We start from the raw sequence: 55916 nt of genomic DNA on the forward strand, positions 1-55916 counted from the left end.
CATCGACGCGATCTATTCGACGCCGACACCGTACATCGCGGCGTGGCACCAGGCCCCCGTGCACACGCACCGGGACGACATCCGCCTGATGCTGCAAGTCACGAGCCCGCGCCGGGCAGAGGACAAGCTGAAGTATCTCGCCGGATCGGAGGCTGCGATGGGTGCGTGGATCGGCGACGTCACTCCCGAGCAGGCGGCTGCGGGCATCCGTGCCGCCGTCGAACGGTCGATGGCCGCGGATGCCGCGAGCGAGGCCCGCGCATGAGCGCCCTCGATTCCGCAGCGACCGCAGGTTTCGCCAAGCGCTTCGCCGGCGAGCCGGACGGCCTCTGGTCGGCGCCCGGACGGGTGAACCTGATCGGGGAGCACACCGACTACAACGACGGCTTCGTACTGCCGTTCGCGATCGACCGGCGCACCGTGATCGCGCTGGCTGCGAGCAACGACCGGCTGATGCGGGTGGCGAGCTCGTTCTCCGACGAGATCGTCGAGGTCTCCCTCGACGGGCTGACCCCCGACATCCTCGCGGGCTGGTCGGCGTACCCGCTCGGAGTCGCCTGGGCGCTCGGCGAATTCGGGGCGCCGCTGTCGACGGTGGCCGGTTTCGACGTGTACATCGTCTCGGACGTGCCGATCGGGGCCGGCCTGTCGTCGTCGGCGGCGATCGAGAGCGCGATCGCGGTCGCCCTCAACGACGTCTGGGGGCTCGGCTTCGACCGGCGCACCCTCGCCCGGGTGGGCCAGCTCGCCGAGAACCGCGCCGTCGGGGCGCCGACGGGCATCATGGACCAGTCCGCCTCCCTGCTCGGAGAGAAGGACTCCGCGGTCTTCCTCGACTGCCGCACGCTCGAGTCCGAGGTCGTTCCGCTCGGCTTCGACGCGGCGGGACTCGAGCTGCTGATCATCGACACGAAGGTGAGCCACGAGCACTCGACGGGCGGGTACGCCTCGCGCCGGGCATCCTGCGAACTCGGCGCCCGGCTGCTCGGCGTCGACTCGCTCCGCGACCTCGGGGTCGTCGACCTCGCGCGGGCCGCTGAGCTGCTCGACGACGAGACGTTCCGCCGGGTGCGGCACGTGATCACCGAGAACCAGCGGGTGCTCGACACCGTGCGCACGCTGCGCGAGTCCGGCCCGTCCGCGATCGGCGCGCTTCTCGACGCCTCGCACACCTCGATGCGCGACGACTTCGAGATCTCGGTTCCCGAACTCGACCTCGCGGTCGTCGCGGCGCGCGGCGCGGGTGCCGTCGGCGCGCGGATGACGGGAGGCGGCTTCGGCGGTGCCGCGATCGCGCTCACGCCGCACGAGCTGATCCCCGCGGTCACCGCTGCGGTCCGGTCCGCGTTCGCGGATGCCGGGTTCGGCGCCCCGGACACCTTCGTGGTGCGCGCGGCCGACGGCGCCGGCCGCGAGGGCTGACCCCTCCCCGGCTTCCCCTTCCTGCACATCGGTCCGGCCGCTGCGGCGCTTTCAGTAGAACACTGGGCGGCGCGGCAGCCGGCCCGGAACCTGCAGGAGTTATGCCGATTCGGGCGGGATGACGGGCGTGGCCGTTCCTGCAGTGATGCGGAGCAGTTCGGCAAAGCTGGTCGGGAAGACGGTGTGGGCGTGGCCGGCAGCCGCCCACACTTCGGGATACCCGTCCAGGTCCACGTCGACAAGGGTGCGGAGCGGCCGCGGGTGCCCGACCGGCGCAACGCCGCCGATGACCTGCCCGGTCGCGCTCTTGACGAGTTCCTTCGACGCCCGGCCGATCGTGCCGCCGAGCCTCTCGCCAAGCCACTGCGTGTCGACGCGGTGAGCTCCAGAGGTCAGCACGAGCAACGGCTCGCCGTCGAGGGTGAAGACGAGGGAGTTGGCGATCGCGCCCGGCTCGATGCCGAGGGCGTCGGCGGCCTGCTGCGCGGTCGTCGCCGCCTCATCGAGCCAGCGGATGTCCGGCGCGAGCCCGAAGGCGGCGAGCGCCTCCCGCACGCGGTCGACGGCGGGGTGTGCGGTGTTCACCATCGCGCCAGCCTATCCCGTCCCGAATTCAGGAGTTGCGGCCCGTTTCGGGTCGCACAAGCGCTTTCCCGGGGCCAGGACTGCTCAACTCCTGAATTCGGCGCAGGCCACTTCTGGAGTTGAGACAGGGGAAGGGCGCGGGACGGATGCCGCACTAGGCTGGCGCGTATGACTGCAGACAGCGCCGCCCGCATCATCACTCTTCCCGACCGGCCGGGGCCGAGCATCGCGGACTCCGCGTTCGTCGCCCCTGGTGCGGTGCTCGTGGGGCATGTGATCCTCGCCGAACACGCAAGCGTCTGGTACAACTCGGTGCTGCGCGCGGAGGCGGAACCGATCCGGATCGGGGCAGGCTCGAACCTGCAGGACAACGTCTCATGCCACGTCGACCACGGTTTCCCGCTCATCGTGGGCCGGGACGTGTCCGTCGGGCACGGCGCGGTGCTTCACGGCTGCGTCGTCGAGGACGGCGCCCTGATCGGAATGAAGGCGACCGTGCTCAACGGCGCCGTGATCGGGACGGGTTCCCTCGTCGCGGCCGGGGCCGTCGTGCTGGAGGGCACGATCGTGCCGTCGTACTCGCTCGTCGCGGGGGTCCCGGCCAAGGTACGCCGACCCCTGACGGATGCCGAGGTCGCGGGCATCCGCCAGAATGCCGCGAACTACCTCGACCACGCCGCCCTGCACGCTTCCGCCCTCGCCTGACCCGCCCGGGACGGCCGGGCCGGTTCCGTGAGGTGTCGCATATCGACGTTAAACGTCGACGCGAAGGTCGATATGCGACACCTCAGCGATCACGCGAGCGTTTCCCGGGGGCGACGCGGCGGGTGCTGGGAAGCGCGGGGCTGGGCTAGAGCAGGGCGCGCTCGGCGGCCTTGACCACGTTGCCGAGCAGCATGGCGCGCGTCATCGGTCCGACGCCGCGGGGGTTCGGGGAGAGGTAGCCTGCGACCTCTGCGACGTCGGGGTGCACGTCGCCGGTGAGGACGCCCTTGCCGGTGACGGGGTCGACCAGGCGGGTGATGCCGACGTCGAGAACTGCGGCGCCCGGCTTGATCCAGTCAGCCTGGACCAGGTGCGGCACACCGACCGCGGCCACGACGATGTCCGCGCGGCGGACCTCCTCCGGCAGGTCGACCGTGCGCGAGTGGGTGAGGGTGACGGTCGCGTCGAGGCCCTTGCGGGTGAAGAGCAGGCCGAGCGGCCTCCCGACGGTGAGCCCGCGGCCGATCACGACGACCTTGCGGCCGACGATCGGCACATCGTAGCGGCGTAGCAGCTCGACGATCCCGGCCGGCGTGCACGGCAGCGGCGAGCTGAGCTTGCCTTCGATGCCGAGGACGAGCCTGCCGAGGTTGGTCGGGTGCAGGCCGTCCGCGTCCTTGGCCGGGTCGATCAGTTCGAGCATGGCGTTCTCGTTGTGGCCGACGGGAAGCGGCAACTGGATGATGTAGCCGGTGACCTCGCGGCTGGAGTTCAGGTCCTTGATCGCGGCGCGGACATCCGCGGTCGTCGCCGATGCGGGCAGGTCGATACGGATCGACTCGATGCCGACTTCGGCGCAGTCGCGGTGCTTGCCCGCGACGTACGAACGTGAACCCGGGTCATCGCCCACGAGCAGGGTGCCGAGCCCGGGAACGATCCCGTGCGCACGCAGCTCGGTGACACGGGCGATGAGTTCGGTCTTCACGGCGGACGCGGTCGCGACTCCGTCGAGGGTGATTGCCGTCATGCGTGATCCAATCGTTTGGTGCTTTCGAGCGCGGTTGACCCCCGCGTTCGCCGAACCAATTCGACGGAGTTTCTGGTCGAAAACCCCGAAAACGGGCTTCCCACGTGCGTGTTTCCCAAAAACTCCGTCGAATTCGTCAGGGGGTGGTGGTGCAGGATGCGGCGTGCGCTACTGGTGCAGGCCGGGGTACAGCGGGAAGGCCTCGGTGAGCGTCTTGACCCGGGCGCGGAGCGCCTGCACGTCGGCGCCGGGCTTGAGGGCCTCAGCGATGACGTCGGACACGACGGTGAACTCGGCGTCGCCGAAGCCGCGGGTCGCGAGGGCGGGCGTGCCGATCCGCAGGCCGCTCGTGACCATCGGCGGGCGCGGGTCGAACGGCACCGAGTTGCGGTTGACCGTGATGCCGACCTCGTGGAGGGCATCCTCGGCCTGCTGTCCGTTGATCTCGGAGTGGCGCAGGTCGGCGAGCACGAGATGCACGTCGGTGCCGCCGGTGAGCACGTCGACGCCGGCGGCGCGCGAGTCGTCTGCCGTCAGGCGGGCGGCGAGGATGCTGGCCCCGCGCAGGGTGCGCTCCTGGCGTTCCTTGAATTCCGGCTCGGCCGCGAGCTTGAACGCGGTCGCCTTGGCGGCGATGACGTGCATGAGCGGACCGCCCTGCTGCCCGGGGAACACGTTCGAGTTGAGCTTCTTCGCGAGCGCGGTGTCCCGGGACAGGATGAAGCCGGACCGGGGGCCGGCGAGGGTCTTGTGCACGGTCGAGGACACGACGTCGGCGTGCGGCACCGGTGACGGGTGCAGGCCGGCGGCGACGAGCCCGGCGAAGTGCGCCATGTCGACCCAGAGCAGGGCGCCGACCTCGTCCGCGATCGCGCGGAACGCGGCGAAGTCGAGGTGGCGCGGGTATGCCGACCAGCCGGCGATGATGACCTTCGGCTTGTGCTCGAGGGCCTTGTCGCGGACGACGTCCATGTCGACGAGGAAGGTGTCCGGGTCGACGCCGTACGCGACCGGGTTGTAGAGCTTGCCGGAGAAGTTGAGCTTCATCCCGTGGGTGAGGTGGCCGCCGTGGGCGAGCTCGAGGCCGAGGATGGTGTCGCCGGGCGTTGCGATCGCGGAGAGCACGGCGGCGTTCGCCGTGGCGCCGGAGTGCGGCTGCACGTTCGCGTACGCTGCGCCGAAGAGGGACTTGGCCCGCGCGATCGCGAGCTCCTCTGCGACGTCGACGAACTCGCATCCGCCGTAGTAGCGACGCCCCGGGTAGCCCTCGGCGTACTTGTTGGTGAGCACGGAGCCCTGCGACTGCAGGATGGCGCGCGGCACGAAGTTCTCGCTCGCGATCATCTCGAGGTAGTCGCGCTGGCGACCCAGTTCGAGTTCGAGGACGGCGGCGATCTCGGGGTCGACGACCTCGAGCGGCTCGTTGAAGGTGGAATGCAGCGTGGTACCAGGCACAGATTCGGACACGGGTCTCCTCAGACTTGAATTAATCGTCGTGGCCCAGGCGTGCGGCCACTAACCGTGTCAGTCGCTCCCCGATGGTGACCCATCTTTCGTGCTACGCCAGTTGCGACACGCAAATCCTATCAGGCGCCGCGGTCTCCGCGCCGGTTCGCGCGTCCGAGCTCGTCGACGACGAGCAGTTCCGGCCGGAACCGGTCGGTGTCGTGCGCGACCCTGGCGATGAGGTGCGCGGCCATCGGGGCGGTGAGCGCCTGGAAGGCCACGATCGCGACCGAGAGCGTGACGGTGCCGAGGGTGAAGTTGTTGACCGCGACATCCACCGTCACGGCGATGAGGCCGAAGACCTGCGGCTTGGTCGCCGCGTGCAGCCTGCTGAGCACATCCGGGAAGCGCAGCAGGCCGACGCCGGCCGCGAGGCACATCAGGGCGGCGGAGAGCACGAGCACCGCCGTGACCACATCGCCGATCACCGCGGTCACGAGTGCTCCTTCCCGCCGAGGAAGCGGCCGACGGCGAGCGAGCCGAGCACCGCGAACAGGGCGAGCACGAGCAGCACCGGCAGGGTGTCGACGTGCCGGTTGATCGCCATCTCCGCGCCGAGCGCGCAGATCACGGTCGCGACGAGCACATCGGAGGCGATCACGCGGTCGAGGACAGACGGGCCGCGAATGATGCGGTACACCGCGCACAGTCCCCCGGCGCCGAACAGCACGGCGGCTACGATCACGACGACTCCCATCAGGTTTCCTTTCCCGTGTCGTCCAGGTTCCGGCGGTCCCTGTCGTCGTCATTCCGAGCGGATGCCGCGCGCGCGTCCCCGGCCGCGGCGCCCGTTGCCGCCGCAACGGCGGCCACAGCATCGCCGAGGGCGAGTCGTTCGAGGTCTTCGCGCGAGCCGAACGCGCGCACGATGCGCCGCTCGGTCGCGAGCACGCTCACCCGGAACCGGTCGATCTGGGCGTGCGTGCGCACGTTCAGCACGTGCAGGTAGAGCGTGGAGCTCACCCGGTCGGTGTCGATGACGATCGATCCGGGCACGATCGAGGTCGCAACGGCCGTCCAGGTCAGGATGAGGTCGCTCCGGGTGCGGAGCGGCACCGCGATGATCGCGCTGTCCGGACCGGCGGGCCTCCTGAGGGGCCTGAGGGCCAGCCAGGCGACCTGCACGGACGCGCGCACGATGTCGCCGAACAGCCGCAGCAGGAACGCGAGGGCGCCTGCCGGGCTGATCCGGCCGCTCAGCTGCACGGCGGGCAGGTAGAACACGACGGAGACGAGCGCGGCGAGCAGGGCTCCGGTCAGGAGGTTGAGCCAGGAGAAGCTGCCCCAGAGCAGCATCCAGAGCAGTACGAGCCCGAGCCAGAGCGGGAGCTGGTTCAGGAGGGCGGCGCGGCGCTCCGCGCGGGTCGTCACGGTGTGCCGCCAGGGAAGACCGCGTCGACATAGTCGCTCGGGGCCTCGATGTCGGCGGCGGCCCGCGCCGCGAAGTCGAACACGGGACCCGCGAAGACCGTCAGCCCGATGGTCAGCACGAGCAGCCCGGCGGTCGCGCCGACCATGAGCCGGGAGACGGTCTTGGTCACGACCGTTCCGTCGTCGTGCGGGTCGTCGGTGAGGCGGTCGAGCATGGCCGAGTCGTAGTTCTCGACCTCGCGGCGCGGGCGCCAGAAGGCCATGTTCCACGCGCGGGCGAGGGCGTAGAGGGTCAGGAGCGAGGTGGCCGCTCCCGCCCCGATCACCGCCCACGCGAGCGGGGTGCCGAGCTGCGCCCCGGCCTGGAACAGGGCGAACTTGCCGAGGAAGCCGGAGAACGGCGGGATGCCGCCGAGGTTCATCGCGCCGATGAAGAACAGCACTGCGACGACGGGAGCGGCCTTGAGCATGCCGCCCAGCCGGGCGAGGGAAGTCGTGCCGCCGACGCGCTCGATGAGGCCGGCCGAAAGGAACAGGGTGGTCTGGACGCTGATGTGGTGCACGACGTAGAAGATCGTCGCGGCGAGGGCGAGCGGGGTGCCGATCGCGATGCCGAAGATCAGGTAGCCGATGTGGCTGACCAGGGTGAAGGACAGCAGCCTCTTGATGTCGGCCTGGGCGAGTGCGCCGAGAATGCCGATCAGCATCGTGAGCGCGGCGACGATGAGGAGCGGCACCTGGAACGGGTTGCTCGGGAAGAGCAGGGTCTGGGTGCGCAGGATCGCGTAGACGCCGACCTTGGTGAGCAGGCCCGCGAAGACCGCCGTGACCGGGGCGGGTGCGGTCGGGTAGGAATCCGGGAGCCAGAACGACAGCGGGAACACGGCGGCCTTCACAGAGAAGGCGAGGAGGAGCATCAGCCCGAGGATGCCCTGCACGTCTCCGGGCAGGGCGGGGATGCGTTCGGCGAGGAGGGCGAGGGTCACGGTCCCCGTCGCGCCGTAGATCAGGGCGATCGAGCTGAGGAAGAGGATCGACGAGACCAGGCTCACGACGATGTAGGTGACGCCGGCACGGATGCGCGCACCGGTACCACCGAGGGTGAGCAGCACATAGCTGGCCGAGAGCAGCATCTCGAAGCCGACGTAGAGGTTGAACAGGTCACCGGCGATGAAGGCGTTGAACAGCCCGGCGGCGAGCACGAGGTAGGTCGGGTGGAAGATCGAGACGGGGGTTTCCCTGTCGCCGTCGATGATGCCCTGGCCGACGGCGAAGAGCAGCACGCCGAGGAGCATCACGGCCGAGACGAGCAGCATGAGAGCCGAGAGTCGGTCCACGACGAGCACGATCCCCCACGGCGCCTGCCAGCCGCCGACGTGCACGACGGCGGGTCCCTGCTGGTCGACGAGCACGAGGAGCGTGGCGCTGATCAGGGCGACCGTGGTCAGCGAGGCGACGCCGACAGCGATCTGGGTCACGGTGCGCCGGCCGAGGGCGAGCGTGATCGCGCTGCCGAGCAGCGGGACGGCGACGACGAGGGGGACGAGGATGGTCGCAAGGTTCATCGGGCGGCATCCGTGTTCCCGGGGCGGGCGGGCGCTCCGTCGTCGTGATCGTAGTCGTCCGGGTCGTCGTGATCATCGGGGTCGTCGCGATCGCCCGCGTCGTCGTGATCGCTCGCGTCGAGGGAGGCGCGCACGGCCGCGTCATCGTCCGCGGAGGACCGGAAGTCCTGCTCCGCGGAGGACGCGGTCTCCGCAGCGTGCTCGTCGGTGAGGGTGTCGCCCTCGTCGCCGAGCTGGGCAAGCCACCAGGCGCGATAGACCAGGGCGAGGATGAGGGCGGTCACGCCGAAATTGATCACGATCGCGGTCAGCATCAGGATCTGCGGCACGGGATCGACCATGTCGGCATCGCTCGCGGTTCCGGTGATGATCGGCGAGCTGCCGGGCCGGCCGCTCATGATGAAGATCAGCAGGTTGGTCGCGTTCCCGACGAGCACGAACCCGATCAGCACCCGGGTCAGGCTGCGCTCGAGCATGATGTAGACGCCGGCCGCGTAGAGCACGGCCATGACGACGACGAGGGTCAGGGAGGCGCTCACGGGACCACCTCCGGCACCGGCTCCGCGCCCGGTTCTGACACCGGGGCACCCGCGGCATCGGAGCCGGAACCGGTCGCGGAGGCGTCGGACCCGGCGGGCGGAGCCTCACCGGCCTCGCTCTGCCGGTCGATCTCGCTGCCGAGGCTGCGGAGGATGTCGAGTGCCAGGCCGATCACGACGAGGTAGACGCCGATGTCGAAAACAGTGGAGGTGCCGAAGGAGAGGTGCCCGAGCACGGGAACGTCGACGCTCGCGTACGCCGACTGCAGGGGGATCCCGGTGACGAACAGTGAGGCGACCGCGGTGCCGACGGCGAGGATCACTCCGAGGCCGAGGATCTTGCCCGGGTCGATCGGGGCGGCTTCGCCGAGTTCGTAGCGTCCTCCGGCGAGGTAACGGGCGACGAGGGCGAGCCCGGCGAGGAGCCCGCCGGCGAATCCGCCCCCTGGCGCGTTGTGCCCGGCGAAGAGCAGGAACACCGACACGACGATCGCGGGGTGGAAGAGAAGCCGCACGATGACCTCGATCAGGATCGACCGGTCCTCCGGCTTGATCGTGCGCCCGGCGAGCAGCCAGGACTGCCGGGTGACGGCGTGGCCGGCCGAGGAGGCCTGCGGGTCGGCGACGACGCGGCGACGGTTGCGCGGTGACCGCTGGGTGCGGGAGCCCTTCAGACGCGGCAGGGTCTCGGTGCGCCCGGACACGAAGAGCAGGCTCGCGACGCCGGTCGCGACGACGATGAGCACGGACACCTCCCCCATCGTGTCCCAGGCCCGGATGTCGACGAGTGCGACGTTGACGATGTTGGTGCCGTGCGCCTCGAGCGTCAGGCGCGGCAGCTCGAGCGCGATGCTCGGCGCCTGCCGGGCGCCGAGGGCGATCATGGCGACGGTGCCCATGGTCGCCCCGACCAGCACCCCGATCAGGGCGCGGCGCCTGCGATGCAACGGCGCGTTCGGGCGGGTGACCCTCGCCGGCAGCCGGCGCAGCACGAGCACGAAGACCACGAGGGTCATCGTCTCCACGAGAGCCTGGGTCAGGGCGAGGTCGGGTGCGCCGTGGAAGGCGAACAGGGCCACGAGGCCATAGCCGGTGACTCCCGCGAGCAGCACCGACGTCATCCGCTGCCCTGACCGCGACGCCGCGATCGCCGCAACGCCCATGATCACGGCGATGATGACCTGGCCCGGGTAATCCCAGAGCACGACCGAGTCCGGCCAGGTCCGGTTGACCAGGGAGGCGAAGCCGAGCGCGAGCACGAAGACCACGAGGATCGTGCCGAGGTACTGCGGCAGGCCGCCGCGCTGCGCGAAGTGGGTGAGCCTCGCCGCTGTGCGATCGACGCTGCGCACGAGCAGCCCGTAGCCGCGACCGGCGTCGACGGTGCCGGGCACCCGCTCCTGCAGCACCGCGACCCCGCGACGCTTCCAGAACATCACGGCGCCGAGCGTGAGCACGACAGCGGTGATTCCCAGGGCGGGTTCGAATCCGTGCCAGAGGGCGAGGTGCGCGTGCCCTCCGCCGGGGACGGTGTCCGCGTACGGCGCGAGCAGCGAGTCGAGCCGGCCGGCCAGCGGGCCGAGCGCGATCGTCGCGACGGCGAGCAGTCCCGGGGCGATCAGGATGTCCCAGCGGCTCGGGTGCAGGGCCGTCTGCGCGAGCGCCGCCCTCGTTCCGAACGCGCCGTGGAAGAAGCGGATGCTGTACGCCACGGTCAGGAGGGAGCCCACCGCCGTGCCGACGAGCGCCACCCAGCCCCAGCCGTCGCCGTGCAGTGCCGCCTCGAGGAACGCCGTGAAGACGGCCTCCTTGGCGACGAATCCGAGCAGGGGTGGAAGGCCGGCCATCGACGCCACGGCGACGAGCGCGATCACGGCGAGCGCCGGGTCGCTGCGGCCGATTCCGGAGAGCTTCCGGAGGTCGCGGGTGCCCGCGCGGTGGTCGATGATCCCCACGACGAGGAAGAGCGCCGCCTTGTAGAGCGCGTGGGCGAGGAGGAGCGCGGCCCCGGCGAGCGCCGCGTCGCGGGTGCCGAAACCGACGACGACCATGATGAAGCCGAGCTGGCTCACGGTTCCGTAGGCGAGCACGAGCTTGAGGTCGTGCTGCCGCAGGGAACGCCAGGCGCCCACGAGCATGGTCCAGACGCCGATCGTCATGAGCACCGGCATCCACCCCTCGGTGTCTGCATACCCGGGGGCGAGCCGGGCGACGAGGTAGATGCCGGCCTTGACCATGGCGGCGGCGTGCAGGTAGGCGCTGACCGGGGTGGGGGCGGCCATCGCGGCGGGGAGCCAGAAGTGGAAGGGGACGAGAGCCGACTTGGACAGGGCCCCGACGAGGATGAGCAGGATGGCCCAGGTCGCGAGCGGGCCGGTGACGGGTTGGGCGACGAGCAGGGCGAGCGAGGTCGTCCCTGCCTCGACGCTGAGCATCACGACGCCGACGAGCATGACGAGTCCGCCGAAGGTCGTCACGATCAGGGCCTGGAGCGCGGCGCCCCTGCTCTCCCTGCGGAAGGTGTAATGGCCGATCAACAGGTAGGAGAGCACGCTCGTGATCTCCCAGAACATGAACATCACGACCACGTCGTCCGCGGTCACGAGCCCGTACATGGTGCCTGCGAAGGCGAGGAGGCAGGCTGCGAAACGGCCGAGCGCCGGTTCGTCAGCGTCGAAGTAGCGGGCACAGTACACGAGAACGAGGGCGCCGACGCCGGTCACGACGAGGGCGAGCAGCCAGGCGAGGGTGTCGACGCGGAAGGACAGCGCGACGCCGAGCTGCGGGATCCACGGGATGCTCGAGGTTTCGGAACCTCCGCGCGTGACCGTCGCGGTCTGCGTGAGCGTGAAGACGAACGCCGCCGCAGGCAGAAGCGCGATCAGGTAGAACACCTTGGTGGACAGCACGCGGGTGAGCGCCGGCGTCAGGACGGACAGCGCCAGGAAGGCGAGGAGGATCGTCGTCATGCGGCCTCCGGCTCTGTTTCTCGGGTCAGGGGTACGGAAAACCAGTCTACCGAGTGCCCGGTGGACGAACCCTGTTAGGGGGCGCCGGCGCCCCACCGGTAGGGTGGGCGAAAAGCAACTGGATCGGAAGTGCCCCCATGACGAGTGCCATCCGGGGGCCGAAACGCCCCGATCCGACCGGGTCAGGGGCTGAGGCAGAGCCAGCGCAGCCTCACGAGCACGGGCACCACGGCCTGCCCGTCGAGACGCCGCTCGAGCACATCCACGATGCGACGAGCGTGCACGAGGATGCGGGCCTGCACAAGGGGCTCAAGGGCCGGCAGGTGCAGATGATCGCGATCGGCGGCGCGATCGGCACCGGGCTCTTCCTCGGCGCCGGCGGCCGGCTCGCCTCAGCGGGTCCTTCCCTCGTCTTCGTCTACGCGATCTGCGGGTTCTTCGCGTTCCTGATCCTGCGCGCACTCGGCGAGCTCGTCCTGCACCGCCCGTCGTCCGGCTCCTTCGTCTCGTATGCGCGCGAATTCTTCGGCGAGAAGGCCGCGTTCGTCACCGGCTGGCTGTACTGGATCAACTGGGTGATGACGGCGATCGTCGATGTCACCGCCGTCGCGCTGTACATGAACTTCTTCGCCAAGTACTGGGCGCCGTTCGGGAGCGTGCCGCAGTGGCTCTACGCGCTGACGGCCCTCGCGGTCGTGCTGTGCCTCAACCTGCTGTCGGTGAGCGTCTTCGGCGAGCTCGAGTTCTGGTTCGCGCTTATCAAGGTCGTTGCGATCGTGTCCTTCCTGCTCGTCGGCACCTGGATGGTGATCTTCGGCACCCCGATCCCGGGCCAGGAGGCCGGCTTCAGCCTGATCGCGGACAACGGCGGCTGGTTCCCCAACGGGGTGCTCGCCTCGATCGTCGTCGTGCAGGGCGTCGTCTTCGCCTACGCCTCGATCGAACTCGTCGGCACGACCGCCGGAGAGACCGCCCATCCGGAGACGGTGATGCCCAAGGCGATCAACACCGTGATCGTGCGCATCGCGGTCTTCTACGTCGGCTCGATCCTGCTGCTCTCGCTGCTGCTGCCGTACACCGCGTACCAGGCAGGCGTCAGCCCCTTCGTGACGTTCTTCGGCAGCATCGGCGTCGGCGGGGTCGACGTGATCATGAACCTCGTCGTGCTGACCGCGGCGCTGTCCTCGCTCAATGCCGGCCTCTACTCGACGGGACGGATCCTCCGGTCGATGTCGCTCGCGGGATCGGCGCCGCGCTTCGCCGGAAAGGTGAGCCGGACCGGGGTGCCGTTCGGCGGCATCCTCTTGACGGGCTTCGTCACCCTGCTCGGTGTCGGCCTCAATGCGATCGTGCCGGATGAGGCGTTCGAGATCGTGCTCAACATGGCGGCGATCGGGATCATCAGCGCGTGGGGGATGATCGTGCTCTGCCAGCTGCGCCTGCAGGCCTGGGCGAAGCGCGGGATCCTGAAACGGCCGGCGTTCCGCCTGTTCGGGGCTCCATACACCGGTTATGCGAGCCTCGGGTTCCTGGCGACGGTTCTCGTGCTGATGGCCTTCGACTGGCCGGTCGGCACGCTCACGATCAGTTCCCTGATCGTGATCATCCCGGCGCTCGTGGTCGGCTGGTATGCGTGCCGCGGCCGGATCCTGCAGATCGCGCTCGCCCGCGACGGCAAGACCGGGGCCTTCCCGATCAAGGCGAACCGGCCGCTCGCCGACGAGAACGGGACCGGGCGGCCTCCGCGGTAGACCCCTGCGCGGCGTATCCCGGTGGGCCCCTGCTGCACCGCGCGAGAGTGTGCATGATCTGACGCGCGGACGGATACGATTTGTTATATGGGGGCACAAAAACTGGGCCGGACGGTCGGCCTCGTGATCGCGGGACTCGCCACGGGCGCGGCGGCCGTGCTCTGGTTCCTGGTCGCCTCTGGCGAGCACGCCCCCGGTGCGGCCCCCTCCCAGATCGTGCTCTTCGGCGTGCTCCCGGTGTCGTACGACCCGAGCGCGCCGGGCCCCCGGGCGATCCTCGGCGCCATCGCCCTCTCCGTGCTCTTCGCCGCCGGCATCGCCCTGCTCGAACGCCGCGCGACGAACCGCTCCCGACGGTCCTCCAACGCGCACCTGACCCCGCTCGCACCGAAGATCGTGATGGCCCCGCAGGGAGGAGTCTTCGCCGGACCTGTGACGGTGACCGTGCTGATCCCGGCTCACAACGAGGCCCTGTCGCTCCCCGTGACCCTGGCCTCTCTTCTCACCCAGTCGCATCCGCCGGAGCGCGTCATCGTCGTCGCGGACAACTGCACCGACGACACTGTCAGCATCGCCCGAGAACACGGCGTCGAGGTCGTCGAATCCGTGGGCAACACCCAGAAGAAGGCGGGTGCCCTGAACCAGGCACTCAAACGGGTCCTGCCCGGACAGCTCGACAATGACGTCGTCATGATCATGGACGCGGACACCGCGCTCGATGACGGCTTCCTCGCCGAGGCCGTCGCCCGGTTCACGAGCGATCGCGCCCTGATGGCGATCGGGGGCCTCTTCTACGGGGAGCCGGGGTTCGGCCTGCTCGGACTCCTGCAGCGCAACGAGTACGTGCGCTACTCGCGGGAACTCGCCAGGCGGCGCGGCCGTGTCTTCGTCCTGACCGGGACGGCGTCGTTGTTCCGGCCCCTCGCGCTGCGGTCCGTGGCCGAGAACCGCGGTGTCACCATTCCCGGGGTGCCCGGCGACGTCTACGACACCTACGCCCTCACCGAGGACAACGAGCTGACCCTCGCGTTGAAGTCCCTCGGCGGACTGATCACCTCCCCCACCCAGTGCACCGTGGTGACGGAGCTGATGCCGACGCTCCCCGCGCTCTGGCAGCAGCGCCTGCGGTGGCAACGCGGCGCCCTCGAGAACATCGGCACCTACGGCCTGACCCCGGCGACCCTCCGCTACTGGGCGCAGCAGCTCGGCATCGGGTACAGCGTCATCGCCCTGACCTCGTTCCTGTCGCTGATGGTGCTGACCCTGCTCGCGGTCAGCACCTGGATCTGGTTCCCCTTCTGGCTCTGCCTGGGCCTCGTCTTCGTCACCGAACGCGTGGTCACCGTGTGGAAGGGCGGCTGGCGGGCCCGCCTGCTCGCGGTCACCGTGCTCCCCGAACTCTGCTTCGACATGTTCCTGAACGTGGTCTACGTCAAGGGCATCGTCGACATCACCCTCGGCAGGCATGCCGCCTGGGAACACGCAAGCATGAAGGTCGGAACCGGGAGCGCCGCCTGATGCCGGTCCACGTCCTCAGCCAGGTGCCCGCAGGCATCCTGCTGCCCGACACGATCCTCGCCTCGGAGTTCTTCGCCGTCTTCTCGGCCTTCGTCGGGATCAATACCGTCATCTACGTGGTCCTGGCCGTCGCCAAGATCCTGCCGAAGATCTATTTCACCGACTGGGTCAGGGGCAGCAACCGGCGGGCCGCCGCCCGCAGCATCTACGCGGTGGCGGAAATACCTGTGCGGCCGCCGCCTCCCCCGACCACGGTCGCCGTGACGACCCTCGAGGCATCCGTGCGCCGGGTGCGCGAGTCGGCGCATCCGCTCGCAGGAGTGCATGCGGGAGCGCACAGCGGAGCGCTCGCGTCGACGCACGGCGGGACGCACGCGGAGGCGCACGCCGGGACGCACGCGGCTACGCACGCGGCTACGCACGTGGCTAGGCACGTGGCACCGCATGCCGCGCTACGCGGCCGACCGGCGCCGGATCACCAGCTGGCTCACCAGCACGAGCGCGAGCGCGGCGACGAGGATCCCGACGTAGACGAACGGCACTGACGTGATGCCCGAGCGTTCGAGGAGAATCCCTCCGAGGAGGGCGCCGCCGCCGATGCCGGTGTTGAACGCGGTCGTGTAGAAGGCGCTCGCGGTGTCGCGGATACGACGGGACGCCGTGTGCATCAGTCGGGTCTGCAGCAGGGCGGGCAGGGCTCCGAACGCGATGCCCCAGAGCAGGAACGCGACGATGGCGACCGGGAGCAAGCCGCTCCAGATGCTCAGCACGGACACGCTGACCGCGCTCACGACGAGGCCGAGCACGAGGCCGAGCTGGGGCCGGGCGGCGAACACCGTGCCGCTCAGGAGCAGTCCGACGGCACCGGCGATCCCGTAGGCGAACAGGAACGGGGCGATCGCGGACGGATCGACCCCGAGGCCGTCGATCAGGAACGGCGCGATGTACGTGTAGAAGGAGTAGTGACCGATCATGATCAGGGCTGCGATGACGCAGATCAGGGCGACGGGAGCGATCGTGGGGTCCCGGCGCGCGGGCGCCTGGGGGCGCGGGGCGGCTGCCGGGGCCGGGTCGGTCACGGCTGCCTGGTCGGTCACGGCTGCTGACGTGGTCTCGAGCCGCGCAGCGCTCGCGTCCGGGGCGTCGGGGGCGGATGCCGCGGCATCCGCTGCCTGCGCCGGTACGCCCCGGTCGCCGCGCGGCGGGGAGACGTAGTGCTCGACCTTCGGCAGGAACCGCCAGACGAGGGCCGCGCCGATGAGCATGAGCACGGCGAGCAGCACGAAGGACAGCCGCCAGCCGAGCGCATGCCCGGCCGCCGTCCCGAGCGGAACGCCGAAGACGAAGGCGAGGGTGCCGCCGGAGATCGTGATCGAGATCGCCCGGCCGATCTGTTCCTTGGGCACGAGGTGGGCGGAGTACGCCCCGACGACGCCCCAGAACAGGCCGTGGGCGAGGCCGCCGAGCACCCGGGTGGCGACGACGAGTTCGTAGCTCGGGGCGAGCGCGGTGAGCACATTGCTGAGCGCGAAGACCAGGAGCACGAAGACGATCAGTCCGTGCCGGGGCAGCCGTTTCGTGAGCAGGGCCAGCGGCGTGCTCGTGAGCACGACGGTGAACGCGAACCAGCTCACAAGCAGGCCGGTCTGCGACTGCGGCACTCCGAGCGATCCGCTCATCTCCGGGAGCAGGCCGGTCGGCAGCATCTCGCTGGTGACGGAGAGGAACACGGCACCGGAGAGGGCGAGCAGCCCGATCCACGGGAAGCGGGCAGGAGGCGTCGAGGCGACCGAGCCGGTGCGGGGGCGGTCGGAGTGCGCGGTGGCGGTGTTGGCGGGATCGAAGCGGGGCAGCTCGATCGGCGAAGTCAGGGACATGGGTGTGCTCACAGAGGGCTGGGCCTGCAGCCCGCGCGGGGCCGGGCCGGCGCCAGCCGGATCGTGTGCGCGCAGCGTGCGCGCCCGGGGCCTGTCGCTTGTGCCGGCCACATCCAGCCTAACCGACAGCCTGACGGCAGCCGATAGCCTAGACGGATGACTAGTTCCACTCCGCTGCCCGCACACCACCACTGGGTCATCGCCCTCGTCTGCGTCGACCAGCCGGGCATCGTCCACGCCGTGAGCGGCGCCATCGTGCAGGCTCACGGCAACATCACCGAGAGCCAGCAGTTCACGAGCGCCGACACCGGCCGGTTCTTCATGCGACTCCAGATCGAGACTCCCGCCTCACGCGAGGAGCTCACGGCGGCGCTCGCACCCGTCGCCGAGCGCTACGCGATGACGTCGGTGATCGACGTCGTCGGCCGCCCGCTCCGCACCCTCGTGCTCGCCTCGACGGCGGGCAACTGCGTGAACGACCTGCTCTTCCGGCACCGGGGCGGCCAGGTGCCGATCGAGATCCCGCTGGTGCTGAGCAACCACGGCACCCTGCGCGACCTCGTCGGCTTCTACGGGGTGCCGTTCGAATCGCTCCCCACCACGGATGCCGCGAGCAAGGCCGCCTTCGAAGCCCGGGTGATCGAGGCGATCGAGGACAACGACATCGAGCTCGTCGTTCTCGCGCGGTACATGCAGATCCTGTCCCCTGAACTGTGCGCGGTGCTCGAGGGCCGGGCCATCAACATCCACCACTCGTTCCTGCCCGGGTTCAAGGGTGCGAACCCGTACAAGCAGGCCCACGCGCGCGGGGTCAAGCTGATCGGGGCGACGGCTCACTTCGTGACGAGCGACCTCGACGAGGGACCGATCATCGAGCAGAACGTGGTCCGGGTGGACCACTCCCGCACGCCGGCCGAGCTCGTCGCGATCGGCCAGGACGAGGAGAGCCGCACCCTCACTCAGGCGGTGACCTGGTTCGCCGAGCACCGGGTGCTGCTCGACGGGGCCCGGACGATCATCTTCAAGTAGCCGCCGGCATCCGTTCCCCTTCCGGTCGGGAGTGACCGTTCCGCCGGCCGCTCTCGACCGGAAAGGTGATGTTCGGGGAACGGTAGAGTGGGCGGGTGACTGACTCCCGTGCCCTGCCGAAGATCGGGTTCAACGACGTTCTGCGGTTCCTTCTCGAACTGTTCGCGTTCGTCACCCTCGCGGTCTGGGGCTTCACGACCTGGCCGTTCCCGTGGCCCGCGCTGCTCGTCGGCATCGTCGCCCCCGCGTTCGCGATCATCCTCTGGGCGCTGTTCCGGTCGCCGAAGGCCGTCTTCCGGCTCGACCCGTTCGGCAAGGCGATCATCGAGATCGCCGTGTTCGGCGCTGCCGCGATCGCGTGGTGGGACATGGGCCTGCCGGTCATCGGCGGCGTCTTCGCGGTCGTCGCGACGGTCAGCGGCGTCCTCTCCGGTCGCGCAGAACTGCGCTAGCTCGCTCGCCCGGGTCAGGCGGGACGGACCGCCCGAGTCTCGCGCGGCATCCGCAGGGCGAGGGCGCTCGTCGCGAGGAAGAACAGCGCACCGACACCGAACGCGACCGGGTACGAGACGGAATCGGCGAGCAGGCCCGCCGCGAGCGGGCCGATGATCGCGCCGAAGTCCGAGAACATCGAGAAGACCGCGACCGGGCGTCCGCCACCGGCCCCCGCTGCGTCGCCGACCGCGGCGGCGGGAGCCGTACCGAGGAACGCCGACGCGACCCCGTAGACGCAGAGCAGCACCGTGAGGACCACGATGTTCGGCGCGAACGGCACCGCGAAGATGGTCACGGCGGCGAGCAGGCAGGCTCCGATGATCGCCGGGCGGCGTCCGACGGTGTCGACGAAGCGGGCCGCGGGCGCGAGTGCGAGGGTCTGGGCGACCGCCGCGACAGCGAAGGCAACACCGGTCCAGGAGCTCGGGCCGCGCAGTACCTCGACGACGAGAACGGGGATCAGCGCGTTGCGCACGCCGAACGAGGTCCAGCCCTGCGCGAAGTTGGCCAAGCACGCGGCCCGGAACCGGGGGTCGGCGAGCACAGCGCGGAACGGGACCCTGGGCGCCGACGCTCCGGACGCATCCGCCGTCGCGTTGCGATAGCCGGGGCTCAGCAGCAGCAGCCCGAGCACACCGGCGATCGCGAGCGTGCCGGCGTAGAAGAAGAAGGGCGCCGTGAGCGAGATCGTCGCGAGCAGGCCGCCGAGGGCGGGGCCGGCCATGCCGCCGAGCAGGAACCCGCCCTGATAGAAGCCGATGGCGCGGCCGCGGATGCCCGGAGCAGTCGAGCCGAGCAGGAGCGTCATCGCCGAGACGGTGAACATCGCGGAGCCGATGCCGCCTGCCCCGCGCAACAGGAGCAACTGCGGGTAGTTCTGGGCGATGCCCGCGAGCCCGCTCGAGAGTGCGACGATGCCGATGCCCGCCGCGAGGATGGTCCGCTCCCCCGCCCAGTCGATCAGGCGCCCGCAGAACGGGCTCGCGACGAACCGCATCAGCGCGAACGCGGAGACGACCGCGCCGATCTCGAGGTTGCCGACGCCGAAGCTGCGCACGTAGACCGGGAGCACCGGGACGACGACGCCGAAACCGACCATGACGAAGAAGGCGATCACGCCGAGGACGAGCACGTCCCGGGAGAGTCGCGGCTGCCCATCCACCCCTGTGGGCGGCGTGCGGGGGCGGAAGAGGCGCATCTACTCAGGCTAGGCCGTCGCGGCGGTGTCGCCGCGCGGGCGGATGCCGCGGCTCAGCGCGCGAGCGCCGTCGCCGGTTCGCGGTGCACCGGTACGCTCCCGGCAGCGAGCGCGGCATCCCGCCGCCCGCCGATCGCACGGAGCGCGTTGAGGATCGTCGCGAGGTCGACGAGCTCCTGCAGGAGCGCCCCGATCGTCGCCGGGATCAGCCCGAACGCGGCGAAGACCATCAGGACCAGGCTCAGCGCAATACCGATCCAGATGCTCTGCAACGCGATCCGGATCGTGTCCTGCCCGATCGCGACCGCCCTGGCCGTGCGCGAGAGGTCGTCGATCAGGATGACGACGTCTGCTGACTCGCTCGCCGCGGTCGCGCCGCGCGCGCCCATCGCGATGCCGACATCCGCCACAGCGAGCACAGGAGCGTCATTGACACCGTCGCCGACCATGATCACCGGACGCTCCGTGATCGCTCGCACGCCCTCGACCTTGTCGACAGGCAGGCAGTCGGCCTGGACGTTCGTGATTCCCACGAGCGCGGCGATGTGCTCGGCCGTCGGCCGGGCGTCCCCGGTGAGCATGACCGTGTTGCGGATTCCGAGCTCCCCGAGGGCGTCGATCGTCTGGCGGGCATTGCCGCGCAGCTGGTCGCTCGCGACGATGCTGCCGGCGAAGCTCCCGTCCACGGCGACGTAGATGGCGAGTTCCCCGCCGTCGAGCGGGGCGGCGACGGCCGCCGGCGCGGTCTCCGCCACGAAGGAGAGCTTGCCCACGGTCACCTCGCGGCCGTCGAGCCTGGCGACGACGCCGTGTGCCGGCACCTCGCTCGCCGTCGCGGTCGCGAGGAGCTCGAGGCCGCGGCTGCGCGCCTCCGCGATCACGGATGCCGCGAGCACGTGGGACGAGTACTGTTCGGCGGACGCGGCGAGCGCCAGCACCTCGTCGGCGTCGAAGCCGGCGGCGGGCAGCACCCGGGCGATGGCGGGGGTGCCGTGGGTCAGGGTTCCGGTCTTGTCGAAGACGATGGTCCTGGCGCGGGACAGCGCTTCGAGCACCCCGCCGCCCTTGACGATGATTCCGTTGCGCGCCGCGCGGCTCATGCCTCCCATGAACGCGATCGGAGCAGAGATCAGCAGCGGGCACGGGGTGGCGACGACGAGCACCTCGGCGAAGCGGACCGGCTCACCGGTCAGGATCCAGGCGAGCGCAGCCAGGGACAGGGCGACCGCGGTGAACGGCACCGCGTACCGGTCGGCGAGCCGGACGACGGGTGCCTTGCTCGCGGAGGCCTCCTCGACGAGGGCCACGATCTGCTGGTACTGGCTGTTCGCCGCGGTCGCGGTTGCGCGGATGGTGGCGGCGGCCTGGCCGTTGATCGACCCCGAGAGGATGCCCTCGCCCTTGTTGCGTTCGACGGGGAGGCTCTCCCCGGTCAGCGAGGACTCGTCGAAGGCCGCGCTGGCGGACTCGAGCACACCGTCGACGGGAACGATCTCGGCCGGGCGCACGAGCAGGAGGTCACCCGGCTGCACAGCAGTGGCTGGCAGATCCTCGACGTCGGCCAGGTCGCCTGCGGATCTCAGGCGGTGCGCGATCTGCGGCGCCCGGTTGAGCAGGGCGTTGAGTTCGCGCTTGGCACGGTTCACGGCGAAGTCTTCGAGGGCGGCGCCCCCGGTGAGCATCAGCACGATCAGGATGGTCGCGACGTACTCGCCGACGAGCACCGTTGCGACGATGGCGGTGATCGCGAGCAGGTCGACGCCGAAACTGCCGTGGCGCAGCTGCTTGACCATGCCCACGGCCGAGATCGCGGCGACGAACAGGCCGAAGCCGCCGAACAGCCAGGCCAGGCTGTCGGCGAAGCCGGCGAGGGCCAGCCCGATTCCGACCACCCCGAGCACGATGGTCGCGGCGACAAGCGGATACCGCCGTACGGCGGCGAACAGACGGGACATGCTTCAAGTCTCGTCCCGTCCCCCGCCCACCGCCAGCAAGGTGAGGCTCGCCTGTCCGGGGCGGATGCCCGGCCGGCGACGCGCGCCGGGCATCCGTCTCGAGGGCGTTCGTCTCAGAGCACGAGCGCGGTCAGGAAGGCCGCGTTGATGGCCTCGCCGACCTTGGCCGGGTGCACACAGTCGCCGAGCGGATGCACGTTGGCTCGCCCTTCGAGCGCGAGCGTGAGCGCCGTGTTCGGACGCACCCCGAAGGCCGCGATCACCGTGGACGCGGTGACGTGTACGGCGCCGTCCGGGCCGGTCGCGGTGAGGCCGTCGGCGTCGACGGAGGTGACGGTGTGCCCGGTGAGGATCCGGACGCCCTTCTCCCCGAGTTCGCGCAGCAGGGTGATCCGGTTGATCACGATCATGTCGCGGGCGAGCTCGTCGGCGAGTTCGACGATCGTGACGTTGCAGCCCTGTCCGGCGAGTTCGAGGGCGGCGTCGCAGCCCGAGAGGCCGCCACCCGCGATGACGACACTATGGCCGACGGGGACGCCGCGGTGGAAGTCGAGCACGTCGATCACGTTCGCACCGTCGAGGCCGGGGATGGACGGCAGGAGCGGAAGAGAACCGGTCGCGACGATGATCTCGTCGGCCTCGAACGTCGCGAGGGAGTCCGCGTCGATGGTCGTGTCGAGGTGCACGGTCACGGGGAGGTGGGTGAACTGGCGTTCCCACCAGCCGATCATCGCACGCAGTTCCTTCTTGAACTCCGGGGTCGCCGCGGGCAGCAGCACGCCGCCGAGCTGGGGCCCTGCCTCGTAGAGGTCGACGGAGTGGCCGCGGAGCGCGGCGACCCGTGCGGATTCGAGTCCGCCGGGGCCGCCGCCGATCACGACGACGTGCTTGAGGACGTCGGCCTTCTCGACGCGGCGTTCGCGCTCGAAGCCGACCTGGGGGTTCACGGCGCAGCCGAGCGGCAGGGCGAAGAAGGCGTTGCCGACGCACATCGAGTTGCAGCGGATGCACGGTCGGATGTCCGCGCGATCGCCCGCGGTGAGCTTGCCCGCCCACTCCGGATCCGCGATCAGTCCGCGCCCGATGCCGGCGAAGTCGGCGTCGCCCGCGGCGAGGGCGGCCTCCGCGTTCTCCGGGGTGAGGTTGCCGACGGCCATCACGGGGATGGACACGACGTCCTTGAGTGCGCGGGCCGCCGGGACCATGCACGCGTCGCCGAGGTAGTACGGCGGGAAGACGTAGTCCATGGCTTCGTATGACCCGTCGTCGGCGATGATGAGGTCGAGCCCTGCCGCGGCGAGTACGACGGCGATGGCCTGGCCCTCCGCCGTCGTGCGGCCCCCGGCGAAACGGTGGTTGACAGAGAGGCGGAAGCTGACGGGCAGGCCGGGCGCGTTGGCCTTGACGGCGGCGATGATCTCGGTCGCGAACCGGCAGCGGTTCTCGACACTGCCGCCGTAGACATCCGTGCGGCGGTTCCAGCAGGCGCTCATGAACTGGTCGATCAGGTAGCCCGTGTGGCCGTGGATGTCGATCGCATCCATCCCCGCGGCGGCGGCGCGGGCTGCGGCTTCGCCGAAGCGGCGGACGAGCAGGTGGATCTCGTCGATCTCGAGCGGCCGGCAGAGCACGCTCGGGTCTGCATAGTGCGGGTTGTCGGAGGCGGAGATCGGCAGCCGGTCCGGGTCGATCACGTTGATGTTGCGCCCGAGGCCCGCGGTGAGCTGCAGGGAGACCAGCCCGCGGACGGCGTGGATCGATTCGGCGAGGGCGGTGAGGCCCGGAAGCGCGGCATCGGTGTGCACGCAGCAGAGTCCGGCGTTGAGCGTCTCGTAGTCCTCGGAGACGGCGCTGATGCCGGTCATCACGAGGCCAGTGCCCCCGCGGGCGCGTTCGGTGTAATACGCGATCTCTTGAGCGGTGAAGAGCCCCTCCGGGGTGCCCATCTCGGTGCCCATCGGCGCCATGATCACCCGGTTCGGGAGTTCGAGGGTACCGATGCGACCCGGTTTGAGGACGTGTGCGAAGCCTGTCATGGTGTTCTTTCCCGTGCGATGACCGATGGTCGTCGTCGACCTGGGGCGCATCCCGGGCGGGAAATCGGGCGGGAAAAATGGAGCAAGAGCAACGACCTGAATTGTTTCAATCCTAGGTGAGCCGCCAGAGTGAAAACCGAAGAATCGCTATGGATTCGTTCCGGATGTCCGGTCCCGAAGCATCGCGAAGTCGATCGCGAGCAGGTATTTGATCCGCTCCTCACGCATCCGCGCGTAGCCAGGGGCGTGGCCGTCGATCGTCTGGCGGATCAGGCGTGCGGCGAGGGCCTTCCGGATCTCATAACTCGCGTCGTGTTGCGCGTCCTCGACGATCGCGGCCAGTTTCTTGTCGTCGTCCGCGACCGCGTGCAGGATGAGGGCGAGACCCTTGTGGGCGCGACGACGGCGGCCGAGCCTGCCAATGTCGAGCCGCTCATCCTCGGTGAAGCCCTGCGACCAGCGCCGGGACGCGAGTTCCCGTCTTTCCTGCGCGACGCGGGCGGCATCCTCTTCGTTCTGCGCCGCAAGAAGGAGCAGTTCATCGCGCGCGACCGTCTGGTAGGACGATTCGTCGAAGTTGTCGTGCTCGCGGAGAGCCCCGACGATGATGTGGTTCTTCACGGCCATCCGCACCGCGGAGAGGGCGATGAGGAGGCCCTCGTCGATGATCCGTTCCATGGCGTTCATCCGCGGCGCCGCATCCGACGCGAGGGTCGCGTGCGGGACACCGAATGCCATTCAGGTGCCATGCCGCGTCGCTTTCTCGTCCAGGTGAGAAACTATGTCTCCTGCACTGATTTTATGGGCATTCGACTCCCGTGCGTATGCCGCGCGCAATACCCGAAAGGTTCCGATGTCCCCTGTCGATCCCGCCGCGTCCTTCCCCGGCGTCGTCGAACGCCTCCGCGCGGCGGGATGCGTCTTCGCCGAGGAGGAAGCGGAGCTCCTCGTTGGCGAGGCCCGGTCGGCGGACGAGCTCGAGGACCTGCTCGAGCGCAGGGTGGGCGGGGAGCCGCTCGAGTACGTCCTCGGCTGGGCGCTGTTCTGCGGGCTGCGGGTGCACGTCGAACCCGGGGTCTTCGTGCCGCGGCGACGCACGGAGGCGCTTGTGCGCGAGGCCGCAGGGCTCGCCGGTCCCGGTGCGATCGTCGTCGACCTCTGCTGCGGCACGGGAGCGGTCGGTGCCGCCCTGCTCTCGGCCCTGCCGGGGCTGGGGCTCGACCTCCTGGCGGCGGACCTCGACCCGGTCGCAGTCCGCTGCGCCCGCGTCAACCTCCCTGGCCGAACCGTGGTCGAGGGCGATCTTTTCGCCCCCCTGCCCCTGGCCCTGCGCGGTCGGATCGTGCTCCTGCTCGTCAACGCGCCATACGTGCCGACCGGCTCCATCGAGCGGATGCCGCCGGAGGCCCGGGTGCACGAGCACCGGCTGGCGCTCGACGGCGGTTCTGACGGGCTCGACGTGCAGCGAAGGGTCGCGGCGGCGGCGGCAGGCTGGCTCGCCCCCGGCGGCCATCTCCTGATCGAGACGAGTGCGCGCCAGGCGCCGGTGACGAGCGCGTTGTTCGCCAGGAACGGCCTGCTCCCCCGTACCGCGCACCACGACGACGTCGACGGGACCGTTGTGATCGGCACACGGGTGAGGCCCCCGACCCCAGGGGTCGAGGGCCTCTCCCGGACGAGCGGGGCCGGTTAGGCCAGGCGCGTCTGCAGGTTCGTCGCGATGGCGGCGAGGAATTCCTCGGTCGTCTGGTAGCCCTGCTCCGGGCCGACCAGCAATGCGAGGTCCTTGGTCATCTGGCCGCTTTCGACGGTCTTGATGACGACGTCCTCGAGGGTCTCGGCGAACTCGGCGAGCGCCGGGTTGCCGTCGAGCTTGGCCCGGTGCGAGAGGCCGCGGGTCCAGGCATAGATCGAGGCGATCGGGTTCGTCGAGGTGGGCTTGCCCTGCTGGTGCTGGCGGTAGTGGCGGGTCACGGTGCCGTGCGCTGCCTCTGCCTCAACGACCTTGCCGTCGGGAGTGGAGAGCACGCTCGTCATCAGGCCGAGCGAGCCGAAGCCCTGCGCGACGGTGTCCGACTGCACGTCGCCGTCGTAGTTCTTGCAGGCCCAGACGTAGCCGCCTTCCCACTTCATGGCGGATGCGACCATGTCGTCGATCAGGCGGTGCTCGTAGGTGAGGCCGGCAGCCTCATAGCGGGCCTTGAACTCGGTGTCGAAGATCTCCTGGAAGATGTCCTTGAACCGGCCGTCGTATGCCTTGAGGATGGTGTTCTTGGTCGACAGGTAGACCGGGTAGTTCCGCACGAGGCCGTAGTTGAGCGAGGCACGGGCGAAGTCACGGATCGAGCTGTCGAGGTTGTACATGCCCATCGCGACACCGCTGCCCGGGGACTGGAAGACCTCGAAGGTCTGCGCCTCCGAGCCGTCCTTCGGCGTGAAGGTCATGCTGAGCGTGCCCTCCCCCTCGAAGCGGAAGTTCGTGGCGCGGTACTGGTCGCCGAAGGCGTGGCGGCCGATGATGATCGGCTTGTTCCAGCCGGGCACCAGGCGCGGGATGTTGGAAATGATGATCGGCTCACGGAAGATCGTGCCGCCGAGGATGTTGCGGATCGTGCCGTTGGGAGACGCCCACATCTTCTTGAGGCCGAATTCCTCGACCCTGGCCTCGTCCGGGGTGATGGTCGCGCACTTCACGCCGACGCCGTGCTTCTGGATGGCGTGGGCAGCGTCGATCGTGATCTGGTCGTCGGTCTCATCGCGTTTCTGGATCGACAGGTCGTAGTACTCGAGGTCGATGTCGAGGTACGGGTGGATGAGCGTGTCCTTGATGGCCTGCCAGATGATGCGCGTCATCTCGTCCCCGTCGAGCTCGACGACGGTGCCTTCAACCTTGATCTTCGCCAATGAATTCTCCTCAGAATGGTACCGGCCACGTGGCCGAGCCAATTCTACAAGGCCCCCGCAACTGTCTCGACATCGAGACAGTTTTCGGTCCGGTCCTGCCCGGCGCACAAAACCCGACTACCACGCCGGTCGGCCGCAGGTTAGCCTGTTGCCATGGGTGAACTACGTCTGGAAGAACTGTCCGCACGCAACATTGTTGCGGCCAATAGCCTCAGTCTCAAACCGGGCCAGGAGCTGTACATCGCTCCCGTCTCCTATGCGGTGGCGGCTTCCGTGATCAATCCCGCGACCGCGTGGCAGCGCGTCGTGTTGCTCGACGGCGAGGTGGCCGGGTTCATCCACGGCAACTTCGACCCCGATTCGGAGCACGAGGAATTCCGGGCCTGCATCTGGAGGATCAACGTCGACGCGAGCGCCCAGGGCAAGGGCGTCGGCAAATTCGCAGCGGAGTCACTCGCCCAGGAGGCCAGGAAGCGGGGCTTCGACCACATCACCGTGATCTGGGAACCCGGCGAAGAAGGACCGGAGTCGTTCTTCCACCGGATCGGCTTCGTCGACATCGGCGAGACGGCATACGGCGAGATGATCGGTTCGCTCAAGCTGTAGCGGCCAGACGGTTCCGCCGGCCATGCGCCTCGCCCCCGACAGCGACTTCGTCACGCATGTCCTCGGCATCGTCGACTCGATTCCCGCCGGGCGGGTGATGACCTACGGCGACGTCGCGGCGGTGCTCGGCTCTCGCGGCGCCCGTGTCGTCGGCCAGATCATGGCGCACTATGGGGCGGATGTCCCCTGGTGGCGGGTGGTCCGGGCCGGCGGCCACCCGCCGGTCGCGCACGAGGCCAGGGCGCTGCCGCACTACCGCGAAGAAGGCACCCCGCTCGTCCTCCTGGGCACCGCGGAGTCCGGCTACCGGGTCGATTACCGGGCTGCGCGCTGGTCACCGACCTGACCTGCCCCTCGCGGGCACCGCCGGCACCGGGTACGGTGCCCGCATGGACAGTGCAGAAGGCTTTCAGGACCCCGTCGTCACCAATCCCGGCCTCTACCGGGTGATCCTCGAGAATGAGCGGGTACGCGTCCTCGAATACCGGGACACGCCCGGTGCCGCGACCGCGCCGCACCGGCATCCGGACAGTGTCATGGTCACCCTGAGCGAATTCAGCCGGCGGATCTCGTCGGACGGCCGCGCCGTCGACGTCGAGCTTCCCGCCGGGGTCGCACGATGGCTTCCCGCCCAGGAACACACCGGTGCGAACACCGGCCATACCGACACGCACTCGATCTTCATCGAACTCAAGGAGCCTTCGCGGCATCCCCGAGGGCGCACGGACGAGCGGCCGCTCGGGCCGCAGTCCGCCGCACCGTCGACGCCGGACACCGACGATGAGGCGAACGTCTGGGGCTTCTCCTAGCGCGCCGCAGGCAAACGGTGTTAGCGTGCGGCATGTCCAGTGAACAGAACGCCACACAGTCCCTCGATCCGCTCGTGACGGATCCCGGCGTCTACCGGGTATTGCTCGAAAACGACCGCGTTCGCGTGCTCGAATTCCTTGATGCCCCCGGCGACACCACCAACCCGCACGAGCACCCAGACAGCGTGATGATCACGCTGAGCGCATACTCCCGGAGGCTCTCCTTCGAAGGCAGGGAGGTCGATGTCGAACTCCCGGCCGGCGAGACCGCCTGGCTCCCTGCCCAGGAACACGCCGGCGTGAACATCGGCACCACGCCGACCCACGCGATCTTCGTCGAGCTCAAGGAACAGGCCGTGCGCGCCCCCGATCCCAGCCTGCACCCGCTCGGGCCGGCGCCGCGCCCGCTGATCGGCATCCCGTTGTCGGACGCCTCGAGCGACGAAGAGAAGGCCTGGGGCTTCGCCTAGGCCGGTCTCCCCTGCCGGCTCAGGCCGGCAGGCACCAGTCGCCTGACCGCATGGTCGCGGTGACGTAGAGCCCGGCATCGAGGACGATCAGGTCGGCCGGCTGCCCCGCGGCGAGGCGGCCGCAGTCGGTGAGGCCGATCATGTCGGCCGGGTTCTGCGTGGCCGCTCGCACCGCCGTGGCGAGGTCGACCCCTGCCGTGTGCACGGCGAACCGGACGGCCTCGCTCAGGGTGAGGACACTGCCGGCGATCGTCCCGTCCGCGAGGCGCGCTTCACCGTCGAGCACGCTGACGGGGAGGCCGCCGAGGGTGTATTCGCCCTCGTCCGCACCGGCCGCGGCCATCGCGTCGGTCACGAACACCGGTCGCGACGGGCTCTGCGTGATGAAGCGGACGACCGCGGGATGCAGGTGCACCCCGTCTGCGATCAGTTCGGCGAACACGGCGGGGTTCTCGAGCAGCGCGAGGGACGGCCCGGGTTCCCGATGGTGCAGGGGACGCATCGCGTTGAAGAGATGCGTGCCCGCCGTGGCCCCCGCCTGGATCGCCTGCCTGGTCATGGCGTCATTGGCGTCGGTGTGGCCGATCGCGGCGACCGCGCCGTATCCGACGATCCGCCGGACGGCGTCGAGCCCGCCAGGGAGCTCAGGGGCGATCGTGACCATGCGCACCGTGCCGTGGCCGGCGCGCATGAGGCGGTCGATGCTGTCCCTGTCGGGCACCCGGAGCAGCTCCGCCGTGTGGGCGCCCCGATGGATCGGGCTCAGCCAGGGTCCTTCGAGGTGGATTCCTGCGAGCAGGCCGGAATCGACGAGGTCGGCGAGGCCGGCCACGAGGCGTTCCATCTCATCGAGCGGTGCCGTGACGAGGCTCGCCATCAGCGTGGTCGTGCCGTGTTCCCGGTGGGTCGCCGCGATCCCGGCCGCCGCGATCTCCGTGTCGGCATCGTTGAAGCTGAATCCGCCGCCGCCGTGATTGTGCACGTCGACGAAGCCGGGGGCGAGGATCCCGTCCGGGTAGTGGGCATCGGCGACGCGCGGCGGGAGGCCGGCGCCGACGGCGATGATCCGTCCGGCCCTGACCTCGACCCAGCCCGGGGTGTGCACGGCGTCCGCGGCGACGACCGTGCCGGCGCTGAGCAGAATCGAGTCGGCCACGGGGTTAGATTCCCTGCCAGGCGTACTTGTGGGCGTATGCGTATGCGTAGTAGTCCCGGTTGGCGAGGCGGGATGCCGCGGCCTCGTCGACGAGGACGGTCACGTGCGGGTGAAGCTGGATGACCGAACCGGGCTTGCTCGATGAGACCGGTCCCTCGACGGCGGACGCGATCGCATCCGCTTTCTCTTCGCCGAACGCGAGCAGGATGAGGTGCCTGGCGCGGCGAATCGTGCCGAGGCCCTGGGTCATGCAGTGGATCGGCACGTCATCGGGAGAGGCGAAGAAGCGCGCGTTGTCGATCCGGGTCTTCTCGGTCAGGGTCTTGATCCGGGTGACGGACGCGAAGGAGGAGCCGGGCTCGTTGAAGCCGACGTGACCGGTCTGCCCGATACCGAGGATCTGCACGTCGACGCCGCCGGCCGCGACGATGGCGGCCTCGTAGTCGAGTCCCGCGGTCTCGAGGGTGGCCACGTCGCCGTTCGGGGTGCGGATGTTCGCGGGGTCGAGACCGAGGGGCACGACGACGTCGCGGGTGATGACGGCGCGGTAGCTCTCCGGGTGCCCTGCGGGCAGCCCGACGTATTCGTCGAGGGCGAAGCCGCGCACGCGGGACATGTCGAGGGGTTCCTTCGCGAGGGAGGCTGCGAGCGCCGCGTACACGGAGAGCGGCGTGGACCCGGTGGCCAGGCCGAGGACGGCATCCGGCTTGCGCATGATCAGGGCACGGATGGATGCCGCAGCAAGCGTTCCCGCTGCGGTCTCGGTGTCGAGGACGATTACTTCAGCCAATGTTCTGCTCCAGTTTCACAATGATGGTGCGTGGTGGTGCTGCCGGGGTCACGGGCTCGCCCGCGACCCCGGCGTTGGTGGGATCAGACCGTCGTGGACGACGCGGAGTCGGGCACTGTCGCGTCGGGAACCTCGTCCTCGCCGCGACCGGGGGTCTTCAGGTTCCACTTGCGGATCACGAAGCGGAACAGGAAGTAGTAGATACCGGCGTACGCGAGCCCGATCGGGATGAGCAGCAGCGGCTTCTCGGCCAGGCCGAAGTTGAGCACGTAGTCGAACGTGCCCGCGCTGAAGGTGAACCCGTCCCTGATCCCGAGGGCGTTCACGAGGGCGAGCGAGGAACCGGTCAGCACCGCGTGGATGAGGTAGAGCGGGAACGCGACGAACATGAAGGAGAACTCGAGGGGCTCCGTGACGCCGGTGAGCATGGCGGTGAGCGCACCGGAGAGCATGATGCCGCCGACGATCTTCTTCTGGGACGGCTTGGCCTCCTGCCAGATGGCGAGGGCTCCGGCCGGCAGCGCGAACATCATGATCGGGAAGAATCCGGTCATGAAGGAGCCGGCGGTCGGGTCGCCGGCGAAGAACCGGGCGATGTCACCGTGCGCGCCGTTGAAGTCGCCGATCACGAACCACATCACCGAGTTGAGGATGTGGTGCAGGCCGACGGGGATGAGCAGCCGGTTGGTCGTGCCGTAGAGGAAGCCGCCCCAGATGTTGTTGGAGGAGACGAACTCGCCGAAGCCGGAGAGACCGGTCGCGAAGGCGGGGTAGACGAAGGCCAGCAGGACGCCGAGAACGAGTGCCGTGCCTGCGGTGACGATCGGAACGAACCGGCGGCCGCCGAAGAAGGCCAGGTAGCTCGGTAGGGAGATCCGGTGGAAGCGCTGCCAGAGCAGGGCGGAGGTGATGCCGATCAGGATGCCGCCGAGCACGCTGTAATTGACCAGCACCTGTTTCCCGCCCGCTGCGGGCAGTCCGAGGACCAGAGGCGACATCGCCTCGCCGACCTTGGAGAAGACGAGGTAGCCGACGACGGCGGCAAGGGCTGTCGATCCGTCGGACTTCTTCGCGAAGCCGATCGCGACGCCGACCGCGAAGAGCAGCGGCAGCGCGTCGAAGAGGGCACCGCCCGCCGAGGCGATCACGGCCGCCCCGGTTTCGAAGCCCGGGATGCGCCCGAGCAGGTCGGGCTGGCCGAGGCGGAGCAAAAGGCCGGCAGCGGGCAGTGCGGCGATCGGCAGCATGAGGCTGCGACCGACTCGTTGAAGTTGCGCGAGGCCGGGGAACGGCCGTTTCGTCCCGGCGTCTACGGTGATGCTGGACATTGATTTCCTCCTGGTGGTGCGTTGTCGGTATGGATGTTGCGTGGGTGGTCTGTGGGTCAGGGCTGGTGCTGCAGGTTGAGCGTCATGTGGATCTGGTAGCGGTCGCCGCGGTACCACGAGGTGACATGTTCGAGGAAGGCGGACCCGGCGGACGACGTCCGACGGAAGACCATCACGGGGGCGTTGGCGGCGATGCCGAGGGTGGCGGCGAGCAGGGCGTCGGCGCCCTCCGCCCAGACGGCCTGTTCCGCGTTGTCGATCCGGAGGCCGTATTCGGTCGCGAACGTCGCGTACAGGGACCGGGTCAGGTCTTTGGCGCCGAGGTCGGGGAGCAGCTCTGCGGGGTAGTAGCCGCGTTCGAGTGCCATCGGCACCCCGTCGGCGAGCCGGAGTCTTTCGATCTCCAGTACCTGGGCGCCCGCGCCGAGTCCGAGGGCGGCCCGTACCGCGAGGGGCGCTTCGACCAACCGGGACGAACGCACGATCGTCGCGGGGACGAGGCCGCGCCGGCGCATGTCCTCCGTGAAGGACGCGAGGTGCAGGTCGCTCTGCACGCGTTCGCCGGCCACGAAGGTGCCCTTGCCCTGCACCCGGTAGAGCACGCCCTCCTCGACGAGCTGGCGGATCGCTTCGCGCACGGTCGAGCGACTGACTCCGTACCGCGTCATGAGCTTCCGCTCCGGCGGGATCGCGGCGTGGGGAGCGAGGCTGGTCTCGACCAGCTCCTCCAGGATCGAGCGCAGCTGGGCGTGCTTGGAGACCGGTCCTGATTCCAGAACCGGGGCCTCATCGATGTCGGTCATCTCGCTGCGTCCTCCGAAAGGTTGGGGTGTGTAGATACCAGCATAGGACCACTTTCGCTTTGTGGTCCGTACTGGTACGATCCAATAGTTCGATGATGAAGCCGCGGCACCCTGCTTGTCAAGACCCCCAGCCGCTCGGGTTCTCCGAGAACACCCGAAACCGAATCAGACAGGGCGCAGACTTGGCTCACGGCCGGAACGCTTCGCGCGTATCCAAGCCGCTGCAGCCGGTTCCCGGCCCACCATCACTGGAGGAAACACCATGAGCACCAAAGCGGAGCAAATCCTCGCCGGCCTCGGCGGATCAGGCAACCTCGTCGAGATCGAGGCGTGCATCACCCGACTGCGCACCGAGGTGAAGGACCCCGCCCTCGTGAACGAGCCTGCGCTCAAGGCGGCCGGCGCCCACGGCGTCTTCCGGTCCGGCACCATCGTCCAGGTCGTCGTCGGACCAGAGGCCGACAACCTCGCCGAAGACATCGAAGACCTCCTGTGAGCCGTGGGGCTCCCGTCGTCCTCGTGACGCCCGTCGTCGTCCTCGCGCCCGTCCCCGGTCGCGCCGTCGGTCTCGCCGAGGTCCCCGATCCCACGTTCGCCCAGGCGATCGTGGGTCCCGGCGCCGCGATCGACCCTCCGCGGGGCATGGTCGACGCGATCGCGCCGATCAGCGGCAAGCTGCTCAAGGTCTTCCCGCACGCCTTTGTGATCCTCTCCCCCGACGGGATCGGCGTCCTCGTCCACCTCGGCATCGACACCGTCGAGCTCCGCGGCGAGGGCTTCACCCTGCGGGCGAAGCAGGGCGATCAGGTCGCAGCCGGCGACGTGATCGTGACCTGGGACTCCGCGGCCGTTGAGGCTGGCGGACGTAATCCCATCGTGCCGGTCATCATCCTCGAGCGCACACACGAGAACATCGCCCTCGCCGATGCCGTCACTGCGGGCGCCGACCTTGCCGCCGGCGACCTCTTCCTCACCGTCACCTCCTGACGGGCTGTTCCGCGAGAGCGGAGAAATGGCCCCTTCGCGCGCAGCGAAGGGGCCATTTTCGTACTCTCGCGGACCGGCATCCGCTGTGAACGCGTGCGGATGCCGCTACACGAGTGATTCCCGCCAGGCCGCGTGCAGCTGGGCGAACCGTCCGGTGCCGTCGATCAGGTCGTCGGGCGCGCCGTCCTCGACGATGATCCCGTGCTCCATCACGAGCACCCGGTCTGCGATCGCGACCGTGGACAGCCGGTGCGCGATGATGACGGCCGTGCGGTCGGCGAGCAGGGTCTGCAGCGCCTGCTGCACGAGCCGCTCGCTCGGGATATCGAGCGAGGACGTCGCCTCGTCGAGGATCAGCACCGCCGGGTCGGCGAGGAAGGCCCTCGCGAACGAGATCAGCTGGCGCTGCCCGGCGGACACCCGGCCACCGCGTTTGTTCACGTCGGTGTCGTATCCGCCGGGAAGGTTCTCGATGAACTCGTGCGCGCCGACGGCACGCGCCGCCGCCACGATTTCGGCGGGAGAGGCGTCCGGTTTGCCGATCGCGATGTTGTCGGCGACCGAACCGCTGAACAGGTACGCCTCCTGGGTGACCATCACGATGGCGCGACGGAGGTCCTTGGGGTGCAGCCGTCGCAGGTCCACCCCGTCGAGCAGCACCTGGCCGTCGGTGGGGTCGTAGAACCGCGCCATCAGCTTCGCGAGCGTCGACTTGCCTGCCCCGGTCGAGCCGACGAGGGCGATCGTCTGCCCGGCGGGAATCGCAAGGTCGAAGGTCGGCAGAATCACCCGGTCGGACTGGTACTCGAAGCGCACCCCGGTGAAGGTGACGGCGCCGCGCGCCTCCCACAGGTCGACGGGGGCAACCGGGTCCGGCACACCGGGGAGTTCCTCGAGCACGCCGGAGATCTTCTCGAGCGCCGCCGCGGCGGACTGGTACGAGTTGTAGAACATCGCCATCTCCTCCATCGGATCGAAGAACCGCCGGGTGTAGAGCAGCGCCGCGAGGAGCGCACCGATCGCGAGCTGCCCGTCGACGACGCGGAATCCGCCGAGCAGGAGCACGACGGCGACCGCGACGTTGCCGATCAGGATGAGGCCGGGGTCGAAGATGCCGAACAGCTGGATCACCCGGCCGTTCACCTTTCGGTAGTCCTCGACGAGCTCGCCGAAGACCTCCTCGTTGCGTCTCTCCGCCCGGAACGCCTTGACGGCGCGGATGCCCGTCATCGTCTCGACGAACTTCACGATCAGGCTCGCCGATGCGGTCCTCGACCGCCGGAACAAGGTCTGCGACCGCACCTGGAACCAGCGGGTGAGCGCGAACAGCGGCACCAGGGACCCGAGCAGCACCAGCCCGCTGACGCCGTCGAGGCTCACGAGCGCGATCGCCGTGAAGGCCATGTACAACACGCCCTGCACGAGCTGGTTGATACCCGAGTCGAGCAGTTCCCGGATCGCGTCGAGGTCGCTGGTCTGCCGGGAGATGATCCGCCCGGAGGTGTACGACTCGTGGAACTCGAGGCTGAGCCGCTGGGTCTGCAGGAACACCCGCTTGCGGAGGTCGATCAGCACTGCCTGGCTGATCCTGGCCGACATCATCGTGTACCAGGCGATGAGGATCGCCCCGATCACGCCGGTGAGGAGGTAGACCCCGCCGGTCGCCGCGAGCGGGAGCCAGTCCTGGGCGAGGAGGGCAGGCAGTCCCTTGTCGATCCCGAACGCGATGAGGGCGGGACCGGCGACCTGGGCCGCGGTCGAGAGCACCACGACGAGCATCGCCGCGGTGACCCGCCAGCGCACCGGGCGGAGCAGGGAACCGAGCAGGCGCAGCGAGCGCGCCCGGATCTGCTTGCTTTCGGACGCGGTGAAATTGTTGCGTTCTTCGCCTTCGACTCCGGTGACGCTCATCGTGCGGCCTCCTCTCGCTCGGTCTGTTCTGTCCGTGCGGCCGATTCGTCCCTGGCGACCTGCCTGGTGGCGTCGCGCCGTTCTTCGTCTTCAAGGCTCGAGATGACGAACCGGTAGTGCTCGTTGGTGCGCAGGAGCTCGGAGTGCCGGCCGACCGCGGTGATCCGGCCGTCCTCGAGCAGGGCGACCCGGTCGGCGAGGGTGACCGTCGACGGCCGGTGCGCGACGATGAGCGCCGTCGTCGAGGCGAGCACCTCGCGGAGGGCGGCCTCGACGAGGGACTCGGTGTCGACGTCGAGCGCGGAAAGCGGGTCGTCGAGCACGAGCACCGCCGGCTTCGCCGCGACCGCGCGGGCGAGCGCGATCCGTTGGCGCTGGCCGCCGGAGAGGCTCATGCCCTCCTCGCCGACGAGGGTGTCGACGCCGTCGGGCAGGTCACGCACGAAGCCGGCCTGCGCGACCTGCAGGGCCTCCTCGAGCGCGGCATCCGCTGCCGCCGACCGCTCGGCGAACTCCGGCCTGCCGAGCAGCACGTTGTCGCGCACGGATGCCGAGAACAGCGTCGCGTCCTCGAACGCCATCGCGAGGTGGCCGCGTAGGTCTTCGCGGCCGAGCGAGCGCACGTCGACACCGTCGAGCGTGACCGCGCCCTGGGTGACGTCGTAGAGGCGGGTGGTGAGTGCGGTGAGGGTGGACTTGCCCGAGCCGGTCAGCCCGACGAGGGCCATGGTCTCCCCCGGCTGCAGCACGAGGTTGACGCCGTCGAGCAGGTCGGGGAAGCGCGCCGGCGAGTCGGGGTAGCGGAAGTGCACGTCCTCGAAGGCGAGTCGGCCGCGCGGCTCGGCGAGCGTGACGGGCCTGTCGGGGTCCGTGATGCTGTTCGGGGCGTCGAGCACGTCGAAGTACCGGTCGGTCGCCGTGCGGGCGTCGAACGTCATCGACAGCAGGAACCCGATCGATTCGACCGGCCAGCGCAGCACGGTCGCCGTCGCGAAGAATGCGACGAGGCCACCGACGCTGAGGTCACCCTGCGCGGCGAGCCAGACTCCGACCACGAGGCAGAGCGCGAACGCGACATCGGGCACCATCAGGAGCCAGAGCCAGATGCCGGCGATCGCGCGCGCCTTCTCGATCTCGGTGCCACGAAGGTCTTCCGCCTGCTGCGAGAAGTTCTTGAGCGCGAAACCGCCGCGCCCGAACGCCTTGAGCACGCGGATGCCGTGCACGGACTCCTCGACGGCCGTCGCGAGGTCGCCGGCCTGGTCCTGGCTGCGCCGGGCCACGACGGAGTACTTCTCCTCGAACAGGTACCCGACGATCCAGAGCGGAATCGAGCAGGCGATGAAAACGACGCCGAGGATCCAGTTCATCGAGACCAGCACGGCGGCGCCGATCACGATCGTGACGATATTGACGACCAGGAGGACCAGGCCGAAGGAGATCCAGCGCCGGATCAGGTTCAGGTCGCTCACCGCGCGGGACAGGAGCTGTCCGCTCGGCCAGCGATCGTGGAAGGAAACCGGCAGGTCCTGCAGGCGCGCGTAGAGCGCGTTCCGCATGCTCGCCTCCACGTGGGTGCCCGGGACCAGCACGAACCAGCGGCGGAGGGCGATCAGGATGGCCTCGAGCACGCCGAGGCCGAGGACGACCAGCACGGCGGGCCAGATTCCGGCGGGGTCCTGACGGGACAGGGCGCCGTCGACGAGGCCCTGCAGCACTTGCGGGATCGCGAGGGCGACGACCGCGGCCAGGAGCGCGGCGATCATGCCCAGCACGAGCCGGGGCAACGCGGGTCGCACGTAGGGGAAGAGGCGCAGCAGGGTGCGCAGCGTGCTCGCGCGCTTCCCGGGCTGCTCAGGGGCCGCCGCCGGTGTGGCAGCAGGTGTGCTGGGTGGCGTCGAGGCGGTCGGTGGGTTCGGAGTCGTGTCCATGGGAGTGGGTGGTGTGGTTTCGATGGGAGTGGTTGGTGTGATCTGGGTCACGAGTAGAGCCTGTTCGGATACATGGTGCCGATGGACGCCAGCGGGGTGCGCTGGGCGTCGAGGAGTCGAAAAAGTCGCGTCGGAGTCGCGTTCGACGGCGGGCGGGAAGCTGGGCGCTTCCATACGGTCGCGACGACGGGACGCCGGTCGCGGGCTGCGGGTTACGGGCGGGGTGCTGGAGGAGGGAGCCGACGCGCGATGCGGATGGAGTGGCTAGGCCGCGTTGTCGTGGACGCCCACGGCAGAGCCAGCGCCGGTGATCGCATTCCCAGCGAGCTGTGGCTGTGCTGTCTGTGTCATGTCGGCCTCCTGAGCGCGTCGAATCCTCGTTGTGCTCCCCGTGTCAGGCAGCCTTCCAGAGTACGACCCCACCGTGCGTCGGCGCAAGCACCTCTTTGAGAGTCAGGTCCGCGGACTCCCGGTCAGCGGATGCGTACGCTCAGGCAGGTGACGCAGCCCTCGAGCTTCTCGAATTCGGAGATGTCGACGGTGACGACGCGGTAACCGCGGGCGGCGAACAGGGCGGCCGAGCGCGGGGCCGCGCTCGACATCAGCACCGCGTCCGGGGCCAGCACAACGACAGCGGTGCCGCACTCCTCCGGGACGGGCAGGAAGGGTTCGAACACCGTCGAGTCGTCGACGAGGGGCGGATAGCCGATCACGGTCGCGTCGGGCATGGCGGTGACGGCGGACTTGAGATGCAGCACCTTGCTGATCGGGACCGCGACGACGGTGTAACCGCGCGGGACCAGGATGTCGCGGAGCTGGTCGATGCCGGCGTCGTTCGTGCGCAGGCTGCGGCCGACGTACACGGTCCGGCCGATCTTGAGTACGTCGCCGCCGTCGAGGGTGCCGGGCAGCGCGAGGCGGTGCACCGGGATGCCGAGGCCGCGGACGGCGGCCTCCGCCCCCGCGGTCTCGTCCCGGCGGCTCGGGGCCCCCGGGCTGGTCAGCACGGCGATGTCGCCGAAGGAGATGACGGCATCCTCGATGAAGACCGAGTCAGGGAGCAGCGGGGCCGGTTCGACCTCGATCACGTCCCAGCCCTCCGCGGCGAGCGCTGCGACGTAGCCGGCCCACTGGGTGCGGGCGAGCCCGAGGTCGACGGGGACGCGCTCGATGTGCGTGAGCTGGCCCTCGGCGAGGTTGTCGGCGGGGCGACGGACCAGGGCGATCCGGCGAGCGGCGGGTTCGAATGCGGGGATGTCCATCCCGACAGTGTATGGGCTCGCCGGGTGCGGCTTCGCCGGCCGCGCGCAGGTGCCCCGCCGGTCAGAGCTTCTGGTCGCTGATCTCCTGGATCGGCATCGAGCGGGTGAATTCCTCGCCGCGGTGCACGGCTTCGGAGTCTCCGGAGAACAGGCCGGGTGCCTCGGTGACGGGGCGTTGTTCCCTCGCGGCGCTCGTGGCCGACGTCGTGGGGCGGCGGGCCGGCTGCCGAACCTCGACGCGGCCGAGCGGGAGTGCGTCCGGGTTCTCGGCGACGAGCCACCCGACGAGGTTCTCCCGCACGATGCAGCGCAGGTCCCAGAGCATCGCGGCGTCCCCGGCCGAGACCAGAACACGGATGCGGACGAAGCCGCCGACGGCATCCGTCACCTGCAGCACGGCAACGCGCCGGTCCCAGAGCTCCGTCTGGGCGACGATCCGGTTCAGTTCCTCGCGCATGGCCCCGGTGCTGACCCTCCAGTCGACGTCGAACTCGACGGAGCCGAGCAGTTCGCTCGTGCGGCGCGTCCAGTTCTGGAACGGCGTCGTCGTGAAATATGTCGAGGGCAGCACCATCCTGCGGTCGTCCCAGATGTGCACGACGATGTAGGTGAGGGTGATCTCCTCGATCCGGCCCCACTCGTTCTCGACGATGACGACGTCGTCGACGCGCAGGGCGTTGCTGAAGGAGAGCTGCATGCCGGCGAAGACGTTGGCGAGGCTCGACTGGGCGGCGAGGCCGGCGACGACGCTCAGGAGACCCGCCGAGGCGAAGAGGCTCGCCCCGACCGCAGCGGCCCCTGGGATGCTGAGCAGCACCGTGCCGATCGCGCAGACGATGACCACGACGACGCTGATCCGGCGGAGCATCCGCAGCTGGGTGCGGACCCGCCTGGCCACCCGGTTGTCCCGCACGTCGATGCGGTACCGCGCGGCGATGACTTCCTCGAAGAAGTACATCAGCGCCGCGACGAGCCAGGTCGCCGCCGCGATGAACAGGGCGCGCATGATGAAGTCGACCGCGAGGGTCAGGTCCGGCGTCGTCGTCAGGTACACGGACGTCACGATCCAGAGGGCGCCGATCAGGATCACAATCCGGAAGGGACGCCGGCACAGGCGGATGAACGCGCGCGCCCAGGCCCGCTTGCGCGCGGCCATCCGGAAGACGAGCGCGGCGACCGCGGTGATCACAAAGGCGCTGATCACCGCGACGACGAACGCGATCAGAAAGGTGGGTTCGATGAAACCGTCGAGCAGCGGCACGGGTGTCCCTTCGACCGGACCGCCGACTAGCGAACCGGACCCTTCCATCGTGCCAGACCCCGCTGGCAGGAGCCTCCGCGGATCAGTGGAAGAAGTGGCGCTCTCCGGTGAAGTACATCGCGACGCCGGCCTCTACGGCAGCGGCGATGACCTCGGGGTCGCGCACCGAACCTCCTGGCTGTACGACCGCGGTGACCCCGGCCTCGAGGAGGACCTGCAGGCCGTCGGCGAACGGGAAGAACGCATCGGAGGCCGCGACGGAGCCGGCGGCCCTGTCCCCGGCGCGCAGCACGGCGAGGTGGCACGAGTCGACCCGGTTGACCTGGCCCATGCCCACGCCGACGGATGCCCCGGAGCGGGCGAGCAGGATCGCGTTCGACTTCACGGACCGGCACGCCTTCCACGCGAACTCGAGGTCGGCGCGGGTGGCCGCGTCGACCTCCTCGCCGGCGGCAAGGGTCCAGGTCGAGGAGTCGAAGTCTTCGAACGAGTCGGTCTCCTGCACGAGCAACCCGCCGGAGATCTGGCGAAGCTCGAGCGAGGAACGGTGGTAGTTCTCCGGAAGCTCGAGCAGGCGGATGTTCTTCTTCTGGCTGAGCAGTTCGAACGCGGCCGGTTCGAAGCCGGGTGCGACGAGCACCTCGGTGAAGATCTGGCTGACGGTCTCGGCCATGCCGAGGGTCACGATGCGGTTGGCCGCGATGACCCCGCCGAATGCGGAGACCGGGTCGCAGTCGTGAGCCCGCTTGTGGGCCGAGGCGATCGCATCCGGCGCCTTGGGGTTGGCCACGGCGATGCCGCACGGGTTGGCGTGCTTGATGATGGCGACGGCCGGTTCGGCGAAGTCGAAGGCCGCGCGCACGGCGGCATCGGCGTCGACGTAATTGTTGTAGGACATCTCCTTGCCGTGGCGCTGCACCGCCTGGGCGATGCCCTCTCCGCCTTCGCCGAGGTAGAGCGCGGCGGCCTGGTGCGAGTTCTCGCCGTAGCGCAGCACGCTGCCGCGGGTGGCCTCGATCGCGAGGGTGCCGGGGAAGGGGCCCTCGTCGTCGAAGGCGGTGCCGATCACGGCATCGAACTCGTCGAGGATGGCCTCATCGAGGGCCTCGGTGTCGTCCTGCCACTGGTCGTAGACGTTCTCGGTGAACCACGCGGAGACGCTCAGGTCGTAGCCGGCCGTGTGCTCGAAGGCGAGCGAGGCGAGCTTGCGGCGCAGCTCGAGCGTCGTTCCCCCTGCGGAGACGGCGGTGACGATCTCGCCGTAGTTCTCCGGGTCGACCACGATCGCGACGTTCGGGTGGTTCTTCGCCGCGGCGCGCACGAGTGCGGGGCCGCCGATGTCGATCTGCTCGATGACCTCGGCAGCGGGTGCGCCGGAGTTCACGGTCTCGACGAAGGGGTAGAGGTTCACCACGACGAGTTCGAAGGGCGCGATGCCGAGCTCGGTGAGCTGGGCCTCGTGGGCGGCGAGCCGCAGGTCGGCGAGGATGCCGGCGTGCACACCGGGGTGCAGGGTCTTGACCCGCCCGTCGAGGGACTCCGGGAAGCCCGTGACGGCGGCGACATCGGTCACGGCGAAGCCCGCGGCACGGATGCTCGCCGCGGTCGACCCCGTCGACACGATTTCGACGCCGGTCGCCACGAGGGCCGCCGCAAGCTCGACCAGGCCGGTCTTGTCGCTCACCGAGATGAGCGCCCGCCGCACCGGGACGACATCGCGTTCGCGGTAAAGGCTCTGGTCGTTGCTGTGCCCGCTCATATCTGGGAGTGCTCCTTGAGGTTCGTGTTTCCGTTGGCGATGTCGAGAACGGCCTGCACGAGCAGGCGCCGTTCGACGATCTTGATCCTGGCGTGCAGGGAGTCCTCGGTGTCGTCCTGAAGCACCGGCACCCGCTCCTGCGCGACGATGGGCCCGTCGTCGACACCGGTGTCGACGACGATGAGGCTGGCTCCGGTCTCGGGGACGCCGGCGGCGAGCGCGTCGCGCACCCCGTGGGCTCCTGGAAATTCGGGCAGGTAGGCCGGATGCGTGTTGAGCAGGTTCGGGGTCAGTGCGGCGACGACCCTGGCGGGCAGGAGACGCATGAAGCCGCTGAGCACCACGAGATCCGGCGTCCATTGCCGGATCACGGCGAGTAGTTCGTCGCCCCACTCCTCGCGCGACTCGAACGAGCTGTACGGAACCGTGAAGGTGGACACGCCGAACTCTTCACCGAGGTCGAGGCCGTCCGCGTCTCTGTCGGCGCCGATCGCGACGACCCGCGCCGGGTACTCGGCGTCCTGGCACGCTTCCAGGAGGGAACGGAGGTTGGATCCCCCGCCGGAAATCAATACGACCAATGACAGCACTGGACGAGCCTATCGTTTGCCGGTCCTCGCCGGTGGGGCCGCGGCGGGGGCCGTGGCGCCGGAGGTGGCCCCGCGCCGCCGGATCGGGGGCGTCAGCATTCCGAGAACAGCGGCGACGCCGACCTCGAGCGCGGCGAAAGCGCCGACCAGCAAGGGGTTCGGCCCGACGTCCACGAGCCGGCCTGGACCGAGGGCCCCTCCGGACCACCAGGCCAGCAATCCGAGGACAATGCCGGCGACGACACCGGCCAGTGCTCCGGTAAGAGCCAGCCGGCCGCGATCGGCGCCGGGCTCGCCCGCACGGTGCTGGCGCTGCCGGGTTGCGAAAGCCGTGAGATAGCCGATCAGAACGGGCACGAGCAGCCCGAGGAACCCGAAGGCGAGGCTGCCGTGCGGGAGCACGCCGAGCAGCGGCAGGCCGGGTACCGGGCCGAGGACGGTGCCGACCGGGGACACGCTCGACCCGATGCCGACGGCGATGCCGGGCCCGACGAACCAGGCCGCCGCCCAGATCACGAGGTTGGGGATGAGCGCGAGCTGGGCGATCGTCAGGGTGATGCCGCCCATCACCCCGGCCTGCACGGTCTCGTAGAGGCCGATGATCGTCGCGAAGTTGCCGAGGATCAGCACGAAGACGGCGAGGGCCGCGACGCCGACCGTTCCGGTCGCGGCGCCGAAGCCGGCACGGAGGGCTCCGGCCAGAACCGAGCGCCATTCGGCGGGCACCTCGGGCAGCCGGGGCAACCGCGGAAGGGCCGGGAGCGCGGGAAGGGCACGCAGCCAGGCCGGACGGCCGGTCGCCGGGCGACCAGGAGCCGGGTGAGCCGGAGCTCCCTGCAGGTGAGGCGCCTGGCCGGCAACCGGATGCTCTGGCGACTCGGTCCGGTGGCGGGCGCCGATGAACACCCCGGCGGCGAACACGGCCGTGGGCAGGAGCACGCCCTGCGGGATCGACGGCTGCAGGGCATCCGTGCCGACGGTGAGGGTGAGCAGGGTCGCGAGCAGCCCATAGACAGGGATCGCGGTCAGGACGCCGGTCCAGCGGTGCGGCGAGTCCGCCGCGCGGCGGCCGGCGTGCCTGCCGAGGAACAGGGCGAGCACGGCGAAGCCGAGGAGCGCGATCGTGAGCGAGAACGGGGCCTCCGCGCCGGGCAGGCCGAGCGCGGCGACGACGGTGGGGTCGAGCTGGACGGCGAGGTCGACGCCGTTGCCGAGCAGCCAGACCGTGACCGAAGCGCGCCAGAAGACGAGCCAGTCGACCGAGAGGCCGTACTGGGTGGCCCACAGGATGGTCAAGGGCACCAGGGAGACGCCCACTCCGATGGCTACGACAATGAGCGCCTCGAGTGCGGCGAGCAGGGCTGTCGTTAAGCGGTTCATCCGGTGGGAGCCTACCTCGCCCGCCTGACCGGCCCGCGCGCCCCCGCCGTGACGCGCGAAAAAAAGGGGGCCCGCCGTGGTGGCGGGCCCCCTCTTCTGGCTCTGCGAGCGGATGCCGGGCTACAGTGCGGCGAGAACCTCGCGCAGCAGGGTCGCGGTCTCGCTCGGCGTCTTGCCGACCTTGACCCCTGCGGCCTCGAGGGCCTCCTTCTTGCCCTGGGCGGTGCCTGCGCCGTCGGAGACGATCGCCCCTGCGTGGCCCATGGTCTTGCCCTCCGGCGCCGTGAAGCCCGCGACGTAGCCGACGACGGGCTTGGTGACGTGCGCCCGGATGTAGTCCGCCGCCTTCTCCTCCGCGTCGCCGCCGATCTCGCCGATCATCACGATCGCGAGGGTCTCCGGGTCGTTCTCGAAGGCCTCGAGGGCGTCGATGTGCGTGGTGCCGATGATCGGGTCGCCGCCGATGCCGATCGCGGTCGAGAAGCCGAGGTCGCGCAGTTCGTACATCATCTGGTAGGTCAGGGTGCCCGACTTGGAGACGAGGCCGACCGGGCCCTTGCCGGTGATGTTCGCCGGCGTGATGCCGACGAGCGCTTCGCCCGGCGTGATGATGCCGGGGCAGTTCGGCCCGATGATGCGGGTCTTGTTGCCCTTGGCCTTGGCGTATGCCCAGAACTCGGCGGAGTCCTGCACCGGGACGCCCTCTGTGATGATGACGAGCAGCGGGATCTCGGCGTCGATGGCTTCGATGACGGCGTCCTTGGTGAAGGCCGGCGGGACGAAGGCGATCGAGACATCCGCCCCGGTCTTCTCGATCGCCTCGGCGACCGAGCCGAAGACGGGCAGTTCGACGTCGCCGTGCACGACGGTGGTGCCGGCCTTGCGGGCGTTGACGCCGCCGACGACCTGGGTGCCTGCCTTGAGCATGAGGGCGGTGTGCTTGGTGCCCTCACCGCCGGTGATGCCCTGGACGATGACCTTGGAGTCCTTGTTGAGGAAGATAGACATGTTCGAAAATCCCTTACTTCGCGGCGTAGGCGAGCTCGGCGGCCTTGGCGGCGCCCTCGTCCATGGTGGCGGCCAAGGTGACCAGCGGGTGGTTGGCCTCGGTGAGGATGCGGCGGCCTTCCTCGACGTTGTTGCCGTCGAGGCGCACGACGAGGGGCTTGTTCGCGGCGCTGCCGAGCTCGGCGAGCGCGCCGACGATGCCGCGGGCGACCGCGTCGCAAGCGGTGATGCCGCCGAAGACGTTGACGAAGACGCTCTTGACCTGCGGGTCGCCGAGGATGACGTCGAGTCCGGCCGCCATGACCTCAGCGGATGCTCCGCCGCCGATGTCGAGGAAGTTGGCCGGCTTGACGCCGCCGAAGTTCTCGCCCGCGTACGCGACCACGTCGAGCGTGGACATCACGAGACCGGCGCCGTTGCCGATCACGCCGACGACACCGTCGAGCTTGACGTAGTTGAGGTCGTTGAGCTTGGCCTTGGCCTCGAGCGGGTCGGCGGCTGCCGCGTCCTCGAGCAGGGCGTGCTTCGGGTGGCGGAAGCCGGCGTTCTCATCGAGGGTGACCTTGCCGTCGAGGGCGATGATGTCGCCTTCTTCGGTCAGGACGAGCGGGTTGACCTCGACGAGAGTCGCGTCCTCGCCCTTGAAAACGTTGTAGAGCTGCACGAAGACCGGGGCGACCTTCTCGACGAGCTCGGCGGGGAACTTCGCCTCGACCGCGATGCGCCGGGCCGTTTCGAGGTCGATCCCGAGGTTCGGGTCGATCGCGACATAGGCGAGCGCCTCGGGCTTCTCGACGGCGAGAACCTCGATTTCGACGCCGCCCTCGTAGCTCGCGAGCGAGAGGTACGAGCGGTTGGACCGGTCGAGCAGCACCGAGAAGTAGAACTCCTGCTTGATGCGCGCGCCGCCGGCGACCATGACCCGGTTGACGGTGTGGCCCTTGATGTCGAGTCCGAGGATCGCCTGGCCGGCCGCGAAGGCGTCGTCGGGGGTCTTGGCGACCTTGACGCCACCCGCCTTGCCGCGACCGCCGACCTTCACCTGGGCCTTGACGACGACGACTCCGCCGAGCTTCTCCGCTGCGGCGCGCACCTCCTCGGGTGTGTCCGCGATGATGCCCGGCAGAACCGGGACTCCATACTGCTCAAACAGGTCTCTTGCCTGATATTCGTAAAGGTCCACGCTGCTTTGTCCAATCCGCGTCTTAGCGTTCCTGCTGGGTACGAGGGGTGTGCCGGCACAGCGTCCGCCATCGAATGTAGCTCGACGTCGAGACAATCTGACCAGTTCAAACTCTAGCGTCCCACATGCCCCTGCCTCGCCAAACCTTCCGGACGGCAGTACCATGCCAGCCACACCCCCCGCCGCCCGGAAGGACCGCGCATGGCCGGACCGTTCAGGACATCCGCTCCCCCGCACGTTCTCGAACTGCGGGTGCACGGCATCAACAACACCTCGCCGTTCGCCCTGCTCGACCTGCCGCCGGACGAGGTCGAGCTCGCCGCCGGCGATGTGCTCGGCAGCTTCTGGACGCCGACTCCAGATTCCCTCCGGCGTCATCGCCGGGCAGCCGATGCCGCGGAGCAGCGCGGCTACGTCCCTCGCCGGATCCGCCGCGAGGCATACTCCTGGGGCGGACTGGTGCGCAGCACCCCCGGTGGGGCCGGGCCGGTCTGGGCGGTCATCGCCGCACTCGCCCGGATCGGCTGGGCCCTGCTGCTCCCGTTCTCGATCGCCAACGCCGCCGCCTGGTGCTGGAGGCTCCCGACCCAGGCGGTGCCGCGCGGCCTCAGCGTCCGGGCCGGGGTCATCCGCCTGTTCGGCGTGCTGCTGACGCTCCTGCTCGTCGCGACGGTCGCGAACCTCGGCATCGACCTGCTCGCCCGGCAATGCTACGTCGACGGGGCGCTGGTCTGCTCCGGGCTGCCCGGCGCGCTCGGCGGCCTCGCCGCGTGGACGACCGGGCAGCGGATGGCCGTCTTCTCGCTCGCGCCGATCGCGATGATCCTCGGGATCTGGCAGCTCTCGAACGGCGCGCGGCTGCGGTATGACGTCGCCGACCGCTATCTCGCCGCCCGGCCGCCAACGGCGGCACGACCGGGCGCCCGCCCGGCGGACGGGCGACCCGGCACGCCGGCCGAAACGCCCCGGCCGCTGCTGGAGTCCCCGCACCTCTGGAATCGGCGCGGTGAAACGCACCGGCTCTCGCTCGCCCACCTCGCGGCCGGGCTGAGCCTCACCTCGCTGCTCTCCTGCGCCGCCCTGGCCGGCGGGGGCGACGGGGTGCGCGCGGGCGCGTCCGGAACGGCGGCGGGCGTCGTCTTCCTGGTCGCGGGGGACCCTGCTCCTGGCCGCCCTCGTGACCGCGGTCTGCACGCGCACCCTTCCCGTCGAGCCCATCGCGCGCACTCCAGGCGCCCGGTGGCACACCGCGCTCGTGCTGCTCGGCATCGTGACACACCTCGCGGCGCTCCTCGTCCTCGGGCTCGCCCCGCCCGCCCCTGGGGACAACGGGGCGGCGACCCCCGGATCGGCCCAGGGCACGGCAGCCGCGGTTGCTTCCGTCTCCCCGGTCTCCTCGATCACGCTGCTCGCACTCCTCGGCGGCATGCTCGCCTGCGTCGTGGCGAGCGCCGTGTTCCGCTACCCCGCCCCGCGCGGCCGGCTCCGGTTCGAAGCGTGGCACGGCCTCGCGCCCGCCGTGTTCCTGACCCTCGCGCTCGCCATCGGGCTCATCCTGTCGAGCCTCCTCACGGTCGGGGTCGGCACCTGGCTGAACGGCGGGGCCGGTGCGAGCGCCCTCCTCGGTGCGCCGACGAATGCCGCAGGGTCGCCGGCGACGCCCCTCCTGACCGTGCCAGGCGTGTACCCGTGGTTCGGCGGGCTCGCGTTCGCGCTCCTCGCCGTCGCGGCGCTCTCCGTTGCCTGCGCCCTGATCCGGCCGCGCCGGGTCGGCCCCCGCGTCGCGGAGTGGAGCCCGGACGACGTCTCGCCCGGGTCCGGCGACGGCACGGGAACGGACGCCGCGGGAGCGGACGGCGGCCACGCGGGAGACCCCGGCTTCGGTGGACCCGACGGCCCGGGCGTCCCCGGTGGCGAGACCCCGATGCCGGCGGGATCCGAGGCCGAACTCGTGACGCTGCTCCGCCCCGTGCGCGACCGCAAGCGCGCGCTCGCGGCTCGCCTGCACCTCGTCGAACCGGTCACCGGGATCGTCGCCTCGGCCGGCTTCCTCGCCCTCTTCGCGACCGAGGTCCTCACCGCCGTCGTGCCCCGGCTACTGCCGGCGGATGCCGCGGCAACGGCACCGGGGTCTGTCCCGACCGGCGGCATCACCGCACCGCCCGGGCTGCTCGCGTGGCTCGACGTGTCGATGGCCGGATGGGCGGGCGTCGCCGTGCTCGTCCTCGCCGGGCTCATCATTCCCCCGGCTCCCGGGCGGGCGACGAGGCCGCTCGCGATCGTCTGGGACCTCGCCTGTTTCCTGCCGCGCGCCGGGCATCCGCTCGGGGCTCCCTGCTACACCGAACGGGCCGTACCCGAAGTCTGCCGCCGGGTGCTCTGGTGGCTGGACGGCAGGGAGGAAGGGACACCACCGCGCCAGCGGGAGGTCGTGCTCGCAGCACACAGCATGGGCGCGGTCGTCGCGGTCGCCGCCCTCTTCTCCCTCGCCGCGCACCCGGACTGGTCGGCGCGGCGGGACCGGGTCACGCTGTTGAGCTTCGGCGTGCAGGTGCGGCCGCACTTCGGGCGGTTCTTTCCCGAGATCCTCGGGCCGGACGTGCTCGGCACCCTGCCCTGCCTGCGCCCCCGGCTGTGGAGCACGGACCCGTGGCTGGCCGACGCGCTGGCGACGCCGCCCGTGCCGGAAGCGGCCTCGCCCGCTGCCGCGTTGCCGGTGCGGCGCTGGATCAGCCTGTGGCGGGCGACCGATCCGCTCGGTTTCCCGGCCTGGTCGAACCGGGCGCCGGGCAACCCGATCGACCGGTTCGCCGATGAGATCGATACGAGCGGGTACACGGGCGCGGTCGGCACCCACGGAGAGTACTACCGCACCCGGCAGTACCACGACGCCCTCGCCGACCTCGCCGGCACCGCCCCTCCCGGCTAGCCTGTGCCGCGCATCCGCCCGCGCGGCCTTCCGCCTCGTGCGCGCCCGTTGCGCCGGTGCCCGCCAGGCATGCCTGGCGCGAAGCGGCGCAACTGGCGCGTTCGGCCGGAGCCGTCGTCGGCCCGGCGGGCGGATGCGGGGATCAGCCGAGCGCGAAGAGGGCGGAGGAGGCGAGGGCGGTGCCGACGCCGATGGACTGCGGCAGCGTGAGGCGTTCCCCGAGGAACGCGATCGACAACAGGATCGTCGCAACCGGATACAGGGCGACCAGCACGCCGACCACGGCGAGGTTGCCGGAGTACAGGGCGATGAGCAGGAGGGCGTCCCCGATGCCGAGCAACACGCCGGCGACCATGCTCCCGGCGATCCAGCGCGGCCCGGCCGACCGAAGCGGACCCAGTGAGAACGGGCGCCGGCCGGCGGACCTGCGGCGCCACATCCCGAGCACCAGGAGGAGCAGGAGACCGAGTGCGATCTCCACGAACGCCGGGACCAGACCTGCGGATCCGGGGGCGAAGGAGAGCGCGACGACGGACAGGCCGAACGCGATCCCGGAACCGATGCCGACGATCCAGGCCTGCCGGGACACCCGCACGCTCCCGTCGCGGCGCGAGGTCGACACCAGCACCGCGCTCGCGAGGGCGAGACCGACGGCGATCCAGGCCACACCCGAGAGCCGCGTGCCGCCCACGGTCGCGACGCCGACCGGCACACCGGCGACCAGGAGGCCGATCACCGGGGAGAGCACGCTCACGGGACCCACGGTGAGCGCCTGGTAGAACAACACGAAGCCGACGACGGCCGCCACCCCCGAGACCGCACCCCAGAACACGGCGCCCTCCGACCAGGTCCCGCCCACGACCAGCAGGCCCGCGACGAGCGCGACCGTCGCCCACAGGTAGGTCAGGGTTGTCGCGGGCATCACTCCGAACCGCCGTGCGCCGAGGGTTCCGAAGAAGTCCGAAACGCCATAGGACAGCGCGGACGCAAGCGTGAGCACGACCACGAGGATCACGAGTCCATCCTCCAGCACGACGGCCCGGCGCGGCAATGCGACGTACGGGATCGACGCACCACGAACGGTCGGGGCGGGGACGATCGGGACGGCGGACAGGGGGACGACAGGATCAGGGCGGACCCGCGCCTCCGCGAGTAGCGCGAAAGCCCCGGGGCTGCTTGACTTCCGGCATGACTGAACTCGACCACGGCATCGAACCGCACGCCCCCGGCCACGCCGAACGGCTCAACTGGCTGCGCGCCGGTGTGCTCGGCGCGAATGACGGCATCGTCTCCGTCGCCGCACTCGTCGTCGGCGTCGCCGCGGCCACGCCGGATTCCGCGGCGATCCTGATCGCCGGAGTCGCGAGCCTCCTCGCCGGGGCGATCTCGATGGCCCTCGGCGAATACGTCTCGGTGAGCAGCCAACGCGACACCGAGCGCACCCTGATCGCCAAGGAACGCTGGGAGCTCGCCAACCTGCCGGAGCAGGAACTCGCCGAGCTCGCCGAGATGTACCGGGCCAAGGGGCTCAGCGTGGAGACGGCCCGACGCGTCGCCGACGAGCTCACCGCGCACGACGCCCTCGCCGCGCATCTCGAGGTGGAACTGCACATCGGCACCGAGGAACTCTCGAACCCGTGGCACGCGGCGTTCGCATCCGCGCTCGCGTTCACCGTCGGTGCGATCCTGCCGCTTCTCGCTGTGCTGCTGCCACCGCCGGCGTGGCGGCTGCCTGCCACGTTCCTGGCCGTAGCGGTCGCCCTCGTGGTCACCGGCTGGCTGAGCGCCTACCTCGGCGGCAGCCCCCGCGGCCGCGCGATCTCGCGTGTCCTCGTCGGAGGCCTGCTCGCCCTCGGCGTGACCTGGGCGATCGGCGGCCTGATCGGCACCTCGGTCTGACCGTAGGCTGGTGCCATGTCCTCACCACGCACGCTCCCAGCATCCGCTCTGCTCGCGGCGGGCATCGACGCCGCCCTTGTGCTCGTCTTCGCGGCGATCGGCCGCGCGAGCCACGGCGAGGACCTGCTCGGCGTGCTGACGACCTGGTGGCCGTTCCTCGGCGGCCTCACGATCGGCTGGCTGATCATGCGCGCCTGGCACGCCCCGCAGCGGATCGTCTACACCGGGCTCGGTGTCTGGCTCTGGACGGTTGCGGGCGGTTTGCTGCTCCGGGTCGTGAGCGGCCAGGGCGTTCAGCCGAGCTTCATCGTCGTGACGGCGATCGTGCTCGGTCTGTTCCTGGTCGGCTGGCGCGGCATCGCGGTGCTCGTGCGCCGGATCCAGGCACGTCGTCGGGCCTCGACGCAGGTCCAGTAGCCTCAGCCGGCCGCGATCGCGTCGTAGCCGAGGAAGGCCGCGAACAGCGCGGCCGCGACGAGCGCCGCGGCGCCGAGCGCGCGCAGCCGTTCCGGCAGTGTCACGCCCCAGGCGACGGCGAACCCGGCTCCGGCAAGGGCCTCGCACCACCACTGCGGGCCGCCGATGAGCACGATGCCGTACAGGCCCTCGCCGAGGACGAGCCCTCCGATGATCGCCGCGGCAACGATCCGCTGCCCCGCGAGGGGGCTGCTGGCCAGCGCGCCGGCCCATCCGCACAACGCCCCTGCGGCGACGCCGACGGCGCCCCACAGCAGCAGGATGCGCGGCGGAGCCGGCTGCGGCGCCAGGAGCACCCACACGGAGACCATCGTCAGCAGGCCGACCGCCCCGACTCCGGCCGCGGCCCTGCCGTGCACCCGGAACCCGGCGGTGACGAGGAACGGCACGAGGCCCCAGAGCGCGCTCGTGTTCGCGAGGGTGTCCCAGGGCGCGGGAAGCACCGCGAACAGCAGCCGGGCGAGCGCCCCGGCGGTGACTCCCGCGGCGGCAGCCACGAGATACCAGACAGCCCGGCGCCTCGGCAACGGGTCTCGGGAGGTCACGGGCCCAGCCTAGGTCCCCGACCCGCCAAAAAAACGCCACAGCCAGCGCTCCGCGGATGCGGGCGCTGGCTGTGGCGCGGATCAATCGGTTAGACGAGCACCTTGAGCGAGGTGTTCCAGTTGAAGTCCTCGAAGGCCGGGTTGGCCTGCAGGGTCATCACGAGGAACTGGAAACCCTCGAGCTCGCGGGCACGACGCAGCGGGCCGACGACGATCGGACGCTGGCCGGCGGCGGTGACGAAGGCGGAGACGGTCGCGTTCGCCTCGTCGGAGTCGGAGGCGATGAACACGTCGAGCGGGAGGCCCGCGGCGGTGCCCGCGACGAGGGCACCGGCGAAGGTCGTGTTGAACGCCTTGACGATGGTCACTCCGGGCGCGGCGAGCGCTGCGAGTTCTTCGGCGGCGGAGGTGCCGGGGGCGACGACGAGGGAGTCGAAGGTGCTGAAGTCGACGGGGTTGGTGATGTCGATCACGGTCTTGCCGGACAGGGCGGCACCGAGGGTGGTGACGATTTCCTTGGCTGCGTCGAACGGGAGCGCGAGCACCACGATGTCACCGGTGAGCGGGCTGGTGAGAGTGCCCGAAGTGACCTGGGCGCCGAGCTCGGCGGCGAGGGACACAGCCTTGGCCGGGTCGCGATCAAGGATCTGGAGGCCGCTTCCGGCGACGACGGCACGGGTGCCGATGCCGCGAGCCATGTTGCCGCTGCCGATGATCGTGATGTTCGTCATAGTTGTTTTTCCTCCGGAAGAGTGTCAGATGGATGCTGCCTCCGGCGGGATTCCCGTCACAATTACTTGAAGCAACAACTAAAGACTACGACTCTTTAGTTGAACCGTCAAGTTAACCGGTAGAATTCTCGGCATGACGGAACCGCGCTGGCTGACAGATGACGAACGCGAGGCCTGGCTGCGCCTGATGGCCGTGACCATGCTCCTGCCGGGGCGACTCGAAACGCAGCTCAAACGGGATGCCGGGCTGAGCCACTTCGAGTACTACGTGCTCGCGATGATCTCGGAGAGCTTTGAGCGCTCCCTCGCCCTGAGCGAGCTCGCCGCACGCACGAACTCATCGTTGTCCCGCCTGTCGCACGTGATCGCCCGGCTCGAAGTCCAGGGCCTGCTCACCCGGTGCGCCTCGCCGAGCGACGGCCGTACCTCGATCGCACAGCTGACCGAGGCCGGCTGGGCCAAGGTCGTCGCGAGCGCGCCCGGCCACGTCGAGGAGGTGCGCTCGGTCGTCTTCGATTCCCTGACGCCCGGTCAGGTCAGCCAACTCTCCGAGATCTGCGGCAGCCTGCTCGGCACCCTCGACCCGGACCACCGCCTGCTCCGCCCGAGCTGAGCCGGCACGCGCCGAGCCCGCCGCCGTCCAGCCATGCCCGAGCCGGGCATGGCTGGACGGCGGGTTCAGGCTCTGCGGTCCCCGGTGCGTCCCGGTCTACCGTTCGTAGTCGTCGACGTCGTCGAACTCCTCGGCATCATCGATGTCGATGATGCTGTGCTCGTCGACACCGCGGTCGTCCTCGTCCTCGTCGTCCTGGTCGACGACGCGGTCGTCAGCGTCGATCGACCAGTCGAGATCATCGTCCGGGTCGTTTTCCGGGACCAGGTCCTCCTCGAGGGTGAGCTCGACGTCGTCGATGTCGCGGTCTTCGTCGAGACCATCGCTGCCGGAGTCCGTTCGCCGTGGCCAGAGCCCGTCCGGGTCAATTCTCATTGTGGCTGCCTCCTCGTCGGAAGAGGGACGTCCCCCGCTGGGTGCCCCCGCGCGAGCAACGGTACGCTCCCGCCCCGCCACCGACAAGGGCCGGGTCGTCCCTGTGCACAACCGGTGGAAATCGGTGCGGAACCGTCCGGAACCCTCGGGAACCCTCCGGCGGCTCAGCTCTGGCCGGAGCGAAGCCCGGCTGTGGCGACGAGCGAACCGTCCCGCAGGACCGCGAGGACCTCGATCGGGAAGGTCTCGATGCTGCGGCCCAGTGCCGCCTCGCCGCCCGCGATGATCGTGGTGGCGAGCACGTCGACGGTCACGATGTCGAGACCGATCACGCTGACTTGCCGGTACGGCGAGGGTCCGCCGCCCGCGCTGGTCCAGATGTGCTCGCCGCGCTCGGCACTTCCCGAGGTCGCGACGGCCCGCACCGGGGCGACGAGCGGCACGGAGGCCAGGAGTTCATGCCGGCTTGCCGGGTCGACGATTCCGGCGACCCAGTCCTGGCCCGGTGACTGGTCGCCGCTCACGAGCAGGTCGCCGCCCGCATTGACCGACCACTCCGAGAGTCCGAGACCCCGCAGGGCCTCCCCCGCCTCCGCGATCGCGAGGCTCTTCACGACCCCGGAAAGGTCGAGCACGCCGTCGGCGCGGTGCGGCGTGAATACGCCGTCCGTGCGGTCGCGCCAGTCGAGCGCGATCGCGTAGCAGTCCCGTAGCTCGGCGCTCGCCTGGGTGAGACGAATGTCCCCCCGCGCGATCCTGCTGATCTCCGAGTCGGGCCGGTACAGGCTGAAACGCTCGTCCCAGCGGGTGAAGACCGTGCGGACGGCGGCGAGGGCCACGTCCGGGGCGGCGGCCTCGGTGACGGCCTCGGTGACGGCGCGGGTCCCGCCGTCACCGAAGCCGCCGTCACGCGTGGCGCCGCCGCGTGCCGTGCTGCCGATGCGGAGGCTCACGACGGTGCCCATGGTCTCGAAGGTCTGCGCGTCCATGACGCCAACGCTAGCGGCGCCCCCTGCCGGGTGCACGATCTAGAACCCGGCCGTGTCGAGCGCAGCCTGCAGCGAGGTGAGGTAGCCCCTCGTCGTGTACGTGGCTCCGCTGACGTTGCTGACCTTCGCGGACTGGGCGGAGAGCACCTCGGAGCGGAGGATCGGGGCGGCCTGCGCGCTGATCGCGACGGAGCGGCCGCCGTCGTTGGTCAGCTGCAGGGCTGTGACCTCGGTGATCGTGCCGTTGGCGATCGTGACGGAGACCTGGACGGGGCCGAACCGGGTCTGCACGGACGATCCCGTGAAGGTCCCCGTCGGTCGGGCCGCCGGGGCAGGCGCCGCCGGGGCAGGCGCGGCCGGAGCGGGCGCCGCCGCTGTCGGCACCGTGGTCGTTGAACCGGCAGACGTCGTCGCCGGACCGGACACTGCCGGTGCTGAGGCGGCCGGCGTCGGCGTTGCCGGGCCGGCGCTCGGAGCCGGGATCGTCGCGGGCGCGGCCTGCGGCGCCGAGAGCGCCTGCATCGAGGCGTTCGCCTGGGCGCCGACCTGCCACCCGACTGCGAGCACGGACAGGGACGCCAGGGTGGCCAGGCTGACTGCGCGGGCCCTCACCAGTCGAACCTTTCGAAGTGGATCTGCCGGGTCGGCAAGCCTGCCGACCGGGCGTCCCGCACGACCTCGTCCGTCCACTTGCGTGGCCCGCAGATGTAGACATCGGCCTCGCGGAGCTTGGGCACGAGGGTTGCGAGGGTGATCCGGGCCTGGACCGCGTCGCCGGGGAGCCAGCTGCTGGTTCCCGGGGCGCGCTTGCCGGCGATGATGCGCAGTTCGGCGCCACGGGCGCGGCAGAGGGCGGCGAGTTCATCGACGAGGTAGGTGTCGTCGACGGTGCTCGACCGGAGGAGCACGGTCGCCTGCCCGGGTGCGAACGTGGCGGTCTCGAGAAGCGAGCGGATCGGGGCGACTCCGATGCCCGCGGCGATCAGGACGATCCGCGGCGAGGTGCGGGCGAAGTCGGTGAAGAGCCCGTACGGGCCTTCGAAGCTCACCCGGGTGCCGACGGGCACGCGCGGGAGCGTGGAAGACGCGTCGCCGAGCCCGCGGACGGTGATGCGGAGGGACGAGCCGGTGGGCGCGGCAGAGAGCGAGAACGGGTGCGCCTGCCACCACAACCCGGGGGTCCAGAACCGCCAGATGAAGAACTGGCCGGACTTCGCCCTGAGGCTGCGCAGCTGCCGGCCGGACAGGCGGATCGAGACGACCCCACGGGCCTCCTGGTCGACTCCGACCACGGTGAGGCGGGCCCTCAGCGATCGCACGATCGGCACGATGAAGCGGAAGAGGATGATGGACCCGGCAACGCCCGCATACAGGGCGAGCCAGTAGTAGCGCTGCAGCGATCCCTCGCGGAACAGGGTGCCGACGCTGAGCTGGTGCGGAATCGCGACGAGCACGGCGACGTAGGACAGCAGGTGCACGAGGTGCCACACCTCGTAGCGGAACTTGTGCCGCACGATGACGAGCGAGGTGACCACGACGGCGATGAGCAGGCCCAGCCCGAGGAAGGCCAGCGGCATGTCCGGGAGCGACGAGAACATGATCCAGACCTCGTCGAAGAACCCGGCGGGCTGCACGAGCGCATACCCGATGGTGAGCAGCACGGCGTGGGCGA

The 55916-nt window shown here is 70.0% G+C and carries 55 protein-coding genes and 1 riboswitch (2 of these 56 cut by a window edge); of the genes, 19 read left to right on the plus strand and 36 right to left on the minus strand.

The genetic code is table 11. From position 1 onward, the window contains the following. Positions 1-265 carry the 3' end of a galactose-1-phosphate uridylyltransferase gene (gene galT / locus E3O50_RS10075; protein ID WP_134449997.1) on the plus strand. The gene continues 896 nt to the left of window position 1, outside the view, so the window shows 265 of its 1161 coding nt (coding positions 897-1161); the start codon falls outside the window, past its left edge; it ends in the stop codon at positions 263-265. After that, entirely contained in the window at positions 262-1422 is a 1161-nt protein-coding gene (gene galK / locus E3O50_RS10080) for a galactokinase (RefSeq protein WP_134558976.1), read from the plus strand. The genes galT and galK overlap by 4 nt, the downstream gene beginning before the upstream one ends. 99 nt (positions 1423-1521) lie before the next feature. Here the strand turns inward: galK and E3O50_RS10085 are convergent, their stop codons facing one another. Next, positions 1522-2010, minus strand: a complete 489-nt coding sequence (locus E3O50_RS10085) for a YbaK/EbsC family protein (RefSeq protein ID WP_134558978.1) — start codon at positions 2008-2010, stop codon at positions 1522-1524. Between the two features lie 165 nt (positions 2011-2175). Between E3O50_RS10085 and E3O50_RS10090 the strand changes: the two genes are divergently transcribed. Next, a complete protein-coding gene (locus E3O50_RS10090; RefSeq protein ID WP_134558980.1) occupies positions 2176-2712 on the plus strand; it encodes a gamma carbonic anhydrase family protein in 537 nt (178 codons plus the stop codon). A 145-nt stretch (positions 2713-2857) separates the two neighbouring features. Here E3O50_RS10090 and E3O50_RS10095 read toward each other — a convergent pair whose 3' ends face one another. The 8 genes from E3O50_RS10095 to E3O50_RS10130 form a co-directional block, all read right to left on the minus strand. Continuing rightward, complete coding sequence (locus E3O50_RS10095) at positions 2858-3739, minus strand: bifunctional methylenetetrahydrofolate dehydrogenase/methenyltetrahydrofolate cyclohydrolase (RefSeq protein ID WP_134449993.1); 882 nt, start codon at positions 3737-3739, stop codon at positions 2858-2860. A 168-nt stretch (positions 3740-3907) separates the two neighbouring features. Next, positions 3908-5206 (minus strand): serine hydroxymethyltransferase, encoded by a 1299-nt coding sequence (gene glyA, locus E3O50_RS10100; RefSeq protein WP_134449992.1) that lies wholly within the window; start codon positions 5204-5206, stop codon positions 3908-3910. Between the two features lie 24 nt (positions 5207-5230). After that, positions 5231-5320, minus strand: a riboswitch (ZMP/ZTP riboswitch). 5 nt (positions 5321-5325) lie between these two features. After that, complete coding sequence (mnhG, locus tag E3O50_RS10105) at positions 5326-5682, minus strand: monovalent cation/H(+) antiporter subunit G (protein WP_134558982.1); 357 nt, start codon at positions 5680-5682, stop codon at positions 5326-5328. After that, positions 5679-5942 carry a monovalent cation/H+ antiporter complex subunit F gene (locus tag E3O50_RS10110; RefSeq protein ID WP_174774608.1) on the minus strand — a complete coding sequence of 88 codons (264 nt, stop codon included), beginning with the start codon at positions 5940-5942 and terminating at the stop codon, positions 5679-5681. The genes mnhG and E3O50_RS10110 overlap by 4 nt, the downstream gene beginning before the upstream one ends. Beyond that, positions 5942-6616: a Na+/H+ antiporter subunit E gene (locus E3O50_RS10115; protein WP_134558984.1), complete on the minus strand. Its 675-nt coding sequence runs from the start codon at positions 6614-6616 to the stop codon at positions 5942-5944. Before E3O50_RS10115 ends, E3O50_RS10110 begins: the two co-directional genes overlap by 1 nt. Then, positions 6613-8181, minus strand: coding sequence for a Na+/H+ antiporter subunit D (locus E3O50_RS10120; RefSeq protein WP_134449988.1), 1569 nt, complete (start codon positions 8179-8181; stop codon positions 6613-6615). Before E3O50_RS10120 ends, E3O50_RS10115 begins: the two co-directional genes overlap by 4 nt. After that, the gene (locus tag E3O50_RS10125) at positions 8178-8720 is read right to left on the minus strand and encodes an NADH-quinone oxidoreductase subunit K (protein WP_134558986.1); all 543 of its coding nucleotides are present in this window, start codon (positions 8718-8720) and stop codon (positions 8178-8180) included. The genes E3O50_RS10120 and E3O50_RS10125 overlap by 4 nt, the downstream gene beginning before the upstream one ends. Further along, positions 8717-11689 (minus strand): Na+/H+ antiporter subunit A, encoded by a 2973-nt coding sequence (locus E3O50_RS10130; RefSeq protein ID WP_134558988.1) that lies wholly within the window; start codon positions 11687-11689, stop codon positions 8717-8719. Before E3O50_RS10130 ends, E3O50_RS10125 begins: the two co-directional genes overlap by 4 nt. Positions 11690-11826: 137 nt before the next feature. Between E3O50_RS10130 and E3O50_RS10135 the strand changes: the two genes are divergently transcribed. From E3O50_RS10135 to E3O50_RS10145, 3 genes are all read left to right on the plus strand, one after another. Beyond that, positions 11827-13440: an amino acid permease gene (locus E3O50_RS10135; protein ID WP_134558990.1), complete on the plus strand. Its 1614-nt coding sequence runs from the start codon at positions 11827-11829 to the stop codon at positions 13438-13440. A gap of 87 nt (positions 13441-13527) precedes the next feature. Next, entirely contained in the window at positions 13528-14958 is a 1431-nt protein-coding gene (locus tag E3O50_RS10140) for a glycosyltransferase family 2 protein (protein WP_134558992.1), read from the plus strand. Continuing rightward, positions 14958-15503 (plus strand): hypothetical protein, encoded by a 546-nt coding sequence (locus E3O50_RS10145; protein ID WP_134558994.1) that lies wholly within the window; start codon positions 14958-14960, stop codon positions 15501-15503. The genes E3O50_RS10140 and E3O50_RS10145 overlap by 1 nt, the downstream gene beginning before the upstream one ends. Here E3O50_RS10145 and E3O50_RS10150 read toward each other — a convergent pair. Beyond that, positions 15411-16835 (minus strand): MFS transporter, encoded by a 1425-nt coding sequence (locus tag E3O50_RS10150; protein ID WP_134558996.1) that lies wholly within the window; start codon positions 16833-16835, stop codon positions 15411-15413. The two genes, E3O50_RS10145 and E3O50_RS10150, sit on opposite strands and share 93 nt — an antisense overlap. Before the next feature lie 156 nt (positions 16836-16991). Here E3O50_RS10150 and purU point away from each other — a divergent pair, with 156 nt between their 5' ends. Next, positions 16992-17864 (plus strand): formyltetrahydrofolate deformylase, encoded by an 873-nt coding sequence (gene purU / locus E3O50_RS10155; RefSeq protein ID WP_134558998.1) that lies wholly within the window; start codon positions 16992-16994, stop codon positions 17862-17864. 95 nt (positions 17865-17959) lie between these two features. Next, positions 17960-18316, plus strand: a complete 357-nt coding sequence (locus E3O50_RS10160; RefSeq protein WP_134449980.1) for a YrdB family protein — start codon at positions 17960-17962, stop codon at positions 18314-18316. Between the two features lie 14 nt (positions 18317-18330). On the opposite strand, the gene E3O50_RS10165 is transcribed toward E3O50_RS10160, so the two are convergent. The 4 genes from E3O50_RS10165 to E3O50_RS10180 all read right to left on the minus strand — a co-directional run bounded on the left by E3O50_RS10165 (position 18331) and on the right by E3O50_RS10180 (position 24286). Next, positions 18331-19557: an MFS transporter gene (locus tag E3O50_RS10165; protein ID WP_134449979.1), complete on the minus strand. Its 1227-nt coding sequence runs from the start codon at positions 19555-19557 to the stop codon at positions 18331-18333. A 53-nt stretch (positions 19558-19610) separates the two neighbouring features. Continuing rightward, positions 19611-21512, minus strand: a complete 1902-nt coding sequence (locus E3O50_RS10170; RefSeq protein ID WP_134449978.1) for a heavy metal translocating P-type ATPase — start codon at positions 21510-21512, stop codon at positions 19611-19613. Between the two features lie 113 nt (positions 21513-21625). Further along, positions 21626-23548, minus strand: a complete 1923-nt coding sequence (locus tag E3O50_RS10175; RefSeq protein WP_134559000.1) for an FAD-dependent oxidoreductase — start codon at positions 23546-23548, stop codon at positions 21626-21628. A 147-nt stretch (positions 23549-23695) separates the two neighbouring features. Then, positions 23696-24286, minus strand: coding sequence for a hypothetical protein (locus E3O50_RS10180; protein WP_134449976.1), 591 nt, complete (start codon positions 24284-24286; stop codon positions 23696-23698). 115 nt (positions 24287-24401) lie between these two features. Here E3O50_RS10180 and E3O50_RS10185 point away from each other — a divergent pair, with 115 nt between their 5' ends. Further along, positions 24402-25241, plus strand: a complete 840-nt coding sequence (locus tag E3O50_RS10185) for a putative protein N(5)-glutamine methyltransferase (RefSeq protein WP_134559002.1) — start codon at positions 24402-24404, stop codon at positions 25239-25241. Here E3O50_RS10185 and E3O50_RS10190 read toward each other — a convergent pair. Beyond that, on the minus strand, positions 25238-26452 hold the full coding sequence (locus E3O50_RS10190; RefSeq protein ID WP_134449974.1) for an NADP-dependent isocitrate dehydrogenase: 1215 nt from the start codon (positions 26450-26452) through the stop codon (positions 25238-25240). The two genes, E3O50_RS10185 and E3O50_RS10190, sit on opposite strands and share 4 nt — an antisense overlap. 153 nt (positions 26453-26605) lie before the next feature. Here E3O50_RS10190 and E3O50_RS10195 point away from each other — a divergent pair, with 153 nt between their 5' ends. Genes E3O50_RS10195 through E3O50_RS10210 form a run of 4 tightly spaced genes read left to right on the plus strand, consistent with a single transcriptional unit; the run spans position 26606 to position 28337 of the window. Next, the gene (locus E3O50_RS10195; protein ID WP_134449973.1) at positions 26606-27058 is read left to right on the plus strand and encodes a GNAT family N-acetyltransferase; all 453 of its coding nucleotides are present in this window, start codon (positions 26606-26608) and stop codon (positions 27056-27058) included. 22 nt (positions 27059-27080) lie between these two features. Further along, positions 27081-27404 carry an MGMT family protein gene (locus E3O50_RS10200; RefSeq protein ID WP_134449972.1) on the plus strand — a complete coding sequence of 108 codons (324 nt, stop codon included), beginning with the start codon at positions 27081-27083 and terminating at the stop codon, positions 27402-27404. A gap of 43 nt (positions 27405-27447) precedes the next feature. Continuing rightward, on the plus strand, positions 27448-27867 hold the full coding sequence (locus E3O50_RS10205; protein ID WP_198413390.1) for a cytoplasmic protein: 420 nt from the start codon (positions 27448-27450) through the stop codon (positions 27865-27867). A 32-nt stretch (positions 27868-27899) separates the two neighbouring features. Beyond that, entirely contained in the window at positions 27900-28337 is a 438-nt protein-coding gene (locus E3O50_RS10210) for a cytoplasmic protein (protein ID WP_198413389.1), read from the plus strand. 19 nt (positions 28338-28356) lie between these two features. Here the strand turns inward: E3O50_RS10210 and nagA are convergent, their stop codons facing one another. The 4 genes from nagA to E3O50_RS19825 form a co-directional block, all read right to left on the minus strand. Further along, positions 28357-29493: an N-acetylglucosamine-6-phosphate deacetylase gene (gene nagA, locus E3O50_RS10215; RefSeq protein WP_241975332.1), complete on the minus strand. Its 1137-nt coding sequence runs from the start codon at positions 29491-29493 to the stop codon at positions 28357-28359. Positions 29494-29497: 4 nt separating this feature from the next. Further along, on the minus strand, positions 29498-30283 hold the full coding sequence (locus E3O50_RS10220; RefSeq protein ID WP_134559004.1) for a glucosamine-6-phosphate deaminase: 786 nt from the start codon (positions 30281-30283) through the stop codon (positions 29498-29500). An 83-nt stretch (positions 30284-30366) separates the two neighbouring features. Continuing rightward, a complete protein-coding gene (locus E3O50_RS10225; protein ID WP_134559006.1) occupies positions 30367-31611 on the minus strand; it encodes a PTS transporter subunit EIIC in 1245 nt (414 codons plus the stop codon). A 56-nt stretch (positions 31612-31667) separates the two neighbouring features. Beyond that, entirely contained in the window at positions 31668-32414 is a 747-nt protein-coding gene (locus E3O50_RS19825) for a GntR family transcriptional regulator (protein ID WP_134449969.1), read from the minus strand. 262 nt (positions 32415-32676) lie between these two features. On the opposite strand from E3O50_RS19825, the gene E3O50_RS10235 reads away from it, so the two are divergent. Continuing rightward, positions 32677-32910 (plus strand): PTS glucose/sucrose transporter subunit IIB, encoded by a 234-nt coding sequence (locus E3O50_RS10235; protein ID WP_134449968.1) that lies wholly within the window; start codon positions 32677-32679, stop codon positions 32908-32910. Then, the gene (locus E3O50_RS10240) at positions 32907-33401 is read left to right on the plus strand and encodes a PTS glucose transporter subunit IIA (RefSeq protein WP_241975333.1); all 495 of its coding nucleotides are present in this window, start codon (positions 32907-32909) and stop codon (positions 33399-33401) included. The genes E3O50_RS10235 and E3O50_RS10240 overlap by 4 nt, the downstream gene beginning before the upstream one ends. A gap of 105 nt (positions 33402-33506) precedes the next feature. Here the strand turns inward: E3O50_RS10240 and E3O50_RS10245 are convergent, their stop codons facing one another. The 10 genes from E3O50_RS10245 to E3O50_RS10290 all read right to left on the minus strand — a co-directional run bounded on the left by E3O50_RS10245 (position 33507) and on the right by E3O50_RS10290 (position 46375). After that, a complete protein-coding gene (locus tag E3O50_RS10245) occupies positions 33507-35312 on the minus strand; it encodes an ABC transporter ATP-binding protein (protein WP_134559008.1) in 1806 nt (601 codons plus the stop codon). Further along, positions 35309-37078 (minus strand): ABC transporter ATP-binding protein, encoded by a 1770-nt coding sequence (locus E3O50_RS10250; protein ID WP_241975342.1) that lies wholly within the window; start codon positions 37076-37078, stop codon positions 35309-35311. The genes E3O50_RS10245 and E3O50_RS10250 overlap by 4 nt, the downstream gene beginning before the upstream one ends. Positions 37079-37716: 638 nt before the next feature. Next, positions 37717-38505 (minus strand): dimethylargininase, encoded by a 789-nt coding sequence (gene ddaH, locus E3O50_RS10255; protein ID WP_134559010.1) that lies wholly within the window; start codon positions 38503-38505, stop codon positions 37717-37719. Between the two features lie 61 nt (positions 38506-38566). Next, a complete protein-coding gene (locus E3O50_RS10260; protein WP_241975334.1) occupies positions 38567-39766 on the minus strand; it encodes a mechanosensitive ion channel domain-containing protein in 1200 nt (399 codons plus the stop codon). An 82-nt stretch (positions 39767-39848) separates the two neighbouring features. Next, the gene (gene purH, locus E3O50_RS10265; protein WP_134559014.1) at positions 39849-41525 is read right to left on the minus strand and encodes a bifunctional phosphoribosylaminoimidazolecarboxamide formyltransferase/IMP cyclohydrolase; all 1677 of its coding nucleotides are present in this window, start codon (positions 41523-41525) and stop codon (positions 39849-39851) included. Further along, positions 41522-42115 (minus strand): phosphoribosylglycinamide formyltransferase, encoded by a 594-nt coding sequence (purN, locus tag E3O50_RS10270; protein WP_134559016.1) that lies wholly within the window; start codon positions 42113-42115, stop codon positions 41522-41524. Before purN ends, purH begins: the two co-directional genes overlap by 4 nt. Before the next feature lie 9 nt (positions 42116-42124). Further along, positions 42125-43495, minus strand: coding sequence for a DUF6350 family protein (locus tag E3O50_RS10275; RefSeq protein ID WP_174774609.1), 1371 nt, complete (start codon positions 43493-43495; stop codon positions 42125-42127). A gap of 120 nt (positions 43496-43615) precedes the next feature. After that, complete coding sequence (gene sucD, locus E3O50_RS10280) at positions 43616-44503, minus strand: succinate--CoA ligase subunit alpha (protein ID WP_134449963.1); 888 nt, start codon at positions 44501-44503, stop codon at positions 43616-43618. Between the two features lie 13 nt (positions 44504-44516). Next, complete coding sequence (sucC, locus tag E3O50_RS10285; protein ID WP_134449962.1) at positions 44517-45686, minus strand: ADP-forming succinate--CoA ligase subunit beta; 1170 nt, start codon at positions 45684-45686, stop codon at positions 44517-44519. 410 nt (positions 45687-46096) lie between these two features. Further along, positions 46097-46375, minus strand: a complete 279-nt coding sequence (locus E3O50_RS10290; protein WP_134559018.1) for a hypothetical protein — start codon at positions 46373-46375, stop codon at positions 46097-46099. Between the two features lie 488 nt (positions 46376-46863). Between E3O50_RS10290 and E3O50_RS10295 the strand changes: the two genes are divergently transcribed. Further along, positions 46864-48615 (plus strand): hypothetical protein, encoded by a 1752-nt coding sequence (locus E3O50_RS10295; protein WP_134559020.1) that lies wholly within the window; start codon positions 46864-46866, stop codon positions 48613-48615. Positions 48616-48757: 142 nt separating this feature from the next. Here E3O50_RS10295 and E3O50_RS10300 read toward each other — a convergent pair whose 3' ends face one another. Beyond that, a complete protein-coding gene (locus tag E3O50_RS10300) occupies positions 48758-49630 on the minus strand; it encodes an EamA family transporter (protein ID WP_134559022.1) in 873 nt (290 codons plus the stop codon). Between the two features lie 173 nt (positions 49631-49803). Here E3O50_RS10300 and E3O50_RS10305 point away from each other — a divergent pair, with 173 nt between their 5' ends. Continuing rightward, positions 49804-50514 (plus strand): VIT family protein, encoded by a 711-nt coding sequence (locus tag E3O50_RS10305; protein WP_134449960.1) that lies wholly within the window; start codon positions 49804-49806, stop codon positions 50512-50514. A 15-nt stretch (positions 50515-50529) separates the two neighbouring features. Continuing rightward, positions 50530-50931 carry a DUF3054 domain-containing protein gene (locus E3O50_RS10310; RefSeq protein ID WP_134559024.1) on the plus strand — a complete coding sequence of 134 codons (402 nt, stop codon included), beginning with the start codon at positions 50530-50532 and terminating at the stop codon, positions 50929-50931. Positions 50932-50933: 2 nt separating this feature from the next. Here E3O50_RS10310 and E3O50_RS10315 read toward each other — a convergent pair whose 3' ends face one another. Further along, entirely contained in the window at positions 50934-51536 is a 603-nt protein-coding gene (locus tag E3O50_RS10315) for a DUF6518 family protein (RefSeq protein WP_134559025.1), read from the minus strand. Between the two features lie 89 nt (positions 51537-51625). After that, entirely contained in the window at positions 51626-52267 is a 642-nt protein-coding gene (locus tag E3O50_RS10320; RefSeq protein WP_134559027.1) for an NAD(P)-binding domain-containing protein, read from the minus strand. A 133-nt stretch (positions 52268-52400) separates the two neighbouring features. Between E3O50_RS10320 and E3O50_RS10325 the strand changes: the two genes are divergently transcribed. Beyond that, entirely contained in the window at positions 52401-52880 is a 480-nt protein-coding gene (locus E3O50_RS10325) for a MarR family transcriptional regulator (RefSeq protein ID WP_134449956.1), read from the plus strand. 96 nt (positions 52881-52976) lie between these two features. Here E3O50_RS10325 and E3O50_RS10330 read toward each other — a convergent pair whose 3' ends face one another. From E3O50_RS10330 to E3O50_RS10345, 4 genes are all read right to left on the minus strand, one after another. Continuing rightward, positions 52977-53255 carry a hypothetical protein gene (locus E3O50_RS10330; protein ID WP_134559029.1) on the minus strand — a complete coding sequence of 93 codons (279 nt, stop codon included), beginning with the start codon at positions 53253-53255 and terminating at the stop codon, positions 52977-52979. A 164-nt stretch (positions 53256-53419) separates the two neighbouring features. After that, entirely contained in the window at positions 53420-54244 is an 825-nt protein-coding gene (locus E3O50_RS10335) for an FAD:protein FMN transferase (RefSeq protein ID WP_241975335.1), read from the minus strand. A 39-nt stretch (positions 54245-54283) separates the two neighbouring features. Then, positions 54284-54856, minus strand: a complete 573-nt coding sequence (locus tag E3O50_RS10340; protein ID WP_241975336.1) for an FMN-binding protein — start codon at positions 54854-54856, stop codon at positions 54284-54286. Continuing rightward, positions 54853-55916 carry the 3' portion of a ferredoxin reductase family protein gene (locus E3O50_RS10345; RefSeq protein WP_241975337.1) on the minus strand. The gene runs 340 nt beyond the window's last position, so only the last 1064 of its 1404 coding nucleotides appear in the window; its start codon lies off the right edge, out of view; the stop codon is at positions 54853-54855. Before E3O50_RS10345 ends, E3O50_RS10340 begins: the two co-directional genes overlap by 4 nt.

The organism is Cryobacterium sp. MDB1-18-1 (assembly GCF_004402735.1).
Classification (GTDB): domain Bacteria; phylum Actinomycetota; class Actinomycetes; order Actinomycetales; family Microbacteriaceae; genus Cryobacterium; species Cryobacterium glucosi.

What these genes read in the sequence shown, in the direction of transcription:
- galK (WP_134558976.1), top strand. Translation starts at nt 262, where the DNA reads ATGAGCGCCCTCGATTCCGCAGCGACCGCAGGTTTCGCCAAGCGCTTC.
- E3O50_RS10085 (WP_134558978.1), bottom strand. Translation starts at nt 2,010, where the DNA reads ATGGTGAACACCGCACACCCCGCCGTCGACCGCGTGCGGGAGGCGCTC.
- E3O50_RS10090 (WP_134558980.1), top strand. Translation starts at nt 2,176, where the DNA reads ATGACTGCAGACAGCGCCGCCCGCATCATCACTCTTCCCGACCGGCCG.
- E3O50_RS10095 (WP_134449993.1), bottom strand. Translation starts at nt 3,739, where the DNA reads ATGACGGCAATCACCCTCGACGGAGTCGCGACCGCGTCCGCCGTGAAG.
- E3O50_RS10110 (WP_174774608.1), bottom strand. Translation starts at nt 5,942, where the DNA reads ATGGGAGTCGTCGTGATCGTAGCCGCCGTGCTGTTCGGCGCCGGGGGA.
- E3O50_RS10120 (WP_134449988.1), bottom strand. Translation starts at nt 8,181, where the DNA reads ATGAACCTTGCGACCATCCTCGTCCCCCTCGTCGTCGCCGTCCCGCTG.
- E3O50_RS10130 (WP_134558988.1), bottom strand. Translation starts at nt 11,689, where the DNA reads ATGACGACGATCCTCCTCGCCTTCCTGGCGCTGTCCGTCCTGACGCCG.
- E3O50_RS10135 (WP_134558990.1), top strand. Translation starts at nt 11,827, where the DNA reads ATGACGAGTGCCATCCGGGGGCCGAAACGCCCCGATCCGACCGGGTCA.
- E3O50_RS10140 (WP_134558992.1), top strand. Translation starts at nt 13,528, where the DNA reads ATGGGGGCACAAAAACTGGGCCGGACGGTCGGCCTCGTGATCGCGGGA.
- E3O50_RS10145 (WP_134558994.1), top strand. Translation starts at nt 14,958, where the DNA reads ATGCCGGTCCACGTCCTCAGCCAGGTGCCCGCAGGCATCCTGCTGCCC.
- E3O50_RS10150 (WP_134558996.1), bottom strand. Translation starts at nt 16,835, where the DNA reads ATGTCCCTGACTTCGCCGATCGAGCTGCCCCGCTTCGATCCCGCCAAC.
- purU (WP_134558998.1), top strand. Translation starts at nt 16,992, where the DNA reads ATGACTAGTTCCACTCCGCTGCCCGCACACCACCACTGGGTCATCGCC.
- E3O50_RS10165 (WP_134449979.1), bottom strand. Translation starts at nt 19,557, where the DNA reads ATGCGCCTCTTCCGCCCCCGCACGCCGCCCACAGGGGTGGATGGGCAG.
- E3O50_RS10170 (WP_134449978.1), bottom strand. Translation starts at nt 21,512, where the DNA reads ATGTCCCGTCTGTTCGCCGCCGTACGGCGGTATCCGCTTGTCGCCGCG.
- E3O50_RS10175 (WP_134559000.1), bottom strand. Translation starts at nt 23,548, where the DNA reads ATGACAGGCTTCGCACACGTCCTCAAACCGGGTCGCATCGGTACCCTC.
- E3O50_RS10180 (WP_134449976.1), bottom strand. Translation starts at nt 24,286, where the DNA reads ATGGCATTCGGTGTCCCGCACGCGACCCTCGCGTCGGATGCGGCGCCG.
- E3O50_RS10185 (WP_134559002.1), top strand. Translation starts at nt 24,402, where the DNA reads ATGTCCCCTGTCGATCCCGCCGCGTCCTTCCCCGGCGTCGTCGAACGC.
- E3O50_RS10195 (WP_134449973.1), top strand. Translation starts at nt 26,606, where the DNA reads ATGGGTGAACTACGTCTGGAAGAACTGTCCGCACGCAACATTGTTGCG.
- E3O50_RS10200 (WP_134449972.1), top strand. Translation starts at nt 27,081, where the DNA reads ATGCGCCTCGCCCCCGACAGCGACTTCGTCACGCATGTCCTCGGCATC.
- E3O50_RS10205 (WP_198413390.1), top strand. Translation starts at nt 27,448, where the DNA reads ATGGACAGTGCAGAAGGCTTTCAGGACCCCGTCGTCACCAATCCCGGC.
- E3O50_RS10210 (WP_198413389.1), top strand. Translation starts at nt 27,900, where the DNA reads ATGTCCAGTGAACAGAACGCCACACAGTCCCTCGATCCGCTCGTGACG.
- E3O50_RS10225 (WP_134559006.1), bottom strand. Translation starts at nt 31,611, where the DNA reads ATGTCCAGCATCACCGTAGACGCCGGGACGAAACGGCCGTTCCCCGGC.
- E3O50_RS19825 (WP_134449969.1), bottom strand. Translation starts at nt 32,414, where the DNA reads ATGACCGACATCGATGAGGCCCCGGTTCTGGAATCAGGACCGGTCTCC.
- E3O50_RS10235 (WP_134449968.1), top strand. Translation starts at nt 32,677, where the DNA reads ATGAGCACCAAAGCGGAGCAAATCCTCGCCGGCCTCGGCGGATCAGGC.
- E3O50_RS10245 (WP_134559008.1), bottom strand. Translation starts at nt 35,312, where the DNA reads ATGAGCGTCACCGGAGTCGAAGGCGAAGAACGCAACAATTTCACCGCG.
- E3O50_RS10250 (WP_241975342.1), bottom strand. Translation starts at nt 37,078, where the DNA reads ATGATCGCCGCGCTCCTGGCCGCGGTCGTCGCCCTCGCGATCCCGCAA.
- ddaH (WP_134559010.1), bottom strand. Translation starts at nt 38,505, where the DNA reads ATGGACATCCCCGCATTCGAACCCGCCGCTCGCCGGATCGCCCTGGTC.
- purH (WP_134559014.1), bottom strand. Translation starts at nt 41,525, where the DNA reads ATGAGCGGGCACAGCAACGACCAGAGCCTTTACCGCGAACGCGATGTC.
- E3O50_RS10275 (WP_174774609.1), bottom strand. Translation starts at nt 43,495, where the DNA reads ATGAACCGCTTAACGACAGCCCTGCTCGCCGCACTCGAGGCGCTCATT.
- sucD (WP_134449963.1), bottom strand. Translation starts at nt 44,503, where the DNA reads ATGTCTATCTTCCTCAACAAGGACTCCAAGGTCATCGTCCAGGGCATC.
- E3O50_RS10290 (WP_134559018.1), bottom strand. Translation starts at nt 46,375, where the DNA reads ATGCCGAGGTTCGCGACCGTCGCGACGAGCAGGAGCGTCAGCAGCACG.
- E3O50_RS10305 (WP_134449960.1), top strand. Translation starts at nt 49,804, where the DNA reads ATGACTGAACTCGACCACGGCATCGAACCGCACGCCCCCGGCCACGCC.
- E3O50_RS10310 (WP_134559024.1), top strand. Translation starts at nt 50,530, where the DNA reads ATGTCCTCACCACGCACGCTCCCAGCATCCGCTCTGCTCGCGGCGGGC.
- E3O50_RS10320 (WP_134559027.1), bottom strand. Translation starts at nt 52,267, where the DNA reads ATGACGAACATCACGATCATCGGCAGCGGCAACATGGCTCGCGGCATC.
- E3O50_RS10325 (WP_134449956.1), top strand. Translation starts at nt 52,401, where the DNA reads ATGACGGAACCGCGCTGGCTGACAGATGACGAACGCGAGGCCTGGCTG.
- E3O50_RS10330 (WP_134559029.1), bottom strand. Translation starts at nt 53,255, where the DNA reads ATGAGAATTGACCCGGACGGGCTCTGGCCACGGCGAACGGACTCCGGC.
- E3O50_RS10335 (WP_241975335.1), bottom strand. Translation starts at nt 54,244, where the DNA reads ATGGACGCGCAGACCTTCGAGACCATGGGCACCGTCGTGAGCCTCCGC.